This window comes from Lutispora sp. QWL-02 (genome assembly GCF_058315355.1).
This window is the reverse complement of the sequence record NZ_CM177762.1, coordinates 2,018,505-2,075,725: the sequence shown is the minus strand read 5'-3', so window position 1 is coordinate 2,075,725 and position 57,221 is coordinate 2,018,505. Positions and strand designations below refer to the sequence as shown.

Annotated in this window: 64 protein-coding genes and 3 pseudogenes (2 of these 67 cut by a window edge); all 67 read right to left on the bottom strand. The window is 43.8% G+C overall.

The window, feature by feature from the left end:
* Positions 1-984, bottom strand: the 5' portion of a protein-coding gene (locus AC4HCY_RS09610) for a type II/IV secretion system ATPase subunit (protein ID WP_491095930.1). 441 nt of this gene lie to the left of the window's left edge; 984 of the gene's 1,425 nt are visible here — the first part of the coding sequence; its start codon is at positions 982-984; its stop codon lies off the left edge, out of view.
* Positions 981-1,793, bottom strand: a complete 813-nt coding sequence (locus AC4HCY_RS09605) for an AAA family ATPase (protein ID WP_491095929.1) — start codon at positions 1,791-1,793, stop codon at positions 981-983. The genes AC4HCY_RS09610 and AC4HCY_RS09605 overlap by 4 nt, the downstream gene beginning before the upstream one ends.
* A 1-nt stretch (position 1,794) precedes the next feature.
* Positions 1,795-2,640 carry a Flp pilus assembly protein CpaB gene (cpaB, locus tag AC4HCY_RS09600; RefSeq protein WP_491095928.1) on the bottom strand — a complete coding sequence of 282 codons (846 nt, stop codon included), beginning with the start codon at positions 2,638-2,640 and terminating at the stop codon, positions 1,795-1,797.
* Between the two features lie 13 nt (positions 2,641-2,653).
* Positions 2,654-3,094 carry a prepilin peptidase gene (locus AC4HCY_RS09595; protein WP_491095927.1) on the bottom strand — a complete coding sequence of 147 codons (441 nt, stop codon included), beginning with the start codon at positions 3,092-3,094 and terminating at the stop codon, positions 2,654-2,656.
* Entirely contained in the window at positions 3,084-3,293 is a 210-nt protein-coding gene (locus AC4HCY_RS09590) for a DUF6133 family protein (RefSeq protein WP_491096103.1), read from the bottom strand. Before AC4HCY_RS09590 ends, AC4HCY_RS09595 begins: the two co-directional genes overlap by 11 nt.
* Before the next feature lie 119 nt (positions 3,294-3,412).
* Positions 3,413-3,820, bottom strand: coding sequence for a SpoVG family protein (locus tag AC4HCY_RS09585; protein ID WP_491095926.1), 408 nt, complete (start codon positions 3,818-3,820; stop codon positions 3,413-3,415).
* A 64-nt stretch (positions 3,821-3,884) separates the two neighbouring features.
* On the bottom strand, positions 3,885-4,445 hold the full coding sequence (locus AC4HCY_RS09580; RefSeq protein ID WP_491095925.1) for a YodL domain-containing protein: 561 nt from the start codon (positions 4,443-4,445) through the stop codon (positions 3,885-3,887).
* Positions 4,446-4,477: 32 nt separating this feature from the next.
* Positions 4,478-9,094, bottom strand: a complete 4,617-nt coding sequence (locus AC4HCY_RS09575) for an S-layer homology domain-containing protein (protein ID WP_491095924.1) — start codon at positions 9,092-9,094, stop codon at positions 4,478-4,480.
* Positions 9,095-9,182: 88 nt separating this feature from the next.
* Positions 9,183-9,761 (bottom strand): hypothetical protein, encoded by a 579-nt coding sequence (locus tag AC4HCY_RS09570; protein ID WP_491095923.1) that lies wholly within the window; start codon positions 9,759-9,761, stop codon positions 9,183-9,185.
* 1 nt (position 9,762) lies between these two features.
* Positions 9,763-10,050, bottom strand: a complete 288-nt coding sequence (locus AC4HCY_RS09565; RefSeq protein WP_491095922.1) for an AbrB family transcriptional regulator — start codon at positions 10,048-10,050, stop codon at positions 9,763-9,765.
* Positions 10,047-10,481, bottom strand: coding sequence for a hypothetical protein (locus AC4HCY_RS09560; RefSeq protein WP_491095921.1), 435 nt, complete (start codon positions 10,479-10,481; stop codon positions 10,047-10,049). The genes AC4HCY_RS09565 and AC4HCY_RS09560 overlap by 4 nt, the downstream gene beginning before the upstream one ends.
* A gap of 32 nt (positions 10,482-10,513) precedes the next feature.
* A complete protein-coding gene (locus AC4HCY_RS09555) occupies positions 10,514-11,446 on the bottom strand; it encodes a DNA adenine methylase (protein ID WP_491095920.1) in 933 nt (310 codons plus the stop codon).
* A 4-nt stretch (positions 11,447-11,450) separates the two neighbouring features.
* Entirely contained in the window at positions 11,451-11,654 is a 204-nt protein-coding gene (locus AC4HCY_RS09550; protein ID WP_491095919.1) for a hypothetical protein, read from the bottom strand.
* 169 nt (positions 11,655-11,823) lie between these two features.
* Positions 11,824-12,327: a hypothetical protein gene (locus tag AC4HCY_RS09545; RefSeq protein WP_491095918.1), complete on the bottom strand. Its 504-nt coding sequence runs from the start codon at positions 12,325-12,327 to the stop codon at positions 11,824-11,826.
* Between the two features lie 188 nt (positions 12,328-12,515).
* On the bottom strand, positions 12,516-13,016 hold the full coding sequence (locus AC4HCY_RS09540; protein WP_491095917.1) for a nucleotidyltransferase domain-containing protein: 501 nt from the start codon (positions 13,014-13,016) through the stop codon (positions 12,516-12,518).
* Between the two features lie 89 nt (positions 13,017-13,105).
* A complete protein-coding gene (locus AC4HCY_RS09535; protein WP_491095916.1) occupies positions 13,106-13,402 on the bottom strand; it encodes a hypothetical protein in 297 nt (98 codons plus the stop codon).
* A gap of 51 nt (positions 13,403-13,453) precedes the next feature.
* Positions 13,454-13,591 (bottom strand): annotated as a pseudogene (locus AC4HCY_RS09530) (type II toxin-antitoxin system RelE/ParE family toxin); the annotation flags it as partial.
* A pseudogene (locus tag AC4HCY_RS09525) lies at positions 13,589-13,977 on the bottom strand (GNAT family N-acetyltransferase); the annotation flags it as partial. The pseudogenes AC4HCY_RS09530 and AC4HCY_RS09525, both read right to left, overlap by 3 nt.
* 415 nt (positions 13,978-14,392) lie before the next feature.
* Positions 14,393-15,202 (bottom strand): ANT(9) family aminoglycoside nucleotidyltransferase Spw, encoded by an 810-nt coding sequence (locus tag AC4HCY_RS09520; protein ID WP_002294509.1) that lies wholly within the window; start codon positions 15,200-15,202, stop codon positions 14,393-14,395.
* A 131-nt stretch (positions 15,203-15,333) separates the two neighbouring features.
* Positions 15,334-15,861, bottom strand: a complete 528-nt coding sequence (locus tag AC4HCY_RS09515; protein ID WP_491095915.1) for a phosphoribosyltransferase family protein — start codon at positions 15,859-15,861, stop codon at positions 15,334-15,336.
* 43 nt (positions 15,862-15,904) lie between these two features.
* The gene (locus tag AC4HCY_RS09510) at positions 15,905-16,768 is read right to left on the bottom strand and encodes an aminoglycoside nucleotidyltransferase ANT(6)-Ia (RefSeq protein ID WP_002294505.1); all 864 of its coding nucleotides are present in this window, start codon (positions 16,766-16,768) and stop codon (positions 15,905-15,907) included.
* Positions 16,769-16,800: 32 nt separating this feature from the next.
* Positions 16,801-17,535 (bottom strand): class I SAM-dependent methyltransferase, encoded by a 735-nt coding sequence (locus AC4HCY_RS09505; RefSeq protein WP_000662263.1) that lies wholly within the window; start codon positions 17,533-17,535, stop codon positions 16,801-16,803.
* Entirely contained in the window at positions 17,516-18,385 is an 870-nt protein-coding gene (locus AC4HCY_RS09500) for a nucleotidyltransferase domain-containing protein (RefSeq protein ID WP_000228166.1), read from the bottom strand. Before AC4HCY_RS09500 ends, AC4HCY_RS09505 begins: the two co-directional genes overlap by 20 nt.
* Positions 18,386-18,487: 102 nt before the next feature.
* Positions 18,488-18,733 carry a single-stranded DNA-binding protein gene (locus tag AC4HCY_RS09495; protein ID WP_000567889.1) on the bottom strand — a complete coding sequence of 82 codons (246 nt, stop codon included), beginning with the start codon at positions 18,731-18,733 and terminating at the stop codon, positions 18,488-18,490.
* A gap of 143 nt (positions 18,734-18,876) precedes the next feature.
* Positions 18,877-20,448 carry a recombinase family protein gene (locus tag AC4HCY_RS09490; RefSeq protein ID WP_024400882.1) on the bottom strand — a complete coding sequence of 524 codons (1,572 nt, stop codon included), beginning with the start codon at positions 20,446-20,448 and terminating at the stop codon, positions 18,877-18,879.
* Positions 20,449-20,451: 3 nt separating this feature from the next.
* Positions 20,452-20,865 carry a recombinase family protein gene (locus tag AC4HCY_RS09485; protein WP_000510187.1) on the bottom strand — a complete coding sequence of 138 codons (414 nt, stop codon included), beginning with the start codon at positions 20,863-20,865 and terminating at the stop codon, positions 20,452-20,454.
* Complete coding sequence (locus AC4HCY_RS09480) at positions 20,866-22,431, bottom strand: recombinase family protein (protein ID WP_024400883.1); 1,566 nt, start codon at positions 22,429-22,431, stop codon at positions 20,866-20,868.
* Between the two features lie 52 nt (positions 22,432-22,483).
* On the bottom strand, positions 22,484-22,714 hold the full coding sequence (locus AC4HCY_RS09475; RefSeq protein WP_024400884.1) for an SHOCT domain-containing protein: 231 nt from the start codon (positions 22,712-22,714) through the stop codon (positions 22,484-22,486).
* 135 nt (positions 22,715-22,849) lie between these two features.
* The gene (locus tag AC4HCY_RS09470) at positions 22,850-23,551 is read right to left on the bottom strand and encodes an N-acetylmuramoyl-L-alanine amidase (RefSeq protein ID WP_033860797.1); all 702 of its coding nucleotides are present in this window, start codon (positions 23,549-23,551) and stop codon (positions 22,850-22,852) included.
* Positions 23,551-23,958, bottom strand: coding sequence for a phage holin family protein (locus tag AC4HCY_RS09465; protein ID WP_033860798.1), 408 nt, complete (start codon positions 23,956-23,958; stop codon positions 23,551-23,553). Before AC4HCY_RS09465 ends, AC4HCY_RS09470 begins: the two co-directional genes overlap by 1 nt.
* 78 nt (positions 23,959-24,036) lie before the next feature.
* A complete protein-coding gene (locus AC4HCY_RS09460; RefSeq protein ID WP_021401057.1) occupies positions 24,037-26,508 on the bottom strand; it encodes a glycosyl hydrolase family 18 protein in 2,472 nt (823 codons plus the stop codon).
* On the bottom strand, positions 26,505-27,086 hold the full coding sequence (locus AC4HCY_RS09455) for a hypothetical protein (protein WP_021400988.1): 582 nt from the start codon (positions 27,084-27,086) through the stop codon (positions 26,505-26,507). Before AC4HCY_RS09455 ends, AC4HCY_RS09460 begins: the two co-directional genes overlap by 4 nt.
* Before the next feature lie 9 nt (positions 27,087-27,095).
* The gene (locus tag AC4HCY_RS09450; RefSeq protein ID WP_024400885.1) at positions 27,096-27,290 is read right to left on the bottom strand and encodes a hypothetical protein; all 195 of its coding nucleotides are present in this window, start codon (positions 27,288-27,290) and stop codon (positions 27,096-27,098) included.
* A 15-nt stretch (positions 27,291-27,305) separates the two neighbouring features.
* Positions 27,306-29,828 carry a phage tail spike protein gene (locus tag AC4HCY_RS09445; RefSeq protein WP_491095914.1) on the bottom strand — a complete coding sequence of 841 codons (2,523 nt, stop codon included), beginning with the start codon at positions 29,826-29,828 and terminating at the stop codon, positions 27,306-27,308.
* A 4-nt stretch (positions 29,829-29,832) separates the two neighbouring features.
* Positions 29,833-30,606 carry a distal tail protein Dit gene (locus tag AC4HCY_RS09440; RefSeq protein ID WP_024400887.1) on the bottom strand — a complete coding sequence of 258 codons (774 nt, stop codon included), beginning with the start codon at positions 30,604-30,606 and terminating at the stop codon, positions 29,833-29,835.
* A gap of 13 nt (positions 30,607-30,619) precedes the next feature.
* Positions 30,620-33,178, bottom strand: coding sequence for a phage tail protein (locus tag AC4HCY_RS09435; RefSeq protein ID WP_491095913.1), 2,559 nt, complete (start codon positions 33,176-33,178; stop codon positions 30,620-30,622).
* Positions 33,179-33,204: 26 nt separating this feature from the next.
* A pseudogene (locus tag AC4HCY_RS09430) lies at positions 33,205-33,396 on the bottom strand (hypothetical protein); the annotation flags it as partial.
* A gap of 5 nt (positions 33,397-33,401) precedes the next feature.
* On the bottom strand, positions 33,402-33,776 hold the full coding sequence (locus tag AC4HCY_RS09425) for a hypothetical protein (protein WP_029749750.1): 375 nt from the start codon (positions 33,774-33,776) through the stop codon (positions 33,402-33,404).
* 11 nt (positions 33,777-33,787) lie between these two features.
* Positions 33,788-34,390 (bottom strand): major tail protein, encoded by a 603-nt coding sequence (locus tag AC4HCY_RS09420; RefSeq protein ID WP_024400889.1) that lies wholly within the window; start codon positions 34,388-34,390, stop codon positions 33,788-33,790.
* Positions 34,391-34,393: 3 nt separating this feature from the next.
* Positions 34,394-34,747, bottom strand: a complete 354-nt coding sequence (locus AC4HCY_RS09415) for a hypothetical protein (protein ID WP_024400890.1) — start codon at positions 34,745-34,747, stop codon at positions 34,394-34,396.
* The gene (locus tag AC4HCY_RS09410) at positions 34,744-35,175 is read right to left on the bottom strand and encodes an HK97-gp10 family putative phage morphogenesis protein (protein ID WP_024400891.1); all 432 of its coding nucleotides are present in this window, start codon (positions 35,173-35,175) and stop codon (positions 34,744-34,746) included. The genes AC4HCY_RS09415 and AC4HCY_RS09410 overlap by 4 nt, the downstream gene beginning before the upstream one ends.
* A complete protein-coding gene (locus tag AC4HCY_RS09405) occupies positions 35,168-35,503 on the bottom strand; it encodes a head-tail adaptor protein (protein ID WP_024400892.1) in 336 nt (111 codons plus the stop codon). The genes AC4HCY_RS09410 and AC4HCY_RS09405 overlap by 8 nt, the downstream gene beginning before the upstream one ends.
* Positions 35,504-35,506: 3 nt before the next feature.
* Positions 35,507-35,815, bottom strand: a complete 309-nt coding sequence (locus tag AC4HCY_RS09400; RefSeq protein ID WP_024400893.1) for a head-tail connector protein — start codon at positions 35,813-35,815, stop codon at positions 35,507-35,509.
* 17 nt (positions 35,816-35,832) lie between these two features.
* Positions 35,833-36,051 (bottom strand): Head fiber protein, encoded by a 219-nt coding sequence (locus tag AC4HCY_RS09395; RefSeq protein ID WP_024400894.1) that lies wholly within the window; start codon positions 36,049-36,051, stop codon positions 35,833-35,835.
* 15 nt (positions 36,052-36,066) lie between these two features.
* Entirely contained in the window at positions 36,067-37,266 is a 1,200-nt protein-coding gene (locus AC4HCY_RS09390; protein WP_024400895.1) for a phage major capsid protein, read from the bottom strand.
* A 12-nt stretch (positions 37,267-37,278) separates the two neighbouring features.
* On the bottom strand, positions 37,279-37,959 hold the full coding sequence (locus AC4HCY_RS09385; protein WP_024400896.1) for a head maturation protease, ClpP-related: 681 nt from the start codon (positions 37,957-37,959) through the stop codon (positions 37,279-37,281).
* Positions 37,956-39,212 carry a phage portal protein gene (locus AC4HCY_RS09380; protein WP_024400897.1) on the bottom strand — a complete coding sequence of 419 codons (1,257 nt, stop codon included), beginning with the start codon at positions 39,210-39,212 and terminating at the stop codon, positions 37,956-37,958. Before AC4HCY_RS09380 ends, AC4HCY_RS09385 begins: the two co-directional genes overlap by 4 nt.
* Before the next feature lie 72 nt (positions 39,213-39,284).
* The gene (locus AC4HCY_RS09375) at positions 39,285-39,614 is read right to left on the bottom strand and encodes a hypothetical protein (RefSeq protein ID WP_021401040.1); all 330 of its coding nucleotides are present in this window, start codon (positions 39,612-39,614) and stop codon (positions 39,285-39,287) included.
* A gap of 108 nt (positions 39,615-39,722) precedes the next feature.
* Entirely contained in the window at positions 39,723-41,360 is a 1,638-nt protein-coding gene (locus AC4HCY_RS09370) for a terminase large subunit (protein WP_050571177.1), read from the bottom strand.
* Positions 41,361-41,390: 30 nt separating this feature from the next.
* Positions 41,391-41,579, bottom strand: coding sequence for a DUF5049 domain-containing protein (locus AC4HCY_RS09365; protein WP_024400899.1), 189 nt, complete (start codon positions 41,577-41,579; stop codon positions 41,391-41,393).
* The gene (locus AC4HCY_RS09360; RefSeq protein ID WP_024400900.1) at positions 41,572-42,030 is read right to left on the bottom strand and encodes a gamma-glutamylcyclotransferase family protein; all 459 of its coding nucleotides are present in this window, start codon (positions 42,028-42,030) and stop codon (positions 41,572-41,574) included. The genes AC4HCY_RS09365 and AC4HCY_RS09360 overlap by 8 nt, the downstream gene beginning before the upstream one ends.
* A gap of 38 nt (positions 42,031-42,068) precedes the next feature.
* Positions 42,069-42,968: an amidoligase family protein gene (locus tag AC4HCY_RS09355; protein WP_024400901.1), complete on the bottom strand. Its 900-nt coding sequence runs from the start codon at positions 42,966-42,968 to the stop codon at positions 42,069-42,071.
* A gap of 135 nt (positions 42,969-43,103) precedes the next feature.
* Positions 43,104-43,331 carry a DUF4314 domain-containing protein gene (locus tag AC4HCY_RS09350; RefSeq protein WP_019155121.1) on the bottom strand — a complete coding sequence of 76 codons (228 nt, stop codon included), beginning with the start codon at positions 43,329-43,331 and terminating at the stop codon, positions 43,104-43,106.
* A complete protein-coding gene (locus AC4HCY_RS09345; RefSeq protein ID WP_024400902.1) occupies positions 43,331-44,119 on the bottom strand; it encodes a hypothetical protein in 789 nt (262 codons plus the stop codon). The genes AC4HCY_RS09350 and AC4HCY_RS09345 overlap by 1 nt, the downstream gene beginning before the upstream one ends.
* 101 nt (positions 44,120-44,220) lie before the next feature.
* Positions 44,221-45,462, bottom strand: a complete 1,242-nt coding sequence (locus tag AC4HCY_RS09340; RefSeq protein ID WP_024400903.1) for a site-specific DNA-methyltransferase — start codon at positions 45,460-45,462, stop codon at positions 44,221-44,223.
* Positions 45,437-46,618, bottom strand: coding sequence for a methionine adenosyltransferase (gene metK, locus AC4HCY_RS09335; protein ID WP_024400904.1), 1,182 nt, complete (start codon positions 46,616-46,618; stop codon positions 45,437-45,439). The genes AC4HCY_RS09340 and metK overlap by 26 nt, the downstream gene beginning before the upstream one ends.
* A 17-nt stretch (positions 46,619-46,635) precedes the next feature.
* Positions 46,636-47,187, bottom strand: coding sequence for a P27 family phage terminase small subunit (locus AC4HCY_RS09330; RefSeq protein WP_024400905.1), 552 nt, complete (start codon positions 47,185-47,187; stop codon positions 46,636-46,638).
* A 111-nt stretch (positions 47,188-47,298) separates the two neighbouring features.
* The gene (locus AC4HCY_RS09325; RefSeq protein ID WP_042679870.1) at positions 47,299-47,658 is read right to left on the bottom strand and encodes an HNH endonuclease; all 360 of its coding nucleotides are present in this window, start codon (positions 47,656-47,658) and stop codon (positions 47,299-47,301) included.
* Positions 47,659-47,778: 120 nt separating this feature from the next.
* Complete coding sequence (locus AC4HCY_RS09320) at positions 47,779-48,237, bottom strand: ArpU family phage packaging/lysis transcriptional regulator (protein ID WP_042679872.1); 459 nt, start codon at positions 48,235-48,237, stop codon at positions 47,779-47,781.
* Positions 48,238-48,241: 4 nt separating this feature from the next.
* Positions 48,242-49,591: a DEAD/DEAH box helicase gene (locus AC4HCY_RS09315; RefSeq protein ID WP_042679875.1), complete on the bottom strand. Its 1,350-nt coding sequence runs from the start codon at positions 49,589-49,591 to the stop codon at positions 48,242-48,244.
* Positions 49,572-49,853, bottom strand: coding sequence for a VRR-NUC domain-containing protein (locus AC4HCY_RS09310; protein ID WP_039652072.1), 282 nt, complete (start codon positions 49,851-49,853; stop codon positions 49,572-49,574). The genes AC4HCY_RS09315 and AC4HCY_RS09310 overlap by 20 nt, the downstream gene beginning before the upstream one ends.
* A 257-nt stretch (positions 49,854-50,110) precedes the next feature.
* Positions 50,111-52,456: a virulence-associated E family protein gene (locus AC4HCY_RS09305; RefSeq protein WP_491095912.1), complete on the bottom strand. Its 2,346-nt coding sequence runs from the start codon at positions 52,454-52,456 to the stop codon at positions 50,111-50,113.
* Positions 52,453-52,872: a DUF7768 domain-containing protein gene (locus tag AC4HCY_RS09300; protein WP_024400910.1), complete on the bottom strand. Its 420-nt coding sequence runs from the start codon at positions 52,870-52,872 to the stop codon at positions 52,453-52,455. The genes AC4HCY_RS09305 and AC4HCY_RS09300 overlap by 4 nt, the downstream gene beginning before the upstream one ends.
* 3 nt (positions 52,873-52,875) lie before the next feature.
* On the bottom strand, positions 52,876-53,667 hold the full coding sequence (locus AC4HCY_RS09295; protein WP_024400911.1) for a phage antirepressor: 792 nt from the start codon (positions 53,665-53,667) through the stop codon (positions 52,876-52,878).
* A gap of 86 nt (positions 53,668-53,753) precedes the next feature.
* The gene (locus tag AC4HCY_RS09290) at positions 53,754-55,688 is read right to left on the bottom strand and encodes a DNA polymerase (protein WP_024400912.1); all 1,935 of its coding nucleotides are present in this window, start codon (positions 55,686-55,688) and stop codon (positions 53,754-53,756) included.
* The gene (locus tag AC4HCY_RS09285) at positions 55,685-56,245 is read right to left on the bottom strand and encodes a DUF2815 family protein (protein ID WP_024400913.1); all 561 of its coding nucleotides are present in this window, start codon (positions 56,243-56,245) and stop codon (positions 55,685-55,687) included. Before AC4HCY_RS09285 ends, AC4HCY_RS09290 begins: the two co-directional genes overlap by 4 nt.
* Before the next feature lie 4 nt (positions 56,246-56,249).
* Positions 56,250-57,221, bottom strand: partial view of a DUF2800 domain-containing protein gene (locus AC4HCY_RS09280; protein ID WP_024400914.1) — the 3' portion only. The gene runs 156 nt beyond the window's last position; only the last 972 of its 1,128 coding nucleotides appear in the window; the start codon falls outside the window, past its right edge; the stop codon is at positions 56,250-56,252.

Here is a 57,221-nt window from a genome sequence, read left to right as displayed (position 1 = left end):
GCGCATCTCGCCCACGCAGATGATCTCAGGGTTAAAGCGGAGAGCCATGTCCAGCATGATGTCCTGATCTATGTTCTGCTTGTCGTTTTCACTCATGCGGGTCAGCGTATGAATGACGCTGTTGCACACTTTGCCATCCTTCTGGCGTACCAGTGCCAGCTCACGGGAGCCGTTTTCAATGGTAAATATTCTCTTGCTGTCCGGAATGGTGGTCAGAAGCCATCCTGCCAACGTGGTCTTGCCAGAGCTGGTGGCGCCTGCCACACAGACAGAAATGCCGTATCTGAGGCACTCCGACAGAAAGTCCAGCATCGATCCGGTAGCGGTACCGCCACGGATAAAGTCCTCTCTTTTCATGGATTGAGGATTCACGATACGGATGGAGGCCGCTACCCCCACGTCCTCGTCCACAAGCGGAGTTTTCAGTACGGCGATACGGATGTTTTTGGTGAGATGTCCCAAAATTGCGGGGCTGGCGTTGTCCAGCACCATGCCAGACACATGGAGCATACGGCGTACCACGTTGATGGCGTGTTCGGGGCTATCAAAGTGTTCGTCCAGCTTTTTGGTGCTTCCGTTGCTGTACTGCACCTCGATGTCGTTCCAGGCGTTGATGTCAATTTCCTCAATCCCAGCGCCGAAAATGTATTTTGTCAGGAACGAAAACTCAGCCATCTCGGTATACAGGGCGTCCACCAGCTGCTCCTGCGTCATGCCGCTAACTGCAATGCGGTAATCCTGAACATATTTGGTGATGTACCGCTTTATCTGCACCTTAAATTCCTCCGTACCGCCGTCAGTGATCAGCGCGGCGTATTTGCTGGAGATGTACTCCTGTACCTCATGTAACACAGAGTTGAAATCCCTGGCGGCTCCCTCGGATGAAAAAAACAGGCCTTGATTGCCTGTCATGGTGGCGCTGTGCGGCCTGTCGGTTGTCAGCGGAGGGATATTCATAGATTTTCTGCGATTCTTTCTACTCATACGCCGAACACCTCCTTTGCGAGCCGGGCGATTTCCTTACGGAAGCTGCGGCTGTCTTTGAGCGTCAGCTCTCCCAGCAGATTCCCTGCAAGAGCCAGATTTTCCAGCTCGTCCGAATGGGGAAGCTTGAAGGCGACATTGCCCAAGACCGATTCTATATGCTCTCCGGCCTGATTGGTCTTTATATTTGAAGCCACCTTATACTGCTTGTCGGCGTCCCATTTTTGATCTTTCAGGAGCGTGAGCTGGCTGGACAGGTAGCTGACGGATTTCAGGTCGCAGTTTATCAGCCGGAGAACAGAATCAGCCTCCAGCAGCGAAACCGCCGACAGGATATCGTGGGCGATGGCGCTGCCGCAGTCGATGATGATATACGGCGCAATGTCCCGCAGATGGTCGATCAGCTCTGCCGCAAGCTCCTGGGAATATGGCGGGTAGGTGAACACATTCTCACCCTTGAGCATGCCGATAATGGTTAGGTAGTCCAGCTTCTTATGGGTAACGCAGTTTTGCTTGATGAGCAGATCCGTCACATGAGTGGCGGCGAGGATACTGCCGAGGGAGCGCTCACATTCCAGATCGCCGGGCGGACATATACAGGGCAGCATGGGCGTGGTCATGTCGCACAGCACTAAGACCACATTCTTTTTTTGGTCCGCAAGATACTTTGCGAGGCGAACACTCACCGTGGTCTTACCGCTGCCGGGACTGCCCCAAACCGTCAGTACCTGCACGTCCTGAGCCGGTTCCTCCGGCACAGGCTCAGCCTGCTTGCGGGAGAAGATGCTCCCTTTCATGAAATTGAGCATCTTATTCACCTCCGGTTTCCTGTACGGGATTTTCAGGCATAGCCTGAGCTGGCGAAGAGGTAGGCGTTCCCTGAACGGGCGGTTGCCCGGTCTGTGAAGACGCCTGTGTCGCTGGCTTCGGGTACAGGGCATCAATCACCTTGTCCTGCAGTTCGATGAATTTAGCGGCGCTCTCCTTGGAGCCTCTGTAAACAAGGGACAGATGGAGCTTGCCGTCCGCTTCCAGCATCGCGAGGATTTTGGCCTGCTCCGGCGAGACCAGCAGAGTGACGGTGGCGGGGAGCTGCTTTTCGTCCCCATCCTCGCTCTGCTCGTCGGTGTCGGTGTCGTAGCCCGTGCTGGCCGTCACGCCAATGACCTCCACATACGTCAGCTCCGGAGGTATTACGGTCAAGCCCTGCTTTTTATAGTCGGGCGCGATGACCGACACAATATCGCCGGAAATCAGCTTGCCGGACAAGCCTCCGGCAAAGTTTTTGATGCTGACGGATATGGCCTGCTTGTCACCGTTCAGATTGTACAGGTAGGCGTTCTCCGACGCCGGAGTGTCCGACAGCTTAGCTGTGAGGATATAGTCGCCGGGGGATAAATCCGCCACGGCATGTTTGCCAAGTGCGCTGTCCTGCTGCTTGATCACGTCCTCCGGCAGATTGTAACCACCGACCTCCACGGTCTGGATCATATCTTTAGTGATAGCGTCGCCTGTTTTTATATCCTTCACCACACGAATGACAGTCGTTTTCTGCGATACGCTCTGATTGAACAGTGGCGTGAGAGCAAAACAGATGAGTAAAGAAAGCACAATGCAGATAACTCCCAGCACTGTGCGGTTTTTTAGAAAGCTCATAGGGTGTTCCTCCTTAAAATATGAAGTAGGCTGCGAGGCAGCCGAGGGAAAGAAAAGGCGCGAGAGGATATGCCTTTTGAGCAGTCCTCCCGCGCAGCTTTTGGATTATAGTGTTGCCTGCATGGAATACCAGCAGTGCAGTTAAGCCTATGACTGTAGCCGCCATGCTTTTGAAGCCAAGCACCAGCCCTGCCGCCGCCATGAGCTTGATATCTCCCCCGTCCAGACCGCCAAAAAACAGAGCGGTAATTAAAAAGAGCGCGGCGGCAAGAATGCCAGCCAGCTTCACCGGTTCAAAGGTGAGCAGACCGGTCAAGGCGATTCCAAGGCAGATGCTGTCGGGTATGATTTTCCTTCGGATATCGGAGACCGAGGCCGCCAGGAGCAGGGCAGCAAAAAAGCCGCCCTGCAGAAGCGGCGTCAGATGGGACAAAGCGTCCAGATTAGCCCCCATAGTTGAACATATCCTGGATACGCTGTTTGAGCGTCGGCAGGACAGTTTCGCCGAACAGGGCATAGAGACCGCCGAGTACGAGGGCGCCAATTACAACAGCCATCAGAATTTTGATGGCTGTGTCCACGAAACCTTCCCCGCGCTGGGAGCAGAGGATGGTACGAGACTTGATGAACATTTCCGTGGCTTTGAAGGTCATCCTAGTGACCATGTCGTTTACTTTGCAGATGAGTCTTTTTACGAGCTTTTTCATTGTGATTTACCTCCAAATTTTTTTAGTTTATGGTTGTTTGTGGTGCTGAAAAATAAAGGCGGGGCTTAAAGTCCCGCCATCTGTATGCCGGAGCCTTGTTCCTGCTGCTCAAAGGGGGGCGAATCCGCCGCCTTCTGCTGCTGGCTCTGCGTGAGAGCCTGCTTGTATGCGTCGATGACTGCGTTGTTCAGCTGTTCCCTGAATTCCTTGGTTACAGGAAAGCAGATGTCCTTATACTCGCCACTTCCCGCCTTATAGCTCGGCATGGCGACGAATAGTCCCTTGGTGCTGTCCATGACCTTCACATTCCGGATAGCGAAGCAGTCGTTGAGGTTGACGGACGCATAGGCGCGGACGCTGCCCTCCGGACGGATGGAGCCGATTTTGACGTCCACCTTCATGGGAATGGGCTGCTCGACGGCGGTCTGCGCAGCTTCCTGCGCATTGTTGGCCACTTTCTGTGCTTTAGGCATTTGTGCTTCCTCCTTTATAGATTTTGGGGATTAAAAAAACAGCCTTCCGGCTGCGGGTGATGGGTTACATGTTCATTGTCGGGCCCTGGTAGAGTTCCTGCTCCGGCGGTTGGAAGGATATCTCCTTAAAGCCGAAGCGGTCTACATAGTGAAAGCTGCTGCCGGAAGCGTCATATAGCTCGACAACGTCCGACATCGACAGGCTATGCCCCTCGTAGCCGGGCGGATGGGTAATGTTTAATTTGGCATACAGCGCCTCCAGATTGTTGGTGGCTACCTCGCCGTCGTAGACCATCCGGTAATTATTCGAGTCCGGCTCCCCGAAATGCTCCAGCAGCTCGTCGTATCCGATGAATTTCATCATGGGGTCGACATCGGGCTTAAGCTGCCAGACACGGCATTTCTTCAGGGGCTGTGCGTTTCCTTCCGGACAGAGTTTTCCCTCCGCCAGTCGTTCATAGGTGCCGGGCGTCCACTCAATATCAAATCCCCTGGTGTTTGAAAGATAGGACTTGAGTTCGTCGTTTTCAAACATGGGATCTACCATGGCCTTGTCCTTGTCGATATATCCGGCTGTGTTGCCGTAGTATAAAATACGGTTGTTTTTGATCTGAATACCGTTCATGAAAGCCTCCTTTCCCGGTTGAAATTGCCGTGTTACTCAAAATAGAAGGTGACGGAATAAGTGATGTTGCTCTTGTTGTACATGCAGTCGTGGTTGGTGTAGTAGTAGAACTCCAGTTGGCTGTAAATGCCGGGCGGCAGGCTGCGGCTAAAGGTGATGCCGTTGGTGGTCGTTCCGTAGTCCAGCTGATCCCACTGCCCGGTCAGCACGTTATATCCGCGCACACGCCCGAAGTCGTTGCCGCTGTGACCTGAAACGGGAGGCACTGTAAAGGTGTAGTTGGTGATGGTGGCGCCTGCGATACCCTGTTCCAGAATAACCGATTCAGGTCCGGTCAGCGTCATGCCGCCGCCTCTGTTGGGGTCGGCGATAAAGAACACGATTGCCGCCCAGGGCGATTCGGCTCCGGTGGAATCCACAGCCTTCACACGCACCACATTCTTGCCAAGCGGATAATCGCTGCTGGTCTGAGCCGGACGGCCTTCCCATACATAGGTGATAGCGTCGCCGTCAGCATCGGAGCTTGAGGCTGTTATGGTAATCGGTACGCCGGGAGCGATGCTGTTTCCGTCAGGATTACGGTTAATCACAGGAGTTGTGGGTGCGGAGTTTGTCACCGTGAAGGTGATAGCTGTCCAGTCGGAATACAGCCCCCATGCGTCCTTTGCTCTGACGTAGACGGTGTGAGTTCCAACGGGATAGTAGCTGTCCGCCGTGTTACCGGAGTATTCCAGCGTCACGGAGTCGCCGTCCGGGTCGGTGGCGTAGGCTGAAATGTTAACCTTCAGCTTGCCGTTCAGCGCTATTCTGGTGACAGAGGCACTGCCTGTCGGCTTGTTCGGCGCAGAATTGGTTATAGTAATACTCTGCGAATAGGTGAAGATTCTGCCCGTGCTGTCGATTGTGCTGGCGGTCAGGACATAGCTGCCGGGCGCGTTAATGGTAATGGTCCCGCCGTTGTTTGAGAGGATTCCGGAATAGGATGCCGGAGTACCATCCTTGGTCAGCGACCACGAGAGGTTTCTGCCCTCCAGCCCGGACGTTGTCGGCAGGGATACGTTTATATTGCCGCCGATGTGGACTGAGGACGGTACGGTGAACGGAAAGCTGGCTATTGGCTTCACAGTCGCCGTATTGGATGTGTAGGTGAATTTTCTGCCGTTTACATCCGTTACTTCGGCAATCAGCTTCACCGCGATAGTTTTGTCCGTGCTGATGGTAAGGCTTCCGCCGCCCTTTCCGACAGAGCCTGTGGCGTATTGGGTATAGGGCTTGGCCTGACCGCCATCCACAGAGATAAGCCAATTGATGCTCGTTCCGTTAAGCTCTGAGCCAGAGGCGGTGACAGCAATGGAATCGCCGCTGTAGCTGAGCGCCGTGAGTCCGAGGGTCATCTGCGGGATGGGATAAACCGTGAAGCTCTGGCTCCTGGTAAAGGCGCGGCCAGTTGCGTCCGTCAGAATGAGGGTCAACTCGTATTGCCCCTTTAACGGGAAGGTTATCGTACCGCCCTCTTTATCAAGCTCTCCGGTGGCATAGGTTGAATATGGTTTTGCGTCGCCGCCTTGACGAATCGTCCATGCTGCGGTGAGATTCTCCAAATCCGTGCCGCTGACGCTGATCGTTCCGGCTTCCCAAACGTACCATGGCTGTATGCTGCTGAGCGTAATTGACGGAATGGGATAGACGGTAAAGCTACGGCTTTTGGTGAAGGTACGACCGTTTACATCCGTCATCGTGAGAATCAATTCATACTGTCCTTTTGTTGGGAAGGTAATCGTGCCCCCAACCTGGGTCAGATCGCCGGAAGCGTAAGCATAATAGGGTTTCGTATCGCCAGCATTCTGCTTAACTGTCCAGCTTGCCGTTAGATTTCCCAATTCAGTTCCACTGACGCCAACTGTTCCAGCTTCCCCAGCATGCCAGGTCTGCGGGATACTTAGTGTCATTGACGGAATCGGATAGACGGTAAAGCGCTGGCTTCGGATGAAGGTGCGGCCGGTGGGGTCAGTCATCGTAAGGGTCAGCATATACTGTCCCTTTGCGCGGAATGTAATTGTGCCGCCTGCTTTTGTGAGCGCGCCGGATGCGTAATTTGAATACGGCTCAGCGCCGCCGTCATCCTTTATGACCGTCCAGTCTGCGGTGAGGTTCTCCAGATCCGTGCCGCTGACGCTGACTGTTCCGGCTTCCCCAGCGTACCAGACCTGCGGGGCGCTGAGTGAAATTGACGGGATCGGATAGACCGAGGTGGACGCACTGTAGGAGAACACTCTGCCCAGCGCGTCCGTCATGGAGGCAGTAAGGGCGTAATCCCCGACCTGTGTAAAGCGTATTTTGCCACCGTAGGCGTTCAGCGTTCCATCCAGAACATCGGAAAGCTCAACCGGCTCACCGTCCTTAGTAAGCGCCCACTCCACCGGCAGCACATTGTTGTTGCCGCGGGTTCTCAGGTCGATGGTACGGTCAGTGTGGGTCGATTCGGGAAGTTCAAAGGAAATGTTCAGTACAGGCAGGACTTCGATCCTACCGCCTTTCTCGAACAGGTACACCCGTCCGGTTTCATCGGTGATTCGGGCGATCAGTTCATAGGTCCCTGCGTGTTTGAAGCGGATGGAGCCTCCATTGTTATCCAGCGTCCCGCTGACATAAGTCCCAAAATCCTGGAATCCGAAGCCGTTCTCCAACAGCCATTCCACTTTCAGGCTGCCAAGCTCCGAGGTTTCCGGAACCACGTTGACGATGGTGTCGGTGTGGGCGGTTTCTGGCAAGGTATATGTGCTGCTGAGAACAGGGTAAACCTTGACCGGCGCAATGTAGCTGTAGTTTCTGCCTGCCGGATCGGTAAAAGAGGCTTTCAGAACATACTCGCCTTTATTTATGAAGCGAATGTAGCCGCCGTCGTTGGTCAACTCACCCTGTAGCGCGTCCGCAAGGTCAACAGCTTCTCCGTCCCTGGTCAGCGACCACTGAATCGTGGCATCGCCGAGGTTCTCAAAGCGAGTTTCCACATGGACTGTTTTGTCGGTATGTGTGATTTCCGGTACATAAAAGCCGATAGAGCCCACAGGATAGACTGTGACGGTATCGGTTGCCTCAACGGTTCTGCCGGTTTCATCCGTGAGCGTTCCGGTGAGCATATACACGCCCTTGTCCTTGAAGCGGATATTTCCGCCATCGTTGGTCAGTACGCAATCGACTGCATCGGCGAGGGTGACCGCCTCGCTGTTTTTGATGAGGCTCCAGTTGACTGTCAGTCCGTCCGCTTCCGTCAGCACAGTCGAGACGTCGAAGGCGGTATCCGTGTGAGAAGCTGACGGGAGATCGAAGGATATTTCGGCCACAGGGTAGACCTTAGTTGCCTCTGTGTGGGTGAAGACACGGCCGGCAGCATCCGCGATGTACGCTGTGAGTGTATATTCACCCTTGTTCCTGAACACGAAGGTGCCGCCTTCGTTTCCAAGCTCGCCACCCAGAATGTCAGCAAGCTGGGCGGCTTCTCCGTCTTTAGTCGCCGTCCAGACGATATCATGGCCGTAGAGCTTTTCCAGAGGGAAAGCAAGCGTGACCGATTTGTCCGTATGGGTGCTTTCCGGCAGGTCAAAGATCAGGTCGATAACCGGATACACCGTGACCTGCTTGGACAGCACGGTTTCTTTTCCTCTGGCGTTCTTGGCTATTGCGGTCAGCGTGTACTGTCCATCCTCCTTGAAATGGATGGTACCGCCCTCTAAGCCAAGACTGCCGTTGACGGCGTCCTCCAGCTCCACAGGCTGCAGTGAACCATCAACAGCAGTTTTGGTAATCGTCCAGGTATAGCTTTTCATGTACTTCCACACCGGCATCACCTGTATTTCGCTGTCTGTATGAGCAGTTTCGGGAAGCTCAAAGCGCACCTGCGCAGGCGGATAATATGAGCCGCCTCCAGAACCGCCGCCCGAATTACTCGGCGTGGGAGTTGGAGAGGGAATCGGAGTGGGCTTGTCCGTATCCGGATTTGTCGGGGTAGGCGTCGGCTGCTCGGTAACTCCAGGTGTCGGACTCGGCGTTGTTGTGTCCGGAGTCTGTGATGGAGCGGTTGGCGTCGGTTCTGTCGGATTCGGAGTGACCTTCTCGATCAGATCCTCGGCGTCGCCCTTGGTAACCGGATCATTAGGATGGATTTTATTATCCTCCGTATCTCCGATGATTCCATCCTCGCGGCCAATGATGACATATCCCTTGTCCTCATCCTTGATGTCTGCCTGGTCATCATAACCGCTGTGCCCCTGAGTGTTTTTTGCTTCCTCGTCCTTGCCCTCCGCTCTCACGAGCATCTTGACAATCTCTGCACGAGTGATGGGATCGTCCGGACGGAAGCCGTCAGAGTAATCGACAGGGTCGATGATACCGGTGTCGATCAACGCCTCGATGTATTTCTCCGACCAGTGACCGTCGATGTCGGAGAAGCTGGGCGGGTCTTTTTCCGCATTTGTGATATCCAACTGCATATCCTTCGCCATCATGGCTGCGTACTCGCCGCGTGTGATGATTTCGTCCTGACGGACGAAGTTTTCCGGATGCAGGCGGTACGCCGTATAGATTCCGCTACACACCAGGAAAAGGAGAACGATGGCAATTATGCCGATGAGTTTTCCTTTCTTTTTCATGGGTTTTCTCAATCCTTTCTTTTTGATTTTGACAATGAAAAAGCCGGAATCAGCAATCTGTGATTCCGGCCTCAAGTCCTTATTTGTTTCATAGCTTCAGCTCCATACCACTCTGCTCCTGCTGTTCCTTCTGCAAGGCTTCCGGCAATGGGTGGACAACCTTTCCGTCAAGCATTTCAAATACACAGAAGTCATCCCTGTCACAGATCATAACCCTGTGCTGGTAGTCCTTCTGCATTTCAATATAGTCCTGCACCTCCTTGATGCTGCACAGCCACACGCCGGAGGTATATCTGCCGTCCGGCAAAAAACAATAGCCACTGTACTGCGGCTCATGACTTTTCAGATCCAAGGCTCCAGCCGGACGGATTTGTGATAGCTGGAGACGGGCATGGTCGGTAAGGATTTCCGGCTTGGCGATACCGAGTATGTCACTCCGGTTCCACCGAACCTGCTCTCCGTCCGCAAGGGAAACGGCGAAGACTGACCTGCCGCTGGGATTTGGATTGCTGCCGAAGCCTCCAGTACAGAAGTACAGCTGATGCTTGGCGCTGTGGAATTCCTCCGAAAGCGTTGAGGGACTGAGGACAATGACCTTGCCGCCTATTGGCATACCGTATCCGGTTTGTATGCAGTCCTCCTGTGTAAATAATTCTTTCTCAGTCAACTCAGATCGGCTCCTTTCTTTTTTCGATGATATCCAACAGCCTTGCCGCTATGGATATAAGCGTATCCTCCGGCATATCACGGATGGCGGCACGGACGAACGCCTCTACTGCCTCCGGCGACTGGTCGCCGATTTCAATGAGGTCAACCTTTTTAGCGGTGACAACGCCCTTCTGGACACCAAGTCTCACAATGTCGCCATGCTCCATTTCAGCAGCGGTGCGGAGCGCCTTTGGAATCAGGACGCGACCTTTTTCGTCAAGGATTTTGTAAATGGGCTTTGCTCTCATACGAAGTAACCCTCCTTTCTCATAACCTCCCGAACCGTGTCGGGGCTGATGCCAGTATCATCAAAAAACTCACGGAGCTCCTCCGGAAGGTTGTCCAGAATATCCGACGCCTTTATGACAATAGCGCCGGGCACGCATGTAATTTCCAGAACGCTTTCTTCCGGAATCTCCGCAGCTTCCAGAAGCAAATCGGGAAGAGTCAGGGTAACTTCCACATCATCTCCCTCACAGTCACACGTCTGCTCAGCAGCTTCTGTGACGTGGTGAGTGACGACAAGCTGCGGACAGGAATTTTCAGCTTCCTCATGATTCACTGCAAGGGTGACACAGATCTCATCGCCGGGCTTGAGACCTGCGGCATCAAGCATTGCTGTCTGCAGGGTTATGCGGCCATGCTTGTCCACCACCGCAACCATTTTAAATAGTTTCATAAAGTTGAACCTCCTGATAAATTTGGTTAGTGTTATTCCATGCCGTATACCCCGGCGAGGTCAAAAAGCCCAAGCTGAGTCGGCATGTCCCTCAGCCTTTCGCCGGTGTCGTAGTTGGAGATCAGGACTTCAGCATATTCGCAGCCGTTGTCATATCGCTGGGCAAGGTTATTAATACGACTGACCGCTTCAATATTAAAGTCCTTGTACAGCTCACGGATGAATTCGCAGTCGTTGTAGCTGACTAGCCATTTGCCCTGGCAGGACGCCAAGGTATCCCGCAAGCGGTAGTGATCCTCTTTTCTGAATACAACCTCGTAGTGTCCCTCTGTCTGATAATATGGCGGGTCACAGTAGATGAAGGCATTTTCACGGTCGTACTGCTTGATCAAAGCTTCAAAGTCCTTGTTCTCAATGACCGTATCCTTAAGCCTTCGGCTACCCTGCCAGAGAAGGTGAAAGGTTTTCCTGATATCGAAGGGCTGGCAGCCATAGCTAGTGCAGCCGCTTCCATAGCTTAAGCGGATGAGACGGTAGAATGCAGCGGCGCGTTTGACTTCGTTCATCTGAGCGTTTTCGAGAAGGATCATTTTGATTTCATTAAACTGCGGCTCACTGAGAACCCTCTGTGCGATGTCCAGTTCCTCCCGCAGGTATTCGTTTGTGAATTCCTCCTTCTCCAGATATTTTTTTAAGACATTGAATTCATCACGCCCGTTCAGCGGAAAGAAATTCAGCTCCTTAAGCAGAGCAAAGGGACGGTCGCGGACGCAGCGGAACAGATTTGCAAGGTCGGAATTGAAATCGTTATAGACCTCCATGGCGGTATCCGGAGGCCGTCCGAACAGCACCCAGCCTCCGCCGCCGAATACCTCAACGTACCGTCCGAATTCCTTCGGCATTCGCTGATAAATCATATCCCGCAGAGCCTTTTTGCCGCCTACCCAACTGATAATGCTGTTCAATACATCACCTCCCTTTGCTCCGGCAGCTGAATTTATCAACGTCGGTTCTCATGCAGGAGCCGTCAGGACTCCAGCAGATAAAGCCGACGCCAGGATAAGGGCAGCCAACGCAGCGGGCGGTATCTTCAGGCAGAGTCAGTGAATACTTTGCAGGAGGACCAGTTTCTCCGGCACCTGCTTTTTCTTCTGGCGTTACATCATGCTTCATGGTTCAGCTCCTTTCTCGGAAAAACAAAAAAGGCGCTGCCTTTTTTGTAAAGATAGCGCCTTCTCGTTCTTATATTTACTTATATAGCTCACAGCATAAGCTGTGACAAAAAAGCACCCGTCAGCTTCAACAGAAACCGAGGAGCGCTATTTGTCCATTTACTTTTTCTTCATCCCATCACCGGACCGCCGTATCCAGCATCAGGCGAGCTGTTTTTCATCTCATGCTCCAGCTTCATGGAGTAATTTTCGCTGTCCCAAAAGCTGACATAGATTTCTCCATCCGGCGTTTTGATGGGACGCTGCTCGAATCCTTCCCCATAACCATCAGAGTTCTGACCACACACATAGTCCATAAGCGCAGCGGTTTCTTCTCCGGTGAGAGTCTCCTTCAGTCCTGCAGTCATGACTCCCCACAGCTCGCCATCAACAACCTCCACTATCGGGTAGAGACTATGCACCTTTTCTTTAAGAGCTTCGTCGTGAATGTACTCGGCAAGACCTCGGTCATTTTCAAAGTGCCGGTTCTCCTTTGCTATGGCAGCGAGGATTTGATCCTCATATGCCACCGCATCCCTGGACGAGATATCCTCCCGCTCATCCTCCGAGCAGTCATACTGAGGGTAGCTGAAAATCTTCAGAGGGAAAAAGATACGCATTGTTTCGTTTGCCATTTTGATTTCCTCCATTCGTTTTAGTATGAGTCCCTAAAAAAGGGCATAAAAAAAGCGGGGGTATCTTCGTTAGAAAATACTCCCGCAAATTTTCAGGAATCTATATATTTAATTAAATAAAAATAAATTGGAATTTAGCAGCTTTTAGTTATGTCATAATCTCAACAACCTGGAATTTGATAATTTTTCTACTCTTTGCAATGGGATAATTTTTCTATGATGTCCATATCATGTTTATCAACTTCACGCAGTTCATAACCAGTATGAAACAACTTTTGCCCCTTAGCTGATATGCATGGTACACTCCTCCCGTTAAAAACAGCACTTCCAAAAATGTCAGCTTCAAACTCATACCAGCCGCCTTCCAAATCGGCTTGTTTTGCTGTGCCATCATTATTAAGAACGAATGGATGGATATCTACATAACTTAACTGTGAATGATACAGTTCTACTCGAACAGGGCTCCAATCTACAACTACTTCATATCCATTTTCTTTCAAAACACGTAGTAGTTCATCTGTATATTGAGAATCGAAATCTATATCTATATCACGGTGTTCTCTTGTTTGTTTACCAGCCAGTACATCAACGCCCCAACCACCGTCCAACCAGTAACGGATTCTCGTATTATCTAATAAATCTAAGACTTTTAACAAATCGTCTTGTGTTGCTATCTCTTTCTTTTTCATGATTACCTCGCTCTTTCAAGTTTCAGTTTAGTGACTTTGCAATATATAAATAATCTTTGCTCAAAGGCTACTTGATAAATTCCTGTTTGTCAACCTAGATATGCGGAATCAAAATAAACATTAAATGGCAACCAACGATAGTAGACACCAATGTTTCGTGTTTCGCCACTTGGATTTTCTTTCTTATAATAATACGCAAAATAGCAGTCATGGGCTGGTGAATATTCTACATCTTTGAGCTTATAATCGTTGCCATCTTCTTGCTTTGATATATAACTTCCTGTAACGATTTTGACAACCTGTTTTGGCAGAAAGTCGGAAAACCACAATAAAACAAATGCAACGACAGTTATAATGATGATTCGTCTTTTTAAATTGGATTTCATACACTATCCCCTTTCAAATTTCTGTTTATCTACATGTTAGTATAAATAATTTTACTTCACCAGCCATCCATAAACCTGTCTGCAATCTACGATATAGTCAACATACACCGTCTGATCCTAGATCTGATACAGAATTAAATACCATTTCTCAACAAACATCTTATGATACTTGTTCAGCGGTATAAATTCAAATATCGGATGGTCATAGTTGTCAGTAAAAAGTTTATCATTCATGACTCTCTAAAACCGCACTTCTGATAAAAATCAAGAGCGGAAAGACTGTCACCAATTCCGACAAGCATAGCTTTACAATCAGTGTAATAGGAGAACAGAAATTCTATCAAGCTTTTCCCATAGCCTTTTCGCTGACAATCAGGCTTAACTGCAATATTTTTAAGCTCATAAATGCCGTCTGTCTCTTTAGTAACCACGCATTCAGCTTTTACCTCATTGTCATCCCAAATATACATTTCGCCACGTTCGAGGTATTTATCTATCATATTTTCCTGTTCATCTGCCAGGAACAGCAGGTCGATATATTCTTTTTTTGTTCCCGAAACTTTTATGATAGCCATAAACATATACCTCTAAATTCCTGTTTGTTTATATGTTCTATATTTAACATTTTATTGTCCAGCTATGGGAAATTCAAGCATGGACTCTGAAATACCGAATGTCATCTATGAAACGCCCCAAAAAACAGGGTCAAAAATCGCAGTTTTTCGCCTCAATTTTTGCCCGTTTTTTGCTCCAAAACCACTACATATAGTGGTTGGCCCGCCTTATTTGCCCTTCAAACCACAATACGTCATCATTATTACACACTCAACGTGGCTCGAGTTGATGGCATTGATGTCTTAAGCTGATTTTTAACCCTTTCGTTCGCGGGAACGTATCAACGGTATTTTGATTATTTTTTAAGAAACTGATATATGGGGGAACATATCGAAGCAATCAATAATGCACATTAACAACTAGTCTTTGTTATATTTAAACTATTCGAAAAGGTAATTGGATATTAAGGGAAGACTCTATAGACTTTTTCATATGATTAACGAGTTCAGCCACCTCAGATTCCATTCCTTCCCACTTGTCAACACACTCTCCTAAATAAGCCTCTCTCGCTTTGTTGAGTAAAGTAGCATGCTCATCGGGTAATTGAGGTATCGCCCATTCAGCTGCCAGATCTTTTGAGCGAATTTCACCAGTAGATGCTGTCAGCCACATTCTGGCTAAAGTTAAAATCACATTGCGTTCGTCACCGTTAATGCTAGCTATCAACCCGGGCAACGATTCTTTAATTGCTTTTCGAATATCTGTCATTGGCACAGGCTCAATTACTTCTGTTGCCTTTGGTCCCAAAAGGTTAATACTATTTTTTCTTAGTTGTGCTAAAAGTATTGCTAAATCCGGATCATAAGTCGACTCAGGAATTTCTCCCTTTTCAAACTGCTCTCTTAGCCACTCGCCATACATAAATTCATATTTGGGGGGGAAATGCCAAGGGACAATATCCTTTTGATTTATGACCGTAACTTCAAGAGGCCTCATATCTTTTATGTTTCCTATTTTCCCAGATATAAGCATTAACCTATTTGTAAGATTCCTTCGAGTTTTTTCAGATAAACTTTGATTTGTTATTACCAAAATATCTACATCGCTATTCATACGTAAACCACCCATTACTGCCGAACCATACAAATACACCCCAATTAACATATTATCAAGTAGTTCCGCTATAGTTTTTAATGCTTGAATTGCTTCTTTCGGAATTTTTTTGTTACTTAAATCTATACTCAACTTCGATCTCCTTTCGTCTGAAAACTGTTTTTTAACGCCTCTTAAAATTTATAAAAAAAGAGTAAACATCTTTCGTTGTATTGTAAATTAACGCCATCCAAAATTTTGATTCAAGATTTTCTTTCGGTTTATTATATGTTTGAGCCAATATAAGCTACAAAACTGCTGTCTATCCATTTTTGAGTAACCTCATTTATATCAATCTCAATAGTAGCCAACCCAATAATGCTGCAATCCAATTTCTCTAACAAAGCTATTAAAGCCTTCATTTGAGAACCTGTCTCTATCCAATCATCTACAATCAAAACTCTTTTGTTCCTCACAATAGAACTCTTAGATATTTCAAAGCTTTTATCTTGACCTGAATAGTCGGTAAAATGTGTCGAAATAATCTCTTCTTTTGCGTATGGCAGCTTATCACCTTTTCTTACTCCAATAAACCCCACTCCAAGTTCTTTGGCTATGGCAGTGCCTAGTATCCATCCAATTGCTTCTGGGGCAGCCACATAATCTACTTTATTTTGAAAATCCAATGATAGTACTTTTACAATTTTATCAAAAACGGTTTTATGTGTAAAAATAGTTAGTAAATCATATTTTCCAATTGAGTTACGAGGTAATATACCTCTAATTTCATTTATAACATCAGTACTTTCCATACATTTACACCCCTTGCTTATGGTTAATAATCTTTGCTAATCTTTAAAAATAGTCATTTTCAACATATTTTTTATACATGTCCTCGGTATATCTTGTTATGTTCTTACCATACTCTGGATAATCAAACCCCAGTAGTTCTGCTACCTCTTTGGACACTTCCCTGAACAATTGGTGGCATATAAATAATGACTTCCAAATATTTTCATAGGAATCCATGCGATATGTAGATAATAATCTATTCCATAGATCTTCATCAATGTATTTGTTAATATACTTATAATTTTTCCCAACACTTAATGAAAATTCTGTCTTTATCCCAACCTTCCACGACATCATCCTAAGTAGTTCAAACCGTAGAATCTGGTTCAGATGATCGATTGCAAACAGTATCTCTTTGCGGCACAATCCTTTAATAACATAAGGTGTTACATTCCAAAATTCATTGCAGCAATCATCATACTCCCTTGCGCTTGGCTTTCTTACATGATAATCTATATCAGTCGGAACTATGTCCCTTTTAATTCTACAATCTTTATCAATTAGAACCTTTATTAATTTATCGCCCTTTAGGTAATTATCTAACTCTTCCAAGGGCAATAAGGTAAGATCAATTTTATTGTAATCATCAAATAGCATAAGATAGGAAAATCCCTTTTCTTCAGGTGGGAATAATTCCATATCCTCCGGCTTTTGCATCATTATTATATTCCCAAATTGATTAAGCCAGTCATCATTAGATATAAACGGTTCTATATCACTTACAAAATATGTAATATCATAATCCTGAAATTCATCTTTAGGTATATTAATATTTGCGCGTGACCCCTCAAGGGTCACAATTCGAATACGTTCATCCTGTTCTGCTAAAGAAAGTACTAAATCCATCATTTCTTTTTCTGATCTCATTTACATACTCCTCGTTTATTTTTTCTATATTATTACATCTTCTTTTTTGCCGATACAATCAGCATCATTGGGCGTCGCATTTCATCCGCCATCCCCGGAATATCCATCATGTTCTCTGGCGGCTGTGGCTCCACAATCTGATTTATTATAAAACTATTTGAAAGCAGTGTATTTAGATATGTGGTCAGTGTTCTATGATATTTTGTAACCTTTTCTTCCAAAAACATAGCTGTCCGTTTGCCCTCATAATAATAATTGTCCACCGGGAAATGCAGTATTTCTCCTTTTTCGTTATAATACCAGTCTTGTGTTCCATGAGCAGTAAAAACAGGATGTTCAACTGTAAAAACTAAATTGCCACCAGCCTTCAGCATCCTATATATCTTTTTTATTAAATTCTCATAGTCTGCTACATAATGAAACGCAAGCGAACTTAGTATTACATCAAAGCTCTCCTCTGGGAAATCCACATCTTCTATGGCACAGCATTCATATTCAATCTGTGGAAAATGGGTTTTTCCTTTTGCTACTTCGAGCATTTTATGAGAAATATCAACACCTACTACAGAGGAAGCACCGTTTTCCATCGCATATATACAGTGCCATCCATAGCCGCATCCTAAATCAAGCACACGCTTACCCTTAAAATCAGGTAGCATCTTTTTCAAAGTCTCCCATTCTCCCGCACCAGCCAGTCCTTTCTGCGAGCGACTCATTTGACTGTATTTTTGAAAAAATATATTATCATCATATTTGTTTTCTTTCATCTGAACTCTCCTCGTTTAAAAAGTTATTTATCTCCGATACAATTTCATTCACTTCATTATAAAGCTTCTCGGTCATGTCGTAGCATTCAAAAAGTGAGATACCGAGTACTTCAAAAATATGATTTACCTTCTCGGTATATTTTTCAGGTTTATGTTCAAAAGTTTCAAGCAGTTTTATAGCTTTCTTTTCGTTGATACAATAAGCATTATTACATGCAAATAACACTTGATTTAAACATGAAACTATACGAAAAACATGACCCGCAATATAATATTTATCGTCTGTTCCCGAATTTGCTTTTACAAACATTAAAGAGAACCCTGCTTCAAACATAAAAAAGTTAACTAAACTTTTCTGCAAAGCATTGGGATAAGTTTCTGCCTGTTTTTTTAATTCGCATAAGCTTTCATTCTTAGCATATAGTATTTTGCTAATCGCTAATTCTCCTCGATACATTGCACTAATATAACCATGGGGATGCCCAGTCTGATAATTGGCAGTAACAATTCCGTGCTCTGTATCTTTCATTATTTGTTCCACACGTTTAATATCACGTAAAATTAAATCCACATGATACCCGTTTATGACTAACCATCCGCCGCCATTAATCCAATCACCCCATGCTCCGGGAGGTACAACAAGGTTATTTCTATGCTCATCATCCAGCTTTGTAGCGAATTGATTAATAGTATTTATGTCAAATGATTCTGAATTGTAATAGATGCCGATATCTATATCCGAATCCTCTGTATGGGTGCCCCTTGCACGTGAACCACCTAAAACAATACCTTCTATATAAGACAGAGAGGATAATTTCTCTGCTACTGATTTAATAATATTATCTACCATCAAGCATGCTCCTTTTATCGATTCACTGCTGTAAAAATTCCAAGCCAAATCTTTTGCTTCTACTCAACATATTTATAATTTTTTTAATTTCACAAAAGATAGTTAAAACTTATCAATTGTCTTTTTATACCTCTGCTGATTAGATGAAGTCTTTTCAATAGCCTTTAAATTACCATTCATTTTGCTAACATGGTTTAAAAATAACGTTCCAAGCAGAAGTCGATCCTTTCTGGGTATCCTATTCCACACATATCCCTTGAATAAATCTTTAACAAGAAAAACTTCGCCATCATTTAGATTTTCAGTTTCTCTAATAGCTTCTTCCAATAGCTCATTTACATCAATCATGTTGTCCACTCCTTATTAATAATAATATCAACAACATTGTTGATATTATTATACGTATATTCACAGTCAAAGTCAATCCGTAAATAAGAAAAGCCACCAATCAAGGAAGTAACACCTCTCAATTGGTCGCCATTTCTGATATCCTATATCTCAATATCTATTTCAACACCTGATTTAAATTCAACAGTGAGCTTATCATCAAATACCGTAACTTTTTCAATAAGCCGCCTTACTAATTGCTCATCATATTCCTCCAACTCGCAGGATTGTTCATTTAAGAAATCAGTCATTTCAGCGATTCGTTGCCTTTTTCCTTCACGCTCTGCATTCTCTGCAAGTGCATTTTGCTTCAATTCTCGAAGGCGGTAAATTTCATCAGCCACATCTTCATAGTCATTCTTGGACTTTGCTTGTATAAGAAGCTGTTGTTGTAATTCTTCCAATTTGCCATCAATATCATCGGTGGCATTATCATTTTCTTCATTAAATACAGTAGCTATGTTTTTCTGCAAGGTTGAGAGGAAGGGTTCTTTGTTAGCCAAAAGCTCGTTAATAGCCTTGACCACTGCTGTCTGCAATGTTTCCTCGTTTATGGTAGGAGCAGTGCATTCAGACCCTTTTTCCTCCAATCGGCTAACACATCTCCAAACAATAGACTTGTAGCCTCTGTTATTCCAATGTACCCGTCGGTAAATATCGCCGCAGTGTCCGCAGTAAACAATACTCGATAAAGCATACTTGCTGCTATAGACTCGCTTTTTACCGCCTTTGCGGCCACGAAGATTTGCTCTTCGAACCATCTCTTCTTGAACTTGCATAAAAAGCTCCCTTGGAATAATCGGCTCATGGCTGTTTTCTACATAATACTGGGGAACGATGCCGTTATTCTTGACCCGCTTTTTAGAAAGGAAATCAACCGTATATGTCTTTTGTAGAAGGGCATCACCGATGTACTTTTCATTCTGCAATATCTTTTTTAGTGTTTCTGGTCTCCATTTGGCTTTGCCTGCCGCTGTAAGAATACCGTCTGCTTCTAGTCCTCTTGATATTTGTAAAAGACTAGCTCCTTCAAGGTACTCTCTATAAATCCGTTTAACAACCTCTGCACCCTCGGGGTCGATGACTAGTTGCTTGTTTTCATCCTTGGTGTATCCAAGGAAACGCTTATGGTTGACCTGGACTTCACCTTGTTGATATCGATACTGAATGCCCAGCTTAACGTTCTGACTTAAGGATTGGCTTTCCTGTTGGGCAAGGGAAGCCATAATAGTCAGCATAATTTCACCCTTGGAATCCATGGTGTTGATATTTTCTTTTTCAAAGAATACAGCGATGTTTTTATCTTTTAACTGACGGATGTATTTAAGGCAGTCTAACGTGTTTCTGGCAAATCGGCTGATGGATTTTGTAATGATCATGTCTATTTTTCCTGCCATACATTCCTCAATCATGCGGTTGAACTCTTCACGCTTTTTGGTATTTGTACCTGTGATACCATCATCCGCAAAAATCCCTGCCAATTCCCATTCCTTGTTTTTCTTAATATAGTTTGTATAATGTTCAATCTGAATTTCATAACTTGAAGCCTGCTCCTCACTATCCGTTGAAACACGACAGTAAGCAGCCACTCGTATTTTGGGTTTGCTCTCACTAGTTTTATTATTTCCGACTCGTTTAATTGCCGGAATCACTGTGACATTTCTACTCACTGCCACTTGTTACACCTCACTTTCTATCAAACTGTAGGCATATTCCGCCTGCTTGTATGGGTCTTCATATTTTTGCACCAGAGGTTTTGCTTTGAACTTTACAGGGTAATCCGTTTTCGGTTCATCTTTAGGTTCCCTTATCCTCCCGAGCTTTTCTGCTCGTTTTCGTTTTTCTTCTCTGGCTTTTTCAAATGTCTCCTCATCAATAATGGGAGGGTAAAATTCATCGCCTAGGTAGTGCTTGTTCTGCAACATCTTACCTGCTGTGGCATGATAACAATCTATCCCAGCTTTTTTAGCAGCTTCCTTCAAAGAAAGGCCTGCCAAGTATCCGGAAAATAATTCTTTTACCTGCTCAGAAGTCTTTTCATCCACAACAGCTTTTCCATCTTCAATTCTATATCCATAGGGTGTGTGACCCATCTAATTCACCAACCTTTCCTTCAATGTGATTCCACATTTTAATTCAAAACCTACTTCCTCCCGTGAAAAGACAATAATCCTCTCTACGTAATCTTCAAACAACTCATCCTCATAAGCTGTGAGCATTTTGGACTTAGTGGCAAACTTAAGCAGACGGTCAACTTCATCTACTTTAGCAAAATTGCCATTGACGGAACGAGTAAGTTGATCCTTTTCGGCAAGAAGCCTTTCTCTTTCTGCCTCCAGTGCATTCTTTTCTTTATTAAACAGAGCAGGTTCCAGATACCCTTTGGCCATTAAACCTGTCAGTACTTGGCTCTGCTCCATGTTGTTTTCAATTTTAGTTTCCAACTCTTCAATTCTACGAAAACTCGCTGCATTGTTTTGGTTACGTAACCCATGAAAAAGTGGTCTTAATATAAACTTCTGACCGAATATGAGTTTATTCATCATCGTAACAAATGCAGTCTTTATATCTTCATCTCGAATGAACTGCATGGAACATTCCGTTATATTGCTGATATGCTTACTGCAGCACCAAGCAATGTATTTTCTTGTACCAGATGAATGAATCCGTCTTTTAAAGGTACTGCCACATTCCGAGCAGATAATTTTGCTAGAAAAGGAATATCGGTTTAGATATTTACTGTTGCGTTTTTCGATTCCTTTTTCCTTGGCTCTCTGATTGAGAATGGCATCTACAGCTTCAAAATCTTCAGGGCTGATAATTGCCTCATGGTGGTTTTCTACTAGATACATATTTTTTTCACCATAATTGGTGTGCCTGTTAAAATGGCTATCAGTATAAGTCTTTTGCAAAATAACATCGCCAGTATATTTTTCATTGGTCAGAATCCCTCTAATCGTAGTAGCTGTCCAACGACCACCTCTTTTTGAAGGGATACCCTTTTGATTAAGATCATTTGCAACTTTCTGTGTGCCTTTGCCCGATAATACCTCTGCAAAAATATACTTCACAATTTCAGCTTGCTTGGGGTTTATTATCATCTGACCGTCAATGTTTTGATACCCATATGGTGGGTAGGAAATTTTAAAGGTTCCGTTTTGGAATCGTCTTTGAATGGCCCACTTCGTATTTTCGGAAATGGAAATTGACTCACTTTCTGCAAGCCCACTTAAAATGGAGAGCATCAATTCGCTCTCCATTGAACTCGTATTGATGTTTTCCTTCTCAAAATAGATATGAACCCCAAGGTCGATCAGTTTTCGAACCATCTCCAAGCAATCTGTAGTATTTCTGGCAAATCGGCTAATTGACTTTGTAATAATTAAGTCAATTCTCCCAGTTTCACAGTCTGATAACATTCTAAGTAGGTCAGAGCGGTTTTCCTTTTTCGTGCCGCTGATACCCTCGTCATAATATAAGCCTGCGTATTCCCATTCTGGATTAGCCTTTATATAGCTCTCATAATGGGCCTTTTGTGCTTGCAAGCTGACAAGTTGTTCATCACTGCCTGTAGAAACTCGACAGTAGGCAACTACTCGTGTTTTTGGCTTAATAAAAGAGTTGGCCGTATTTCCTTCTATTTTCGTTATCTTTTTCATCCTCTCACCTCCTTCTTGGTAGGTCACATATTACCTCTGAAACCCTTATATATCAACGATTTGAGGGCATTATCTCCTTCAAAAATGGAGAGAAAGTTTGGCGATTTAGTGCGTCTATTTTGTTGAATTCCACTTCCGTTATTAAGCCTTTTTCGAGCATCTTTCTAAGCAATTTTTCTGCTCTATAATAATCAAATTCTCTTTGAAGCACCTCAGCACTTAAATATTTCTTTTTTGGATTTAATAGTAAATCTTGTTTATCTGTAATTTTAGTTATCTGCATATAGGCAACCTCCATTTCTACAGGGAAAACCCTGCACCTATATGCAAAAATCCTTGATGATTCGAACCCCTAAAAGGCAAAAAAAATGACCCAAAGAGCTGTTATACTCCTCGGGTCATAAAAATTAGCTGTTCGTTAATCGTACTTAATAAAGGCATCGGTAAAACCAGCTTTCTTAGCTTTGGCAAGTTGCGCTTCCGCATTGGCTTTTACAGAATAGGCACCGATTTGCACACGATAATATTTCTTTTTCTCCTGTTCTGCAGGCTTCTCTCCTTCACTTAATAGCTTTTTCACATCCGCTCTGAAGGTATCCATGCCTTTTCCATGCTTTGGAAACCAGTTTTTCGGATCGCCATGATTACTTGCTATGCCTTTTTGATATCCTTCACAGTGACCAATAACATCTTTTTCGGTCAAGTTATAGAGCTTGCAGAGATACACACACAGTTCTACCGCTTCCTTATAAACCGCATTAAAATACGCGGCATCGGTCAAACCGTCCTCGCAGATTTCAAAACCAATATGAGTATCGTTTGCCTTTCCACCTGCATGCCATCCACGATGGTTCCATGGCAGGGTTTGATAAGTGGCAATTGAACCATCCTTAAGCTTTCCAATGAATGCATGAACACATACTTGCCTCCCACCTGGTTTATCCTGATTCCAGTGATTGTTGTACTCGTTTACACCCAACAGGCCATCGTCCGGTCCAACGTATCTACGAAGATACGGATTATTTGCACCAGTGCTATGAACCATAATGCCCTTCGGTGTAATCTTTCTGCCTGCCTTATAACACGCATTTTCAGTTAGAATAAGTTTCCTCAGATTCATTACTCATTTCCTCCTTTGTTATGCAACTGTACAAGAATGTCTTTTAACTGTTCTGGTATTGGCAGTCCTAGTCGACCAGCATTTTCTAGCATAGATATTCCTTCATTGGAGCAATAGAAAAAGATAATGGCTGTCCGGAGCACGCTACCCTCTCCGATAAGGTTCGTATCAATCATATGTCCAATTCCGACCAAAACAAAAATAAGCACCTTCTTAAAGATGCCCCTAAATCCGATCTCACTAGATAGCTTCTTATCAACAATGGCACACATGACACCAGTGATATAATCAGCTACCATCAATGCCACTAATGCATATAAAAAACCATCAAAACCTCCTAAAAACCAGCCCAAGAATCCACCAAATGCTGTAAGTGCAGCTTGTACCCAATTCCATATTTCCTTCATGATTTTTACCTCCTTCATGATTGGTGAATATATAAAAAGAGTGCCTGCAATTTTTCGCAAACACTCCTGAATCGTTAATTATATTTGTTTAGGCAGTGCCTCCCAAAGTCTCATATCCTCCTGTCCTAAAGACCATATGGCAATTCCTCTAAGCTTCCATCGATACGCTGCCTCGTTTGCCCAATAAACAAGGCTGTCTACATCCTGATAATAAAGAATAGAAAAACCGTCAGCATCTCCAAGAAACAAACGTGAAATCCAGACATTGATGTCCTTGGACACGATTTTTACTGAATAATCATTTCCACAGACCAATGGCAAAAGGCCTGAATGGAAGAAATCATAATCCATAGAGATGTCCTGGTTTCGTGTAGAAGCTTCCTCCACATCATTGTTAACTGTGAAAACCTGAAACTCACTATCCCATGTTACACCGGTTCTTGCCAGCCGCCCATACTCAGTTGTGGTTCCATCCGGGAAGGTTACATCAAACCTTTCATAAGGTTCATAAGTCCAGGCATCTCCCAGTCTAAGTAATTCGCATAGAATACGTCCATCAGACCGAACCCCGGCATACCCTCCTGAAAAACCACTAAGCGTCGCTGTAAAGCGCAAAACATTGCTTGCTCCGGAATAAACCCTCACAGAGTTTCCTCGTATCCTCATTTCAATGGTGTACATTCTTGGATTTGAGCGAAGATCTGCTGATGCCGTTTTAACGATTTCAGTGGCATAACTGCCGATTAGAGAAGAACCATTATATAGTTCAATACGCTGTGTATTAAAGTTTAAACAGCAAAAGACATTACCACAAAAAATGCCTGCACGACCACTTCCCTCTGGAGTAAAAGCCAACCTTGCCCGCAAATGAACATCTGAAAACCCGCTATACTTCCACGCCAATTGGCCATACCCGTCAAGCTGCGAATAGGGACGATTGGCGAGATCATTTTGATTTTGCCATATCTGCCACTCGCCGCTTAGTGCTGTCCAGTAGCTGGAGGGAAGTGGATTGTCATCTCTGAAGTCTTCATACCAAATTAGTGCTGAATCAGGCTTTCTGCGTAGCACCTCAGTGGTCAATTTAAAACCTTTATCGGGTTCAGCCATTAAACCGTTCACATCTTTAAATTTGCGAGGAGATAGCATAAACTCTGCCTCTCCAGCAGAAAGTTCTTCAGAAAAACTCGAACATACTCGAAATCCATAGAACTGCACACCTGGTACTGAGGCACTAACGCTGACAGTATGGGTACCAGCTGAAAGAAATACACCAGAAACCAAAGAAAGCCAACAAGTTGTTCGCCAGTATGGCCACCACAGCCTATTCTCGCTAAATACCTTACTTGTCCCGTCAAGTGAAACATGAATACTATTCTTATCCCAGAAGGGAAATGAGATGCGAATGGCTACATCATAAATACCAGCAGATGCAATTTCAAATTCGTATTCGGCTTCACCTTCTTCACCAAGTGTTATCATTTGAGAAGAAACCGATACATTACCAGTATAGCTATCAGGAGTTCCGCCACTACGATCTACATATATCGTGCCAAATTCAGTTTTTTGCTGCTTGCTATAGGCAGTCAAATACCTGCGTCGGTTATAAGTTTCAACCAGTAAAGGATAGGTTCTTGAAACTGCATCCCAGCCTTCCATGTAGTCATACACATGTGGCAAGGCCCAAGGCACCTTATCATAATCATCCCAATACGCTATGATAGGAATCATGGGCTGTGGTGGTCCATCATCTGTAAAGTTATATCCCCCTGTCATCCAAAGCTGTGCGGCATAATATGTGTTTGAAATCCCACGATAAGTGATGCCCAGATTTTCTGGTGTATCGTGGATTCTCCAGTTCCAACCATATGCAGGCAGTCCTAAAAATATTTTTTCAGGAGTCATAACCCGGACTGCATAATCATAAATGCCTTCCAACCAATCCCTGGGAGATACCGGGCCCGGTGCAGAGCCTGCCCATGCCATGCCATAACTCATAATCGCTACTGTATCACAATAGGGATTCAAGTCTTCATAAACACACCAGTTTTCGCCACCAACCGATCCTTGTACTCCAGTCATGCCTGGTAGACAAATATTTACGAGTTTCGAAGAATCATAGGCTTTGACAGTGTTATATATGTCTCGAAATAGAGCATTAGCAGCATCCTTGTTTTCATAGCCACCTCCACGTTCCAAGTCTATATCCACTCCAGCACACCAAGGATACTTATTCATGATGCGAATAATCTCAGTAAGAAATTTATCCTTTGCACCATTGGTATTATTTCTAAGGGCTGTAAAAATAGAAGCCGTACCATGATTCATGATTGTAAGCAGCCATTTGATATGAGGCCAGCGGTTAATGTAAGTAAGCATACTGGATATGCTTGTTCCTGTTTCTGTTATGGTCCCGGTGATATCCACTTCAAAAGTGAAAATACCCACCGTATCAATTCGATCACCATAGTCTCGTAGTGCCTGATACATGCGGGCATTTCCCATGAAGCTCCAAACCATGCACCGCTTACCTTTTAGGTAATCAATCAAGGGCGCTCACTTCCTTCCTGCATTTCTTGAAATTCGAACAATAGCCGAGCTGATTTTCTGTCCTCTAGCTTCACCACATGTTTGCTATCACCCGATGCTGTATATTGAAAAAATCCTTCCTTATCAGTTGGGTTTCCATTCTTTAAACACTGTCTGGTTGATGCTAGTAGTGAAAAGGTATCGTCTGGGCTAGCAGCCTCTTTAAATTTTACCCTATGCGCCCCTGCCCCTTGAGACAATTGGATACTGCCTGCTTCCATATTCTGTATAGGATAGATATGACAGTCAAGACCAGCGGAAGTTGAACCCAGATTGAAGAGGATAACCGTCTCTCCGCTACGAACCACTCCGTTATAAAAACGAGCAGGAACAATAACACCGCCCTCTCGGTATTTTTGAAGCATCGTTTCTGTATTAATTGTATAACCAGTTAGACGATCACCTTCCTGAGCCTGAATATCAGTGAAATAAACAGTACCTGTGCAATCTTCAAGAAGTAGTTTCACTGTTACGCTTACTACTCGTTTATCCTCTTTACAATGAATCGTCTCAGCAAACCTGGTAAATGTAACTGACATCTGCACCACCTACCCATCCAACGTCCACTTAATTTCTGACACATGACCAATCCAGCCCGTAGCAATGGAGCCACCTTGCAAAAGCATATCTGTAAAGAACACCTCACCAGAACAATCAGTAATGAAAAGACGGATGGTAAGCGACTTTATCTTTCCAATACCTCTCGGTGTAATAGCATGTGCTGTCTGTGAAAAATAAGCCATAGCACTGCCTCCTTCCTAAAAGAGATCAATAAACCTGGTTTCTGTCGACCCATCCTCATATTCAATGACAACTTCAATCCCAACTTGCCCGTTTGGCCCTTTCTGAAGATTTTCCGATGCAATCTGCGCTGAGAAAGTGTAACTCTTCCTACTGGCAGGATAAACGGTCTGGGATAGACTTTTCGTCATCCCTAAAACGCCCTCAGCTTTAAAAGAAGCTGTTCCTGATACACCATTATTAGGGTCAACTGTAAAACCTGAATTTAACCAATAGGTTAGACCATCATCAGCTCGTGAATTTCGTAGATGATTAAAAGGCACCAAGTCTTTTAATTCCTGACGGTCAAGAACATCAGTGGAAGATAAAATATCGGCTGCTTTATCCCATCCAGCAGAGGAATCTCCTAGTTCTCTTAAAGTTGTTGATAGCTCCAGTACTGTTTTCCACGGCTCTTGTAGATTGTATTGTCTGCGAACCACACGAGTTTTGACAGATAAATTCAAATCTTTATCATCTACGGTTACTATATCACCAAGCTTCCATGCTTCATGCTCATAGCCTGTCAACACCGATAAATCCATAGCTGAAAGAACATACGAGACTCGTGGCTTTGCATACTGAGCCAGGCGCATATTGGCAAACTCAAGCAACTGATAGGGATTACTAAACGAGGAAGCATCCAGCGTTCCTACTCTAACTTCTGATGAATAGCTATAATCCTCGACATACTCCTTATTACCATTGATGGAGGCAAACGTCATGCCATCTTTACCATAAGCATAAAGCCTGGTAATTAGACTTCTTGTATCCACCACGCGCTGTATGCTTTTCATGTTTTTTCTATAGCAAAATAAGGCCCCACTATCCGTACCGCTAAATGTCAAAAGGTGTACCAGCCGATTGGCACTATCGAAAATCAAGTCACCGCCATGAATATTCTGTATGGCTCGAAGGATAGATAAAGCATTCTTCTCTGTTGATTGCCATGATCGTTTTGTACTGACAGTGACATTTCCTAATGACCAGCCAGTACCAAGTAAGGCATAGCGCATTGGAACTTCCGGTGTCTCTGCGACAAACTCCATGGGCTCTTTCTCAGCGCTAAAGGAAAGATCATAAAAGGCAGCTTCCGCATACACCTGAGTTACAACTCTACCATCTGAACTTTTCTCATCTGTTATGGTTCGAATACGATAAACATCATTGACAATCTGTACCTGCTTTTCATTGTCTAAAGCCTCTCGCTTGGAATCATGAAATGGCAGTTTAAACTCCAAAATATCGGCGCCATTCACCTCACTTGTCACTATGATATCAAAGGCATTCTCTAGCACTGCTTCCCAAGCACCGTTAGTATCCAACACAACTGGTCTGGCAAATCCAAGTCTCTCATAAGGTGGTTTTGGTATATCATGAAGCTGTATTTCGAGAAGCTTAGGAGTTTTGCTAGTATCTTGAGTGGATAGTGTAATTCGATAACGGATATATTCTCTGTTAGGCGACTGCAGTTCCCCGCTTGCTCCAACGGCCTGCCATTCAGTCCAGCTAGACAGATCGTCTGATGTAGAAGTTTCCACTAGGCTTATGGCTGTTATACCTGCGGTGTATTCACTTGTAACTGATACCCTGCCCGTTCCTGCAAGACTACAGGCAGCTGCTATCGTAAAAAGCTGACCACTTTGTGCATAGACTCCGCTTGTTGCTTTCAACATGACAGAGCCAGGGTCCGCAAGGGCATCTACATCAGCAGCACTGTCACCACCGTTTGCCAAAATTGAAGATTTGAAATAGGAAATAAGATCCTCCATGGTAAGTAAAGAATCTTTTTCATAAAACCAGTCATCAAATCCTCCAGCGTAATAATAGGTATTTGCATGCATCCCCATCACAATATCCGCAATACAAGATTGATTTAATTCTCCAGTGAATGTTCGAACTGGAGATTGCCAAACAGCGCCATCACTTCGGTCACAAAGTAAGTTCTGCACCCTTTTGTTGTTTACCTCGATAATAGAAGCGATAAAGTACCACCCGTTATTCTTTAGGGTAATAGTAGGCGTTTCGGTCTGATCATATATCAAGGAGCCTGAGGCATTATACAGCATTAATCGCAACCTTCCCTGAAATAAAGAAACATAAAAAATTGGCTGACCAGGTCCTTGTCTAGTATTAAAAATCGGGATATACGTCTGCCCTACAGAATAAGTAGTTGGATTTATCCATCCGCCAACAACAATCTTTTCACCTAAATCACTAAAAAAGCTACCGTCATTGGTAGTCACTAAATGAGTCTTTTCACTTGTTGGATTAATGATATTCTGCCTGAAAAATCTTCCTAATCTACCGGATAACAAGTTGGCGGATGTACCTGACCATCCGGATACAAAGAAGTTTCTGTTATGGCCGGAATCATCTGTAAGCATGTTGTTGCTATCTGGTGAAGCTTCATTAAATCGCCATAGAGCAACTGTCTTCTCGCTTACAGGAAACTCACCCGTAAAATCTGTCTGTGATGTTAAGATTGATTTAATTGCCACCAGATCACCTCCATCTGCTTTTGGCCAGAATCTTCAGCTCCGAAAATGTTGCTCCCACCGCTGATACTGTTATTTCATTTTCACCTTTGTGAAGTATAGGGAAGTTTAGCTCATCCAGGACTGGAAGCCCATTTCGAAGTGTATTTCCGTTGGCATCGGTTATTTTTGCTGTCACTAATCCGCTATCAATTACAAGCGCTTCATCTGCCGTCAAAGCTCCAACCACTCGAAGCTCCTCTCCATTCGTGGTAATGGAAATATATGTGGATGTAGATCCACTTATTGTGCCCTTAAGTTGATATATCGGTTCTGAATCTGCATTCCCGGTTATTCTTTGGATCTCATGAGTTCCAACACTTGAAATCGTGAATTGTTCATCTGTCAACGCATAGGCGTGAGGATCAGGACAGATAAACTTCAACTCAAAGGCACCTGCAGTTCTAAGTAATCTCTCGCAGTCCACTTGTTCAGTGAGGCGAGCATAAAAGTATCGATTCGGAATATCCTCTAATACAAGCTGTTTAAGACCGTTCATAGGGTTGAGCCACTCTGCAAGATCATCTAACACGCCTACTAAATCCTCAAAGCTCTTTTGAGGATATATGCTGCAGCTAATCGTAATGATCCGCTCTGAGATATCACAACCAAAATCAGCAACCCCTGCCTTTCCCGGAACAACCTCATACGTGTTTCTTAAAGCGGGCGATGCTTGCCAACTTGTGAGCCTTGCTTTTATTTTCATATTCTTTGAGTTAATACCGTTATAAATAAAGCCCATACATCGCCCTCCTTTACGCAGTTATAAATCTTCCCTGAGCTCGAGATCCTGTCTGCATCAAATTGTATAACTCCTGTGAAATCTTTCTAATATCGTCTTCACTTCGAACAATCATCTGTTGTATCGTAATTAATGACCCTCCAAATGTTCCATATCCGCTACTAATACCGGCTCCATTCATATTCAGATTAGGGTTAATGTCAAAATCAGTAGGGATAGCGTTTTTCATATCCTGGCTAACACTATTCATGGCTTTTTCAAAACCGACACCAATACCCTCTCCCATGTTTTCGCCAATTCCAGCAAACAATGTAGATGGCGATCGAATTCCAAAGAAATTTTTTATTTTATCTACAACACCACCAAAAAAGCCTGAGATTTTATCCCAAAGCCAGGCTCCGGCATCTGAAATACCCTGCCACAAACCTTTGATTAAATTGGTCCCAACCTGGGCAATTTGCCAAATAGATCCTGTAAAACCTTTAACCAGTGCTGTAATAATTTGTGGCACTGCTTTAACAACCTCTACTATAATTGCTGGAAGGTTCTTAATCAGCGAAACCAACAGCATGATTCCTGCTTGAATGATCTGTGGTATGCTGCCAATAATAGCATTCACAAGGGAGGATACAATCTTTGGTATAGCAGTAATAACTGTTGTAATAATTAGTGGTAGATTTTGAATCAGTGCCACTAGCAGTTGAACCCCAGCATCAATGAGCAGTGGGATTGAGCCCAAAATCGCTGTGATTAACCCGTCAACAATCTGAGGAATTGCTTCTACAATGGCGGTAATGATTTCTGGCAAAGCACCAATTAAAGATGTCAGAAGTTGAATACCAGCCTCGATTATTTGAGGTATTGCGCCTATAACAAAATCTACTATGCCAGTAATAATGGCTGGCAAAGCCGCGATCAGCACTGGAAGGGCATCTAAAATACCTTGAGTTAATCCAAGTACAAGTTGCAGAGCTGCTTCTAAAACCATAGGAAGGTTATCCAAAAGCCCCTGTACGATTTGTACCACCGCTGAAACTGCAGCAGGAATTAACTGTGGCAGAGCTTCTGCAATTCCACTTATTATGGTTCCAATCATTTGAATACCTGCTGTAATTAGCGCTGGAAGTGTTTCAATGATTCCATTGACTAATGTCATCAGTAGCATGACTGCAGCTTCTGTTATTTGCGGTAATGCAGTGGTAAGCCCTTGAACCAGAGAAATAATAATCTGCGAAGCAATATCTACTACAATTGGCAACTGCTCAGATATAAACTGAACTGCTTCCTCTAAGATTCCTCCAAAAGCATCAATTAAGCCTTGAACACCGTCTTTTTCAAATGCTCCAGACAATTCATCGACCCAACCATTAACCATGGGAAGAACGGTACCGGAAAGCATAGTTGTTAAGCCTTCAGCAAGTTGGCCCTTCAATGAAGCAACACCATCTTCGAGAGTTGCCATCTGCCCAGAAAAGGTTTTTGACTGAGCTTCCATTGACCCATAGAAACGCCCACCTTCCGATGTAGCTGAGGCAAACGCTTCTGCGACCATATCTGCAGATATTGCCCCTTTGGACATTTCATCCTTAAGTTCACCAATGGATTTTCCTGTCTTACGCGAGATTTCCTCTAGTGGGTTAAATCCTGCATTAATCATTTGCATCAAGTCCTGTCCGGTTAACTTACCAGTAGAGGACATTTGTGCAAATGCCAGTGTCAGGCTTTTGAACTTCTCGGCATCTCCCTGAGATATATCACCCAGCTGCTTCATGCGTTTTTGAGCTTCTTCTGCAGACATACCAAAGCTCATAAGGGTTTGAGCTGATTGGGCAAGATCCTGCATTCCAAATGGTGTAGCTGCTGCTTCTTTTTTCAGATCATTAACCAGCTTTTGAGCTTTAGCCTCATCTCCAAGCATGGTGGTAAAGGAAGCTGTGTAGTTTTCCATTTGAGCGTTGTATTCAACGCCATCTTTCATAGCGCCTATAAAGGCTTTTCCAATTCCCGCAATGGCTGAGCCTAAAGCTTTTACCCCACCAATTATGGCTTCTGATAACAAATTTGCTTTAAGTACATCTCCAAAAACAGAGGTTTTCTTGCTAGCATCATCCATTTCATCGCCAACATCATCAACATTATCTGCAAGTTCATTGGCTGCATCAGCGGCATCTTCCATGTTATCAGCACTGTCATCTGTGGCGTCAGCATGGTCACGTAGCGCTTTATGGTTATTTTCAAGTTCCCGCTCCATGCCATTAAGTTCAGCCAAAGCTTTATTTAGTTGAATCTGCCAGTTTTGAGTTCTACGATCGTTTTCTCCAAAAGAAGTAGAGGCGTTATCTAGGGCAGCTCGTAGTGTCTCTATTTTTTCTTTTTGTGCATCAATGGATTTTTCTAATACTTCATTTCGCGCAGTTAAGGCTTGGATGGATTTATCGTTTTTATCAAACTGGGAGCTGACTAGAGCCATCTCACTACCTAATACTTTAAATGCTTGGTTAATGTCACGAAGTGCATTTTTGAATTCCTTTTCGCCTTCCACTCCGATTTTTAAACCAAAATTATCTGCCAAGATTATCGCCTCCTTTCTTTGAAAGATCAAATACCATAAGGAATAATGTCATCGATGTAAATCTTCCGTTTTGGTTTGGACATTCCAAGAAACTGCTTATGGCACTCCCATAAATCCATAAGCAAGCCAATAGGTGTAAGCCATGTTTCCTCTTCGGTACGATTTAAATGAACAGTCCCGTAATATAAAAGCCGGGTAAAGAGTTCATTCTCGTTTACCCGGTTTAAACGTTTTTTGAGTCATCTTCAGATTCTACATTTCTCTTGGTTCCCTTAAACATTGCTTCTGTCAAAGCGTTCTTATAAGTAGCTAGTTCCAAAGGAGAGGTGAGAAGTTCAACTTCTTCTTGAGTAAGCAGCGGCTTTTTGTTATCTGGATTTCGAAGGTTGTGAATGAGTAGGCTCTGATTGGCCATTAAAGTTATCAGCCAGACTATTTCATCCAGTGCCATTTCGAAGTTCTCAGACTTCAGTAATTTCTCACCCAAATTTTCAAGACCGCCATATCTCCCAGCAATTTCTTTTGTGGCTTTAGTGGTAAGGATAAGCTCATACTCCTGCCCGCCAATATTGATCTTTGCACTTCTTTCGTTATCCATTCCAATCCCCCTTATTCTCCACTTCCGCCAGAAGCAGCAAATGTAGGCTCATACACTTCGCTATACCAACCATTAATAATTGCCTGGGTTACGCCCTCATCACCCTCGTTTACTTCTGCTTTCCATGGATGCTTACCCTGACCATCCAGCTTATTTCTACGAAGTACTGTTCCTTCAATGGTCGGAGTTGAGAAAGTAATACTATCACCTTTGGTCGCCAAGTTTGTTGCAGGAATTCCAAACTTCACACGATACAGCCAAAAGTATCGGTATTTACCGTTTGCCTTTTGTGCTCTAAAGCCAATTGCAACAGGAGCCCCTCCATCCTCACTGGTTGAAATGAGTACATGGTTGTCATCAATGGTAGCTCCTGTTAAATCTCCTGCAGCTGTTACCCCTATATCATCAATACCGAGAGTAAGGGTACCACTTTTAAATTCTTTGACAATTTCAGCGGCACCATCATCGGCATAAAGAGTGGCCTCAGCAAGCTCAACGGAAAGTTCTGCACTGATTGCTTTTGCTAGCGGCATCGGTGTATCATAGGTTTCATCACCGTTGTCATCTTCGGTGATTTTTGCATAATAAAGTCTATCCAGACCGATTGTAGCCATGTTTTATTCCTCCTTTTCCAATTGAAATTCATATGGTTTAGCCACATCTATGGCATAATGGTGATAATCGGTATCATCCTCATGTCCGATGTATCGACGATCCGTTATCGTAAAATCCGCACCTAGAAGAGTGCGGACAATGGCATTTTTTATAGCTGTATAACTGCCTTTCACAAATAAGGAAAGTCTGGCTTCCTGTACTTCATATCCCGGTGTGTTATCCGCATGAACCTCAAACAAATCAATAAGAGGTGTAATCACAAGATAAGTATCAGGAGGAACACCAGAAAATCTTCCTGTTTCTACTGGGATACCGCACAAATCTGCTATGAGATTAAGCTCATTTAATATACTCATAAGTTTTCGACCTCCTGCTCAAACCTCTTCTTCATAGCGTCAATACATGCTTTTCTTGAAGCCCTTCTTGCAGGCTTTAAAAATGGTTTTGGTGGCTGACCCGATTTTCCATATTCGATGATATTGGCAATCTTAGCGTTACTTTCGCCGCTTCTTCGTGGCTCCTTAAAACCTATCTTCACGTTGAAATTGCCATTCCAGTCCACTTTAGCGGGAGAAAGACCCAACGAACTAATCAGTTCTCCTGTAGACCGACTTTTTTCTTTTGTTCCACTACCAACTATAGCTTGCAAATTAGATCTAACCTTTTCCAAAACGATTTCCCCGCCTGACTCAAGTACCTTTGGGATGATTTCATCCGTCTTATCGCCAAGCTTTGAAAGCTTTAAAAGAAAATCCTCAGGCATTTTTACTTGTAACTTAGCCACTTGACCCCACCACCTTTTTTGCCAAGGCTTCAATATACATGCCTCGACCTTTTACATCTTCAACATTTGTAATCTCATAGCGGCCATCATTACACACAATCACCATATTGGTAGATACCTCAACATCAGGTATCTTACGAAAACAAAACAGAGCAGTTGCTTCAGAAAATGCCGCTCGGTTAGCCCACTTTTCATTTCCATGACGATCTTCCTTATAAGCACGAACGGAAGCGAGGATGGTGTCCTTAGATTTACCAAAGCCTTCACTGTCTTTCGTTCTTTCAACAAAAATGAGATCGATAAAGGTATTCATTTTTCCAAAACTCATACTCTACACCTTCCAATCCCGGTCAAGCCTGAGCAGTAAATTTACAGTGTTCCAAACCTGCTGGCCTGCCTGCACGTTATCAGCAAAAAAGCCGCCAGTGCTACCATCCCTACTTTCATAGAAGTGAGATGACAACATAATGACGGCCTGCTCGGTAGTTGGCGGCATTGTGTTCTCATTATAATGACCTTCCGGTACATGCTGATAACTCTCGGCATATGCGATAGCGGTGGTGATGTACATCTGAAGAAGTTCATCATCGCGATCGTGCTCAAGAATTAGATTTGCTTTAACTTTTTCTAAAAGTGTCATCACCATCACTATCCTTTCTAAGGTGTATCTCCATTCATGATTCCTGCAGTTTTCAGCTTACTGAGCAAGGCATTAAAGTCCGTCACTAGAGCTTCTACAGTATCCGCAGTGCTTGCCGGTTGATTTTCAAGAACAGGGAGCCCAGTTACTTTGGCTCCCTCTTCAATGACAAGTTCTCCACCAATAACGGTTTTTTCTCCACCTTGTTCGGTGTAGTTCTTTGCGTTATAGCTCATAATTTGCACCTCCCATTAAGCTTTCTGCTGAAGAACTTTGATGGCTTCAGGTAAAATGAGCTTTCCATCTACACGCTGGCTCGCAAGGAAACCAACCTGCCCAGTAGTTGCAAAAAGCTCGTTTAAACGTTTGAAAGAACGCCCCTGTCTGTCAGCAATCCAATAGTATCCGAAATCACCGAAGGCAATCGTCTTTGCTCCGGCTTCAATAATAGGAGCATAAGCAGAAGTGTAAACCGGACGATTCAGCAACGTATCTGGAGTACCTGCTGTTAAAGAAGGCTGCCACAGATATTGACCTTGACCGTCTTTCAGTTTACGGATTGCTTTTACTGTTGCATCATTCATCAGGAATACTGCGTTCTTTCTGTAAGGAGCCTTTAGGGAATAAACAAGATCGATAATCTCATCTGCCGTAATGGCAGTTGCAGACCCGGCTGTCACTCCAAGCTGTGCACCACCAGTAGCGTTGAAAATTCCTGTAGGTTTCCCATCTGCATCTCCAACTAAAAAAGCTTCTTCTTCCTTAGCACCGATTCTACGGGCAAATTCAGTGGAGATATAATTCTCCAGATCAAATACACTGTCATTGAGAAGTTCATCAGAAACTTTAATCATTGTACCCAGCTTATAGGCACCGATAGATGTCTGGCCAAATACAGAATCGCTCTCATCAAACTCCTCACCTTCATCAAGCCAAGCCGCTGTACCCTTAGTCACAACAACAGGGATTTTGCGGTCACCGCTTGAAGTCTGAATAATTTTTGCCAGTTTACGGAATACATTCTCTTCCTCAAGGGTTTGAACTAAAGTACGCTCAAATTCATCAGGAACAAGATATCCTCCCTCTGAATCAGTGCCTACAGACAAAGCATTTAGCACATCATGACGAGGAGTTTTGCTACGCATTACGTTCCAGAATGCCTTTCTGTACTCATCACTGGCTCTTCCGGTCTTTGTATCCATCCCCGGAATAGCTGGTTTTTCGGTAAGAGGTGTGTTTACAGGCTTATTAAGCTCTGCTTCAAGAGCTTCTTGGCGCTCCAGTCTTGCAATTTCCTTACCCAGATTAATAATGTCTGCTTCCATTTTGTCGTAGGTTGCGGCATCCTCTGCGGACACAAGTCCATCACTACCACGCTTTGAATCAAGAAATGCCTTTGCTGCTTCCCATGCTTTTGCGCGCTTTTCACGCAGTTCAAGAATTTTACTCATTTTCATTTCCTCCTAATATTTCAATAAATTAAGCCGCTCATAAAGCGACTCGGCTGACTGTTTTACAACTGGTTTTTGAAGCTTATTCATTAGTGAATTAGTCACTGCTCTTCTGCTGAAGACAAAGCTATCTTGTAGTGCACTCTCTCCTGGTTTGAACATAATGTCATCTGCAAAGCCAAGCTCGACTGCCTTATTGGCATTTAGCCAAGTTTCAGCATCCATCAGTTGAGATAACCTTGTTCTAGACAAATCGGTTTTAAGTTCATAAGCGTTGATGATACTTTCCTTAACTTCATCCAGCATCTGCATTGCCTTTTGCATCTCCTCGCTATCGCCAATGGCTATGGTGAAAGGATTATGGATCATCATCAGTGATGTTGGAGACATTAAAACTTCCGTACCTGCCATGGCAATGACTGAGGCGGCTGATGCTGCAATGCCATCAATCTTTATGGTGACATTGCCTTTATAATCCATCAGCATGTTGTAAATCTGTGATGCCGCGATACAATCACCACCAGGTGAATTAATCCAAACTACTATGTCACCCTCGCCACTCATTAGCTCTGCTTTAAAAGCAGCAGGGGTAATATCATCATCAAACCAACTCTCCTCAGCAATTGCACCGTTTAGATAGAGGGTCCGTGTCTGTATATCTTCATCACGCACCCAATTCCAAAATTTCTTCATTCATTTTTTCCCTCCAATCCTTCTCTATTTGCGAATATGCCCGCATCCGCAAGCTTGGTCATATTGCCATTGATCAGATATAAGTCCCCGCCAAGCTCAGGTGGGATTCGGTCAAGGTTTTCTAGCTCTCGGATATCATTGGCACTCATCCAACCATTTTGTCTCGCGGTTGCATAACCGTTCATCCGAGAGACATAATCACCTCGAAGCAGTCCATCCACATTAAACTTGGCAAAATAGAGCTTCTTTTCATCTGGTCTTAAAAGTGCTCGGCTGATGGCCTGTTCCCAACGTATCACCCAAGGGTCCAAAGTGTATTTCACAAACTCCAGTGACTGTTGCTCAATATTAGAAAAGCTCGATTTTTCCAAGTCCCCAACCATATGTGGAGGTACGCGGAAAATCCGAGCGATTTCATTAATCTGAAACTTTCTTGTCTCTAAAAACTGAGCTTGTTCTGGTGAGATACCAATAGGCTGATACTTCATCCCTTCCTCAAGCACTGCCACACGATGGGAGTTGCTGCTTCCTTGATAGGCCGCATTCCAGCTATCTCGCACTTTTTGTGGGTCTTTAATCGTTCCAGGATGCTCAAGTACACCTCCCGGAGCTGCTCCATTTGCAAAAAACTTAGCTCCATATTCCTCACAGGCTATGGCCATACCAATGGCATTCTTGGCCATTGCAATCGGAGAATACCCTACTAGTCCATCAAATCCTAAGCCAGGAATATGAAGCACATCGCTTGGCCTTAGTGTGACCGTCATTCCATTCATCGTAGGTGCTTCATCGGAATATCTGGTATAGGTATAATAAAGAGCACCACTGGAATCGCGGTCCACCGACATTCGATTTGGCATTAACGGATACAGTGCTATGACTTCACCTTTTCCATTTCGAATAATCTGTGCATAGGCATTGCCCCATAATAAAAGATGAGTCATCAACGTCTCCCGAAAAACGAAGGAACTCATCTCTGGGTTAGGTTCATCATGTAATACAAAATACAGCGGATGAGAAAGAGCCTTTTCCTTACCGCCGCTTGCATTGTATTTATATAGGTGGAGGGGTAACCCTGCCACAGCCTCTGCAAGTATTCTTACGCATGAATAGACCGCTGTCATTTGCATTGCTGTATGTTCGTTTACAGGCTTACCGCTGGTTGTTCCACCAAAAAAGAAGCTATAATTGCTTCCTGTGGTTCGATCCTTCGGTTTATCACGCGCCTTAAATAGCTTTGAAAAGAGGCCCATATACATCACTCTCCTTAAAATTGGGCATGAAAAAAGCACCTCGCGTTTGAGATGCCTTTCCTAAAATCATTATTATAACTTTAGATATTCTTCTGCATCTGATCCATTGTTTCCGAGATGCTTAACACCTTTAATGGTTCCATTTGCAACATTGTCATATAACCATCTTCCAAGTAGTGTTGGAGGAGTATCTATTAAATCTCTTAGAAAGAACTTCTGTCCAGAAGGTAAAGAATCTATTTTCTTTACCATTCTTTTATAAAGATCTGCGTAAGTACTTTTTCCCCGCAATGCTCTAACTTTACATAACTCAGCGATATTGGGATAACCTTCAGATGCTGCCTCAGCAATTAATTGTTCTTTTTCAGTATCACTTATCGTAAATTGTACCCTGTAACTCATTTTCAACCTCCTTTTACGGACTTGTGTTCAGACTTCTGTTCATAAATCTATAATATCGGAGATTGTTTTGTTTTACAAGTAAAAACGTTATAATAATAAATTTGCAGATTAAAGAATCAATAAACCTCTTCCATCATAAACAGAGTTACCTGTTCCACCTTTGCGGATCGCTCGGTCAAGAGCCATAATGGTAGCGACAGCTCCATCTATTCTCTCAGTTGACTTTTCTTTATCTGGTTTAATATTACCGGCAGGATCTGTTCGGATAAAGATGTTATCCATCATCCATCGGAGCACCGGATGACCACCATGCGCCAGTTTCTCTTCCAAGGTAAGCTTCATAAGCTCCTTCGTTGGCGGACTCATATCTTTAAAACCTTGACCGAAAGGAACTACTGTAAACCCAAGGTTCTCTAAGTTTTGTGTCATCTGCACAGCTCCCCACCGGTCAAAGGCAATTTCTCGAATGTTGTACTTTAAGCCCAGCTCTTCGATAAAGTTTTCGATGTATCCATAATGCACCACGTTTCCTTCAGTGGTGTGTAAGAACCCCTGCTTCTCCCAAACATCATAAGGAACATGATCACGCTTTACCCTTTGGTCCAGATTATCTTCCGGTATCCAGAAGTAGGGAAGAACGATGTATTTATCTCCTTCATACTCAGGCGGGAAGATAAGTACGAACGCTGTAATATCTGTAGTAGATGATAAGTCCAAACCACCGAAGCATTCTCTTCCTACAAGGTTTTCTGGATTTACAGCAAATGAACATTTATCCCACTTCTCCATAGGCATCCAGCGCACTGACTGTTTTACCCATTGATTCAAACGAAGCTGCCTGAATAGGTTCTCTTCGGCTGGGTTTTGCTTTGCGCTTTCACAAGCAATCTGTATCTTTTCAATGTCCACTGTAATACCCAGAGAGGGGTTGGCTTTCGCCCATACCTTTGGATCTGTCCAGTCATCATCTTCGTCAGCACCGTAAATGACAGGATAGAATGTAGGGTCAACCTTTCGCCCTTCCAGGATATCTTTGGCCTTTTGATGCACCTCGTAGCAAATGGAATGGGTATCATTCCCAGCAGTTGTGATTAAGAAATACAGTGGTTGTTTTCTGGCATCACCGGAACCATGAGTCATGACATCGAATAGTTGGCGGTTAGGCTGAGCATGAAGTTCATCGAAAACTACGCCATGAACATTTAGGCCATGCTTAGTATAAGCTTCTGCAGACAAAACCTGATAAAAGCTACCAAGGGGTTTATAAACAAGTCGTTTTTGCGATAGTACCGGTTTAATCCTCGCTTTCAGAGCTGGACATTGTTCTACCATATCCACTGCTACATCAAAAACAATGGAAGCTTGCTGTCTGTCAGATGCACATCCGTATACTTCACCGCCATGCTCAAAATCACCACAGGTAAGCAGTAACGCAACCGCTGCTGCAAGCTCAGATTTCCCTTGCTTTTTAGCGATTTCAATATATGCCGTATTAAATTGACGGTAACCATTAGGCTTTATAATCCCAAACACATCGCGGATAATCTGTTCCTGCCAGTCTATCAGTTCAAATGGCTGCCCATACCATTCTCCCTTGGTATGCTTTAAGCAATTAATAAAAGACACCGCAATGTCTGCAGCGTCCTTATCATATACCGAACCATCCGCCTTAAAGATGGTCGGCTTATATTTTTTTAGTTTACGTATGGCCGCCACCTCCTTATGGGTACGAAAAAAGGAACCCATTAAGAGTCCCTTAATTTTCTATAAAGTTGATTAGGTTATCTTTTTGTCTTTCCCTGTCAGAATAAAATGCCTATATGCCTCTTTATTCCTTTTTAGGTATTCTACTAGCTCAATATAGCCTTCTCTTAAAGCAATGCTAGTCACAATTGGGATATCAAACATATTTGATTCACCTAAATCTCGAATGGAAAGGATTTGTTGCTTAATTATCTCATTCATTGGCTACCTCCTCCGATTCTACTGAATCGGTTGTCGCTTTGCGCAGGATTTCCACATCGAAGCCCGCACTCTTATAGCCTTCTAAAATTGTACTGTAATAATAACAACTCGGCTGTCCAAGCGGTCTACCATCATTCATGATGTAGACCATCGCCTTGACGGTTTTGCTTCCCAACTTCACTTTTATTGTTTCCTTTCGATAAAGGAACGGCCATCCCTCGTAACGGTCAAGTGCCGCTTCATCGATCGGTGTAATCTCCCACACTAAAACTGGTACGTTGCCACCCTCAAAAGGCTCGATTGTCGCCACAGCGCCCGCGTGTACCCCTCTAAATAATAGACGGTGGTCATTGATTTGGCTTGCTCCTACCACCTTCGCTGTGGGGCATCTGTTGGCCATTTGTTTTAGGTTAAGGTTGGAGCCATAGGCAAGATATAATTTATTCTTCATTGTAATCCTCCTTCTTAGCTTTGTGGGTTAGGGGCAGCTCAGGCCGCCCGAAACCGCCATGCAGCTGAACCCGAAAGTGCTGCTGTCAAATGCTCTCTGCAGTTTGCAAATTCATCTCCAATGAAACCAATCCGGTTTAGGTAGGTTCTCATGGCAAATTTCTCGTTTTCCACCTGCGGTTTCTTTGCTGATGCACACTTTTGCGTTAAGGCTTGGTGGTTGATGGCAAGTGCTAGAACAATGTAGCTTCTTATCTTTCCTGCATGAAGTTCGCTATTAAATCCTCTAAGTTCAACTGTATGGTTTCCGGTAAAAAAGCTGTGAAGGTTGAGGAAATGGTAGCGGCTGTTGTGGTAATGAGTGCTTCTACTCTCGCTGTAACCTTCGTACCAAATGTCCTCAATTTGTCTCATCGTTTTAGGCTTTTTATGGTTCATCTTCTCAACCAAAATGCTGTCCATCTTTTTGCAGTAATTCATTCTCTGCGGTGCAATCTGAAGTGCTTTATAAAATAAGTCATTTTTGCTTGCAATGATATTTACAAAGTTTCGAATGCTTCGTGGGGTATGTTCAGCACCGTCTAGATGAATGTGAATTCCGCATGATGTATTTGTAAAGGCTCCAGCTTTGCGAAGCTTTCTTACTAGCTCCTGCAAAATTTCAATGTCCACCCGGTAGGTTAGGATTGGGCTAACCAGCTCAACGCTATAATCTCTACCTGCAGCTACTTTTCTTCTACCTTCTTTTCTTTGGCAATTGATGCTCCCATCGTACAAAAACTTCCACACTCGACCATCTGGAGTTTTTACCTTCTTGGTGTCGTAGTATGTCCCGCCTTCACTGTAAATGCCTTGCAAAAACTCTGCAGCGACTCTAGCCGCCCTTTCCCTTGTAATCCCGGTAAATTCAATCTCAATCCCGAATTTTGCACTTAACATCGTGTCTCGCTCCTTTTAAAGTGTGTTTGTCCTTTCGGCATGTACATATATCACTCTAAAAGGCTTATATAGCAAGACAATTCTGCAATATAAATCTACATATTTACTGCCATATTGGGCTTAAAATGTGTTTGTTTACTCTTCAATTTTCTTGCATAAATCCTCTCCAAAGACCACTCCAAGGGAGCTGCCTGAATCCCAACTGACGTGGATGGTTCCCATATCATCAACACTAGTAACCGTACCTTTATCTCCAGGCTGAAGCTTGGTATAAGGGTCATTCATCTTAAGTAGCATTACACGAGTTCCTGGAGTGTAATAACTTCTAAGTTGCTTTAGCATTTCTGGGTGAATGATATTCATTATTCACTCACCTCCTCATGCTTGGCACTTACGCTTTTGAAGGCAGAGCTACCCGACAGTTTGGAGAGGAGAATTTTTCGTTCTGTTTTGTATTCTGGCCCGATAAAGCCAAGTCTTAGAAGGAAACAACGGAAAGCGTACTTTTCATTCTCCACTGATTTCTCGGTCGAGTTGACGCGGGTCTGCTTCTTTGCCATTTCACAAAGTGCTGTTACAAAGTGGGTATAAGCCTTAACCTCCTCTGCGGAGCACTCACTCTGGAACCAAGGGAAGGTTATAAATTCCTCATTTATGATAATGGGAATAGAGTCAGTATCAAGTGCTTTCTTTATAAGGGTTTCTTTGCTTTCTACCAATCCTTTTAGGTTACCAAGTGCAGTTTCGCTAAAACCCTCCCTCGGCATTTGAATAATCAAACTAATAGCTTCTTCGGTTTCATTTGATTCGTTGTATACGGGAGGTTCTTCGTAATCACTATTTGGATTTACCCTACCCTCAAGAGCCGCTTCATTGGGAACTTGAATATTTTCAAGAACAGGCTCTGCTTCTGGAAGTGGTGTGTCATATTCTGCTGTAACCGCCTTAAAGTCATGAAGGCCTAATAGATCATTAACCAGTTCATAATTATCTGGTCCTCTGACTACCCCGTTTTTGTCAATGTTGTAGTCTGCCACTTCATATGCAAATGTAGGTGCTCCAAGATATCTTGCAGGAGCATTCAGTTTTTGGCTGATTGCGTTGACTAGCTCTTTTCTTTTTGCTCCTGTGACATTATAGTTTATCTGCATTTTTTATACCGCCTTTCTATTTTCGGTACATACATATATCACTCTAAAGGCTGTTAATATCAAGTCATTTAGAGCATCTTTCTGTAGAAAATACTGTTCCATTAATCGGCGGTAGCAACGTCTGGCAGGTCACAATATCTTATTTTCGAACCATCTCTTAAAAGAAACACACCGTCTGAGTTTCCAACTTGCTCAATATACCTTTTCACAATAACATCACAGTACTTTTCATCCAGTTCAATGGTGTAACAGATTCTATCTGTCTGCTCACAGGCAATCAGTGTGCTTCCTGAACCACCAAAAGGATCAAGCACGATACAATTAGAAAGGCTTGAATTCAAAATAGGGTAGGCCACAAGTGCAACTGGCTTCATCGTAGGATGATCACTGTTTTTCTTCGGTTTCTCAAATTCCCAGATGGTGGTCTGCTTTCTATCGGAATACCAGTTATGCTTGCCTTTCTTTTTCCACCCAAAGAGAATAGGTTCATGCTGCCATTGATAAGGGGAGCGACCGAGAACAAGGGACTGCTTTTTCCAAATACAAGTACCAGAAAGATAAAATCCTGCATCGGAGAATGCTCTTCTAAAATTGAGTCCTTCGGTATCCGCATGGAATACATAAATAGAAGCGTCCTTTGCCATCGCTACTTCGGTGTTCTGAAATGCTGCAAGCAGGAAATCGTAGAACGCTTCGTTAGCCATATTGTCATTTTTGATTTTTCCAGCAGTGCCTTCATAGTTAACATTATATGGAGGGTCCGTAACTACCAAATTAGCAGTTTTCCCATCCATCAAGACATCAAAGGTGTCTTTCTTTGTACTGTCTCCGCAGACTAATCGATGCTGTCCAAGTAGCCAAATATCCCCTAAATGCGAAACAGCGGGCTTTTTCAGCTCGCTGTCTACATCGAAATCATCTTCTTTTATATTATCCTTAAGGGAATCCTTGAAAAGATCGTCCAACTCTCCTGGGTCAAAACCTGTCAAAGACACATCAAAGTCTGAAGCATTTAAGTCCGTGATGAGAATTGCTAATTTGTCTTTATCCCAATCACCACTTATTTTATTTAGTGCAATGTTCAGCGCCTTCTCCTTTTGCTCATCCATTTCAACAACTACGCATTCTATCTCCTCCATGCCCATACTCAGCAGGATTTTCAAACGCTGATGACCTCCGATGACTCTGCCTGTGGTCTTATTCCATATTACGGGTTCTACATATCCAAACTCCTCAAGGGAACGTTTAAGTTTCTCATATTCCGGATCACCCGGTTTTAAATCCTTCCTTGGGTTATATTCAGCGGGGATGAGTTGTTTAGTTTTTATCTTCTCTATCAACATACTTTTCCACCGCCTTTCTAAATTCACTGTACTTATTTACATCCTCCCACGGGAATAGACAACTATTAAAGTGACCATAAACAGCTGTATCAGAGTAAATCACATTCCTTAGACGCAACTTCTCTATGATTGCCGCAGGTCTTAAATTGAAAATCTCCTGTGCAGCAAGAGTTAATATTTCGTCAGAAACAATACCTGTGCCAAGAGTATTTACAGAAAAGGCTACAGGATTTGCCTTACCAATGGCATAGGATATACTAACTTCACATCTCTTTGCATAACCACACCAGACGATATGCTTTGCAATGTACCGAGCCATATAGGCACCGCTTCGGTCAACTTTGGTGGGGTCTTTACCACTAAGTGCGCCACCTCCATGGGATGCAAGTCCTCCATAGGTATCAACCATAATTTTTCTACCAGTTAAGCCTGTATCGGCAGCGGGACCACCTTCGACAAATCTACCAGAGGGGTTAATGAGAATTTCTGTTTCATCATCAAATGGGAAGTCCTCAAAGCACTGCCATAGGACATTGTTAAGGATATCTGTCTTTAGTTCTTCCTGTGTTTTATTCTTATCATGCTGTACCGATATCACAATAGTCTTTATTCGCACTGGAGTGTCCCCTTCATATTCCACCGTCACCTGCGCTTTACCATCTGGGTGGATACCTTTTATCAGTTTCCCTTTTCGGCAATCATCCAGTCTCTTTACAATCCTGTGAGATAGTACAAGGGGTAGGGGAAGCATTTCTCCTGTTTCCTTTGTAGCATAGCCGTACACAGTTCCTTGGTCTCCAGCACCTATCGAACCATACTGTTCATTTATTCCATTTCTTACTTCCAGTGCAGTATCCACGCCAGTTGCAATATCTACACTTTGTTTGTGTACAAATACATAAATCAAGAATTTAAGAGGGTTGTATCCAATCTCTTTAAGGACATTCCTAACAATGTATCGGATGTCTATTTTCTCGCTGCAGGAGATTTCGCCCGCCACGATAATTTTCCCTTTGGTTGCCATTACCTCACAAGCAACACGTGATGCTTTATCTTTACGTAAACATGCTTCTAAAATGCTATCTGCTATGATGTCGCATAGTTTATCAGGATGTCCAGCACATACACTTTCAGCTGTTAAATATCTTTTACTCATTACATATCTCCTCATCTTTATTTTCCTCTGCGGGCAGATAGCAGTCGCTCCATCACATCGTCCTGTGGGTTTAAACCAGAATACTCTGTAGCACAATTCTCTTTAACGATTTGATAAATCTCCATCCACAATCTGTTTGTCTGACTCATAAAGTTCTGACTCATAGCTACATAAGGACTTTGAATAGCATTGCCGGTAGTTGGATGCTTGGCAAGAAAGCCAAACTCAGTTACCGCCTCCTCACACTGTATCCATCTGGCCGCACTCATGGCATATCGTTCTAGAAGCTGTGGGAGCACCAAATGGGCACAGCCTCGCTCCTCAAGCCATTTCCAAGTAATTTCATAAATCTCGCTGGCTACTAGGGTTTTCCCGTCCTTTTGCACCGCTGAGAGCATGGCCCTTGGCTTTGGCATTTCCTGCCCCTTTAAATCAGCGGTATTTTGGAAGTCAATGATTTCTAGCTTTCTCTTACCTGGATTTCCCTGTGCAATTTTATCAGCAAGTGGTTTCTTTTTTTGACCAGAACCTATACGGGCACCGCCACGATTTGTTCCATCTTTGGCCATTCACTCACCTCTTTTCGTTGATGGGTCTATTACCCTGTTTGAAACCGCGAATTTTCACGCGTTACCCCACGCCCGTTGTCCACTTAAAAGGCTGTAGAGATTCGACTCCCCCTACCGGGATGGCCAACGGTCTCCATCTCTTGCTGTGATGGCAGAGTGACAAGGAGTACAAAGAGCCATCAAGTTACTTTCATCGTGTGTTCCCCCTCGCGACAAAGGAAGGATGTGATGCACTTCAGCAGCCGGTGTCAGCTTTCCCTGCCTTTTGCACTCTTCACACAGAGGATGGGCTGTGATGTAACCGTCACGTATTCTTTTCCACGCACGACCATAACGCTTCCTCGTCTCTGGATCGCGCTGATATTTTTCATATCGTGAAGCTTCCTTTTTGGCATGCTCCGGACAAAAGCGTTCATCTGTCAGCTCAGGACAACCAGGAGAAGAGCATGGTCGTTTAGGTTTCCTTGGCATTTCGCACCTCCATTTGGGTATAGAAAAAGCCCCCGCGGTTTTTCCACGAAGGCTCTCTACAGTTTTTCACAATACCATTGTATAACCGATTTCTAATAAAATCGTCCACGATATTACTCATTACTTTCCATAGAGCAGTAGCGCTAGATGCTGAAGCGCCCGATTCTTCTTGTTGTATGCAGAGGAACGTTCAATGTTAAAGCGGTCACAAATGTTATACACTGCATCTATCTGCTTTTGTTCATCATCCAAATAGAACTCCTTTAACACATACTGTTCATCCTCCGTTAAGGCATCCCACGCCGGTTGAAACCAGTCCATGTATTCCAGTGCTTGACGATAGCGTTCTTTCAATACATCAATTTCATTGATGCAGGCAATGAGCCTTTTCTCTCCTGCTTTTGGATCATGGGTCGATGGCATGCCATTTAGAACTGGAGAAGCAGTGGAACTCATTTCTTCGTTGAGAGTAGCAATGTCCTCATCAGTATGTTCTATGATGTACTTCATGCTGCTGTAATCTTTTAAGGCATTAATTGCCGCTGCTCTTTTATCTAAATACTGCCAGACAATGTTCATCGTATCAGACCTCCTTTAGTGTTGCTTTTACCGCATCTATCAGTGCGGATTGGGTATTGTCTTTATCTTTTAAAGCTTTCATTACACGCTCATCAATGGTGCCTTTGGCAATCAGGTGATGGATCACTACCGTTTCATTTTGTCCTTGACGCCAAAGACGGGCATTGGTTTGCTGGTAAAGCTCCAAGCTCCAAGTCAGGCCAAACCATACAAGAGTTGAACCTCCAGCTTGCAAGTTCAGTCCATGGCCTGCTGATGCTGGATGGATGACTGCAATGGGGATTTCTCCATCATTCCACCTTTTAATAGAATCGCTAGTGGATAATACCTCAACTTCAAAGCGCTTTTGTATTCGAGATAAATCATGCTTAAACCAATAAGCAATTAGAACTGGTTTGCCATTAGCGGCTTCGATTAAGTCTTCCAGTGCATCCAGCTTACGGTCATGTATATGAATAACTACACCTTGATCATCATAGACTGCTCCGTTTGCCATCTGCAGGAGCTTTCCTGAAAGAGCTGCTGCATTAGCAGCAGTAATATCCTCACCTTTCACCGTTGTAATTAAATCCCGCTTCATAGTGTCGATAGTTTTCATTTCTTTTTCAGAAAGCTTCACTGGCACTTCGTTTATAACCAACTCCGGCAACTTCAGGTAGTCTGTCCCTTTCATGCTAATAGTGATGTCAGATATGAGCCTATAAATAGCTTCTTCTGCTCCCGGTTTTGGTTTGTAGGAGAAGATCACTTGCTGATTGCGTTTATCTGGTACGAAAAAGTCCTCTCGATATCTGCCAATAAACCTGCCCAATCGCTGTCCCATATCCAGCAGGCGATACTCAGCCCATAAATCCATCAGTCCATTGGATGATGGCGTTCCGGTAAGCCCTACGATCCTTTTAATCTTTGGCCTGACTTTAAGTAGGCTTTTAAACCGTTTCGCTTGATGGGATTTGAAGGATGACAGCTCATCGATTACTACCATGTCAAAATCAAAGGGTATGGCACTTCTAGAAATTAGCCATTCGACATTTTCTCGATTGATGATGTATACCTGAGCTCTTTTCATAAGGGCTGTTTTCCTCTGTACCTCAGAGCCAACTGCTACGGTGTATTTAAGACCTTTTAGGTGATCCCACTTTTCAAGCTCTGCAGGCCATGTATCTCTGGCTACTCGAAGAGGTGCAATGACCAGAACCTTACGAACAAGAAAACTATCCAGTGTTAAATCAAAGATGGCAGTTAAGGTAATGACACTCTTACCTAATCCCATATCTAAAAGCACTGCTGCTATGGGATGGGTGAGGATATACTCAGTGGCATAAACCTGATATTCATGAGGCTTGTATTTCATGAAGTATCCCTCCAATCTGTTCTATGTGATCCAGGCAGAATACCAAAAATCCAAGTGATTCTAACTGTCTTTTTCGCTTTTCCTGTAGAGGCCTTAAGGTTTTACCTGGAGCTTTTACCTCCACAAAAGCTATTTTTTTATCCGGCAAAAGAATCAATCTGTCTGGCATTCCATCAAAACCTGGTGATGCAATCTTCAGTGCAATGCCGCCTATATCTTTTACTGCTTTTACCAGTTGTTGTTCAATCCATTTTTCTCTCATATAGCCTCCATGTTCCCTAAATCCAAAAAGTCTCTATACGCGCGTATATACGCGTCTGCAGGTAATTTCTTCTTTTTGTCTTTAGGATTATTTTTAATAATTATTTTTGGAACAATGGAACATAAGTTATAAAGTAGCCAACTTTACAAGGGGCTGCCGCCTGTTCCGATGAGGTGTACCAAAAGACCGTTTTTGTTTCACCGGAACAGGTGAAATCTGTTCCCGAGAAAAAATTGTTCCATGTGTTCCAAACTAAATTATGTTTTGGGAACATAAACCCATTGTGGTCCATAAAGCGGGATACGTTCTTTTTTCACGAGTCCAGTCCAGCCTCCGATACTTGCCATAATTGCAGATATCTCATTGCCATCCATTCTTCGGAGATTGGCTCGATCTTTGCCAAAGCACTCACACCAGATTTCCATATTAGAAACCGATTTTCGTTTCCAAACACCAACCCTTTGGCTTTCACCAAACTCAGTCCCGTTGATATAGGCTCGACGTTCATATAGATCCATGGTGTCCCAATCCTCAGGTAAAAGCATATCAAGGTACTCTCTAACCAAACCTTCTCGCTCATCGGACTCCATAGCTTCTCGCTGTTCTTCTTTTGCAAGCTTTTCAAGGCTAGCATCAAGGTACAATTTCTCTCCAGCCTTTACATAGGTAAGAGCCTCAGCCCATATCTGCAGAATTTCATCCTGCTTTAGCTGCCAAGATTTTTTTGTGCCATTTCCCGGAGTCTTTACTGGCCAGAAGCGACGGTTTCCTGTGGTGTCCCGCAAATAGCCTTTCTCAGCATTGGTGGTTCCGAAAAAGATACATTGTCTTAAGTGCGGAGTAGCTCTCCTGCCAAAGCTGGCACGATAAATGTCATTTTGGCGAGACAAGAAACTTCGAAGTGTTTCGACTTCAGCTTTTTTAAGTCCGGCTAGTTCTCCAATTTCTAAAATCCAGTAACCTTGAAGTTTTTCTGCGGCGGTCTTATCCTTGGTATCCGATAAGTTCAAGCTATCTGAAAACCAGTCTCCACCCAACTTGGCTATGAGAGTGCTTTTTCCAACTCCCTGCGGGCCATTAAGAACCAACATGGAATCGAATTTGATACCAGGAGTTAGCACACGAGAGATAGCTGCACATAAAGTTTTTCTTGTTACAGCCCGAACATAAGAGTTATCTGATGCACCTAGATAATCGATGAGCAGGGTATCTACTCGCGGTACCTTATCCCATTCAGGGAGTGCATCAATAAACTCACGAATAGGATGATAAGATCGGTCGTCAGCTACCTTTGCTACCGCCACATCATAGTTTCTTGCAGAAAAGGTTCCGTAATGGGTGTCGATGTAACTAATCAACTGAGCATCGTCTGCATCTCTCCAGAACTTTGATGGATGCGGCCAAGGAACATCACCTTTTATTTCGAGACTATCTGATAGCTGATTAAACACAATGCTTTTCAGGTTTGGATCATTTTCGAGTATTAAAATCAAGTTTCTAAGGGTATTTTTAACTGATCCTGTCTTGTCAAGCTCCAGCTGCTTTTCCCAATCTTCATCAACAAACTCTTTTTCTGCCTGAGCCTTTCTTTCTTCAGCAAACTGCTCTTTTACCCGTTCATCTTCCAAAGCCAGATCTGTCATGGCTTTAAACGAAGGCAGTTTACTTGGCGCTGTATTTTCTGCAGCCTTTTCATCTAAGTCGCGAAACTTATGCACTCGTACCAAATCAAAAGCGTTTAGCAGCATTCCGCAAGCCGGATCGGTGGCATGATGGCTATAAGCAAATTTACCGTCGTAGATTACCAAGCCCGCTGAAGAATCTGCTGGAATATAATCAAACCTGCCATTCATAGCACTTGGCTCATATACATCCGCCAAAAATGTATTGATAGCTTCTTCAATGGTATAAGCTCTACAAAATGCCCCGACAACACCCTCTTTACTTAAAGGATCTGCTTGCTTTGTGATTTTCCTTTGTACAACCTCTGATTGTCTTGTGGATACAGGCCACATGGATGTATCCCGCCAATCTGCATATTTGGAAAGATAAACATCAGGATCTAAAAGCTCTCCATCCTTTTCTTTAAAGACAAATTCTCCATCAGACGGTGTAGATGGCCAATACATTAATCTTGAAGGTTCATAAGTGGTATCATCGAATAAATTAATCCCAATCTCCTTTGCAACCATCCGGCCAAGGGCTGGGTATTCATCTTCTGTCACTTCTCTTCTTAGTGGTATGATTAGTCTCAGTCTTGGAGCTTCCGGTGTATGTTTATGTGTGGAATAGATACAGCATTGAAAATCATGAAGTGATTCAATCTGCTCCCAAATCCCTGGTTTGGCATAATCCATATCCAATGTAAGAAGGGAGCGGGAGAGGACATAACCATTTCTGCGCTTTCCTTCACGGAGAGCTCCTCCCACAAACCCACCCACATCTTTTATTGAGTCCTGCTGAGCGCGACTCATTTTGCGAAATTCAGACACTGTTTCTGTTGTTCGTATGGTAGACCCCACTCGGGCGATGAAGTCTTCCCATGTGATGTCTTTGTTCTTCCACTTTTTATCCATCCGGCTGTTACCAACCGCTATCTTCATATCTTCTGCACCTCCTCGCAGTTTTCGGTAAAATACCGAATAGGAATACGATGCTTCGATGCTTTATCTATTTCTGCTTGCATTCCTTTTGAAATGTAGCGACCAAATACCCACAACTCCTCGCACTTTCTAAGCCAAACCATTCCAAAGAATAGTCCTAGTTTTCTTTGTTCAGGATCGCTATCATCTAGCACTTGCGGGTATAGCAGGTGAGGAGCAAAAGGAATAGTTCCTTGCTCCACTGCAAACTTCAGGTATTCTCTAGCTTTATTCAGATTTTTTTCTATGTCTCCAGCAAAAGGAGAACAAATAAAAACGCAAGGTTTATAGCTTTTTGCCTTTTCTTCACGTATAATATTTTCCATGGCTTCTGCTGCAGTTGGATCTGGATAGCCTTCGGCGTTATATCTATCCATAAGCTACATCTCCTCGAATTCGGACTCTTGTTCAATCAATGGTAAAATGCCATGATCCTTAAGAAGCTCATAAATGAACAAGCGTCCTTTCTGAGTCCAGTAAGTATGAACCTTTGAATGCATCGTCCCATCATTTCCAGGGTACGTATGGGTTTTGGTTGTCGTATATCCATGTTGGGCATACTTTTGATATAGAAGCCAGATTTTCCCTTGACGGAACTGAACGCCAAGATCATGTAAATATTCATTGAACCAACGACCAGACTTTCCATAATCCTTGGCGATGGTTGTGATAGACACCGCATCCTTGCAGTTAAGTACCACATCGTAATAACTGGCTTTGGGTTTCATTTCTGCAATCTGCTGTTCTTGAATGCTAATGGTAGTTGTTAGCTCGGCATTTTTGGCTCTTTCGGCTTTAAGCTCCTGCAGTGCTTGAATCAAAAAGTCCGGATTAGCAAGCAACTCATCTGTAGCATAAAGTCCATGCCTTCTGATGGAAGGAAGAACTTCATGAGTTACCCAGCGCTTGAACTTTTTAGCTTCTGGCTTTCGAGAAACCAATATCACGCTATAAAGGCCACTTTCATTGATAATAGATACTTCCTGTTTTCCTCCAGGGGTGTCGATAATATCGACTCCCTTTTCATCACTGTCCAATCGAGATGTAACATCACGACTGTTTCCAATTTCTAGCACAGAACAGACATCCTTAAGTACCCACCAAGGATTACCATCCTTTAAAATTGTTCTGACATTGTTGCCCTCGTAGTTGAAAATCGTTAATTTGTTCATATCGAACCTCCAGCATATAGTTGTAGAGCGATAAAACATGCCCTCAGCTATAAGCAAAAAAAGAGGAGGCTTCGAACCCCCTCAAATTAATCTTTTTTATAAAAATCACATTCAAATCCATCAGCACGAAGTAGAAGCCCATGCGCCCAAGGCGGTACCTGACCCATAAGAACACAGACGTCTTGTACGCATATTTCTAAAGGAACCTCTAAAACTGCCTCATCATGGACATGCATGACAATATTTAGTCCTGCTTCATCCAGATTTCGCATGGAATGGCAAAGAAGATCTCTTGAAATGGCCTGCACGATGTTCTCAACAAACTTCGGACCATAGCTTTCAATACGCTCCCACTTCTTTGTGGCACCAACGCCTTCATACGTCACTGCTTCACTGCCGAATCTGTTAATCCCCATCCTTGGTTTGACATAGGTAAGCTGTCTCCCGGATGGCAGCCATATCAACAGCATTCCACTACGATATTCAAATCGGATACGCTGAGTTTCTGTTCCGCATCTTTCTTTTACAGCTTTTTTAACTGCTCTATCGACATCCCACCAAAGCCTAACAATGTTTGGATTCGCATTTCGCCATGCATAGACCAAAGGTTTTAATTCTTCTTCGGTAAGACCCATATCAAGTGCTCCCATTGCTTTTAACGCACCAACTGATCCACCATACCCCAAGGCCAACTCCGCAATTTTTCCTTTTTGTCTGAGTGGACTACCTTTTGTGACTTCTTCCAAGGGGACCCTAAACATCTGGGAAGCGGATGCTTCGTAAATCTTGCCATGGGTAGCGAATACCTCATTTCTCCATGTCTCGCCTGCGAGCCAGGCAATCACTCTAGCTTCAATTGCACTAAAATCAGCAACAATAAACTTATATCCTTTCTTTGGAACAAAGGCGGTACGGATTAACTCGGACAAAACCCCTGGAACAGAATCGTACAATAATTCCAAGGCCTCAAAATGACCACCTCTAACTAACCTTCTCGCCTGCTCCAGATCCGGCAAATGGTTCTGCGGAAGATTTTGAACTTGTATAAGCCTCCCTGCAAATCTGCCGGTTCGATTGGCACCATAAAACTGCAATAGACCACGTGCTCTTCCATCAGCACATACTGCATTTTCCATAGCGGTGTATTTCTTTACACTGGACTTTGCTAGTAGTCGCCTCAGTTCCAGCACTTCACTCAGGTGATCTGGAGCTTCCTTTAATAGTGCCTTAACTGACGCCTTATCAAGACTATCCGTTTCCAGACCACTTTCCGATAGCCAGGTTTTCATCTGGGTCACTGAGTTTGGATTTTCAAGTTTAGTAAGCTCTTTTAGTCGGCTTGTGAACTCTTCTCGGGTTTGTTCATCACACTGGATAGCCTGCCTTACCAAGTCTAAATCCAATTGAATACCTCGATCATTAATCTGCTGGTCTAGAATATAGTTCTGCCACTCCTCTTCTGGCATAGGGAACTTCTGAAGCTTTGCCTGTATGGAAAGTTCAGCTTCAACATCTCGAAGGTTATATGCTTTGAAACTCTCCCACTTTTCTAAAGCATGCTCCGGTAGATTGCGAGTTCGGCCTCCATTAGACTGAGTCGCTTTGCATGGAACAGAGAAATATCGGATGAGCTCCTTACCCTCAGTCAGCTTTTTCTTATCTGCTCCTGTTACGATTGCTGCCCCTTCCAGAGATAGAGGAAGTCCTAGGTAGGCAGACCATACCATCGTACAACGCCATGTAGCAGGCTCAAGCCAGACACCAAAATGACGAGACAAGCAGATTCGTTCAAATTGAGCATTAAATGCCCACTTTATAACCTTACTATCTAAAATTGCATTCTGTATTTCTTGTGGGATGGCCTCACCACACGCCAAGTCAACTACCTGTACAGGACCAGCATCCACACTGTAGCCAAAAAGTAGGATTTCAAAATCCGGTGCTTCAGCGTAACGATAGACCCCGCTTTTGGCGAGGTCTACGCTACTATATGTTTCTATATCTATGCTGAGGGTTCTCATGATAAAAAGTCGTCATCCACGTCAGTGGCAAAGTCATCAGCTGCATTGGTTCTACCGCCTAAAGGCTCACCATCGCGGATTTTTTGAATGTTTCCAAGGCCACACGCTATACCCTTATTTCCATTGGAGTTAAAGGCATAGAAGTTGATACTCACTCTTGCATAGACACCGGAGTACACTTCTGAACGATCAAGGATTGGATTGACGTTTCTGTCTACAATTTGTGGAGCAGTATTGCTGTTGGCATTGATAAAATAGCTGTTGGCATAAGCCTCATCATCCGGACGATCAATGTCGCCATCACGCAGAGGGAGCTTGAGAACTGCTTTATTGGGAATCTTGCCACCAAATTTACCTTTGCCTTCCTCAATAGCAGCATTAACCGCTTCGTTGATAGCACTTAAGGTTTTAGTATCGCTCTTAGGGATAATCAGGCTCACACTGTATTTTTCAGCACCGCCATTGATGGATTTAGGTTCCCAGACATTGGCATAAGAGAGTCGTACCACTCCTGTGATTACTTTCGTTGGGTTCATTCTTTTTGCTATTTTTGACATAGTTTTATACCTCCATAAAATCATTTTTTGCTGATGATGTGTTCATTTCAGGACGCTTGTCTGAAACTGGTACTAGCGTTGGTTTACCTGGTGGCTTTATAACTAGTCCTCCAAGGACTTCATTAAATTTTGTCTTGCCCATCAATTTTTCCATTTCAGTAATGGTGATGAGACTTTGCTTGTATATGTCACGATAACCTGCATTCTTTGCTGCTTCTGCGACCGCTTCTTCATCTTTGTATTTACGGTTGGAACGGCCTTCGACTACTTTAAAGCCGGGCCACTTCTTTCCATGATTAACTGCTGCATCTGTCGCATAGGCTATAATCTCATTTGCCCAGCTGGTGAGATCACCGATAGAAGATAGAATCCCGGCAATTTCTTCATCTGATAAAAGTGGCGGTAGCGCAAACTCAAATGTAGCCAGTTTCATTTTTGCTTCTGCTCTTGCTCTACATTTCACTGCTGCTCGACAAAATTGACACCATTCTCCAGGGCAGTAGTTTCCGTCACCAGCGAAGGCCAGTTCAGCTTTAGGCTTCAAAACTTCTTCAGCCCACTGATACAAGCTTTCTTTTGAGACTGTGGACGTGCTGACATTTTCACGACGGGGCTGATAGATTGTCATTGAAACCATCTCGATGTCATAAATACCATCAAAGAGATCCAGTGCACCAAGGGCATATAGTTTCATTTGAGGATTGTCCTCTGCGCTGACTAAGACACCCTGACCATACTTAAAATCAATAATGTGAAGAGTTCCGTCAGCGATAATTACACAATCCCCGGTCCCAAAGCCATCAGGCACATACTTTGAAAAATCAAGCCGCTGTTCTATCAAGATCAAGGGATCACTACAGGCCTGCTTGGCTTGCTCAATTACTTCAAGTACATACTCCACGTAATCATCGGTGTAATTGTCCATCTCATCTGAGTCATATGGAGAAACCGGCTTTTTTGATCTCATCTTAAGCGC

Bases quoted from the DNA above. Each gene is read 5' to 3' on its own strand.
- AC4HCY_RS09550 (WP_491095919.1), bottom strand. From the start codon at position 11,654: ATGAAGCATGATGTAACGCCAGAAGAAAAAGCAGGTGCCGGAGAAACT.
- AC4HCY_RS09390 (WP_024400895.1), bottom strand. From the start codon at position 37,266: ATGAGTAAAATTCTTGAACTGCGTGAAAAGCGCGCAAAAGCATGGGAA.
- AC4HCY_RS09415 (WP_024400890.1), bottom strand. From the start codon at position 34,747: ATGAGTATATTAAATGAGCTTAATCTCATAGCAGATTTGTGCGGTATC.
- AC4HCY_RS09420 (WP_024400889.1), bottom strand. From the start codon at position 34,390: ATGGCTACAATCGGTCTGGATAGACTTTATTATGCAAAAATCACCGAA.
- AC4HCY_RS09560 (WP_491095921.1), bottom strand. From the start codon at position 10,481: ATGAAACTATTTAAAATGGTTGCGGTGGTGGACAAGCATGGCCGCATA.
- AC4HCY_RS09505 (WP_000662263.1), bottom strand. From the start codon at position 17,535: ATGAAAGAAAACAAATATGATGATAATATATTTTTTCAAAAATACAGT.
- AC4HCY_RS09360 (WP_024400900.1), bottom strand. From the start codon at position 42,030: ATGAAGAATAAATTATATCTTGCCTATGGCTCCAACCTTAACCTAAAA.
- AC4HCY_RS09315 (WP_042679875.1), bottom strand. From the start codon at position 49,591: ATGAAATACAAGCCTCATGAATATCAGGTTTATGCCACTGAGTATATC.
- AC4HCY_RS09500 (WP_000228166.1), bottom strand. From the start codon at position 18,385: ATGGTAGATAATATTATTAAATCAGTAGCAGAGAAATTATCCTCTCTG.
- AC4HCY_RS09535 (WP_491095916.1), bottom strand. From the start codon at position 13,402: ATGAAATCCAATTTAAAAAGACGAATCATCATTATAACTGTCGTTGCA.
- cpaB (WP_491095928.1), bottom strand. From the start codon at position 2,640: ATGAGCTTTCTAAAAAACCGCACAGTGCTGGGAGTTATCTGCATTGTG.
- AC4HCY_RS09515 (WP_491095915.1), bottom strand. From the start codon at position 15,861: ATGGAAAGTACTGATGTTATAAATGAAATTAGAGGTATATTACCTCGT.
- AC4HCY_RS09300 (WP_024400910.1), bottom strand. From the start codon at position 52,872: ATGGATAGATATAACGCCGAAGGCTATCCAGATCCAACTGCAGCAGAA.
- AC4HCY_RS09350 (WP_019155121.1), bottom strand. From the start codon at position 43,331: ATGAATATCATTCACCCAGAAATGCTAAAGCAACTTAGAAGTTATTAC.
- AC4HCY_RS09585 (WP_491095926.1), bottom strand. From the start codon at position 3,820: ATGCCTAAAGCACAGAAAGTGGCCAACAATGCGCAGGAAGCTGCGCAG.
- AC4HCY_RS09485 (WP_000510187.1), bottom strand. From the start codon at position 20,865: ATGGGTCACACACCCTATGGATATAGAATTGAAGATGGAAAAGCTGTT.
- AC4HCY_RS09440 (WP_024400887.1), bottom strand. From the start codon at position 30,606: ATGGGCTTTATTTATAACGGTATTAACTCAAAGAATATGAAAATAAAA.
- AC4HCY_RS09405 (WP_024400892.1), bottom strand. From the start codon at position 35,503: ATGAGTTTTGGAAAAATGAATACCTTTATCGATCTCATTTTTGTTGAA.
- AC4HCY_RS09380 (WP_024400897.1), bottom strand. From the start codon at position 39,212: ATGGGCCTCTTTTCAAAGCTATTTAAGGCGCGTGATAAACCGAAGGAT.
- AC4HCY_RS09545 (WP_491095918.1), bottom strand. From the start codon at position 12,327: ATGGCAAACGAAACAATGCGTATCTTTTTCCCTCTGAAGATTTTCAGC.
- AC4HCY_RS09375 (WP_021401040.1), bottom strand. From the start codon at position 39,614: ATGAGTTACAGGGTACAATTTACGATAAGTGATACTGAAAAAGAACAA.
- AC4HCY_RS09330 (WP_024400905.1), bottom strand. From the start codon at position 47,187: ATGGCCAAAGATGGAACAAATCGTGGCGGTGCCCGTATAGGTTCTGGT.
- AC4HCY_RS09540 (WP_491095917.1), bottom strand. From the start codon at position 13,016: ATGAAAAAGAAAGAGATAGCAACACAAGACGATTTGTTAAAAGTCTTA.
- AC4HCY_RS09355 (WP_024400901.1), bottom strand. From the start codon at position 42,968: ATGTTAAGTGCAAAATTCGGGATTGAGATTGAATTTACCGGGATTACA.
- AC4HCY_RS09425 (WP_029749750.1), bottom strand. From the start codon at position 33,776: ATGGATAACGAAAGAAGTGCAAAGATCAATATTGGCGGGCAGGAGTAT.
- AC4HCY_RS09605 (WP_491095929.1), bottom strand. From the start codon at position 1,793: ATGCTCAATTTCATGAAAGGGAGCATCTTCTCCCGCAAGCAGGCTGAG.
- AC4HCY_RS09455 (WP_021400988.1), bottom strand. From the start codon at position 27,086: ATGTCAGTTACATTTACCAGGTTTGCTGAGACGATTCATTGTAAAGAG.
- AC4HCY_RS09295 (WP_024400911.1), bottom strand. From the start codon at position 53,667: ATGAACAAATTAACGATTTTCAACTACGAGGGCAACAATGTCAGAACA.
- AC4HCY_RS09340 (WP_024400903.1), bottom strand. From the start codon at position 45,462: ATGTTGATAGAGAAGATAAAAACTAAACAACTCATCCCCGCTGAATAT.
- AC4HCY_RS09310 (WP_039652072.1), bottom strand. From the start codon at position 49,853: ATGAGAGAAAAATGGATTGAACAACAACTGGTAAAAGCAGTAAAAGAT.
- AC4HCY_RS09475 (WP_024400884.1), bottom strand. From the start codon at position 22,714: ATGCAGATAACTAAAATTACAGATAAACAAGATTTACTATTAAATCCA.
- AC4HCY_RS09510 (WP_002294505.1), bottom strand. From the start codon at position 16,768: ATGAGATCAGAAAAAGAAATGATGGATTTAGTACTTTCTTTAGCAGAA.
- AC4HCY_RS09595 (WP_491095927.1), bottom strand. From the start codon at position 3,094: ATGGGGGCTAATCTGGACGCTTTGTCCCATCTGACGCCGCTTCTGCAG.
- AC4HCY_RS09305 (WP_491095912.1), bottom strand. From the start codon at position 52,456: ATGAAGATAGCGGTTGGTAACAGCCGGATGGATAAAAAGTGGAAGAAC.
- AC4HCY_RS09385 (WP_024400896.1), bottom strand. From the start codon at position 37,959: ATGAAGAAATTTTGGAATTGGGTGCGTGATGAAGATATACAGACACGG.
- AC4HCY_RS09495 (WP_000567889.1), bottom strand. From the start codon at position 18,733: ATGATTGATGTAAATGAGCTATTGGAAGAAGCTATTAGAGAAACTGAA.
- AC4HCY_RS09590 (WP_491096103.1), bottom strand. From the start codon at position 3,293: ATGACCTTCAAAGCCACGGAAATGTTCATCAAGTCTCGTACCATCCTC.
- AC4HCY_RS09400 (WP_024400893.1), bottom strand. From the start codon at position 35,815: ATGACACTTTTAGAAAAAGTTAAAGCAAATCTAATTCTTGAGCACGAT.
- AC4HCY_RS09285 (WP_024400913.1), bottom strand. From the start codon at position 56,245: ATGTCAAAAATAGCAAAAAGAATGAACCCAACGAAAGTAATCACAGGA.
- AC4HCY_RS09465 (WP_033860798.1), bottom strand. From the start codon at position 23,958: ATGAAGGAAATATGGAATTGGGTACAAGCTGCACTTACAGCATTTGGT.
- AC4HCY_RS09290 (WP_024400912.1), bottom strand. From the start codon at position 55,688: ATGAGAACCCTCAGCATAGATATAGAAACATATAGTAGCGTAGACCTC.
- AC4HCY_RS09365 (WP_024400899.1), bottom strand. From the start codon at position 41,579: ATGAATGAGATAATTAAGCAACAAATCCTTTCCATTCGAGATTTAGGT.
- metK (WP_024400904.1), bottom strand. From the start codon at position 46,618: ATGAGTAAAAGATATTTAACAGCTGAAAGTGTATGTGCTGGACATCCT.
- AC4HCY_RS09395 (WP_024400894.1), bottom strand. From the start codon at position 36,051: ATGAGCTATAACGCAAAGAACTACACCGAACAAGGTGGAGAAAAAACC.
- AC4HCY_RS09325 (WP_042679870.1), bottom strand. From the start codon at position 47,658: ATGCCAAGGAAACCTAAACGACCATGCTCTTCTCCTGGTTGTCCTGAG.
- AC4HCY_RS09470 (WP_033860797.1), bottom strand. From the start codon at position 23,551: ATGAATCTGAGGAAACTTATTCTAACTGAAAATGCGTGTTATAAGGCA.
- AC4HCY_RS09575 (WP_491095924.1), bottom strand. From the start codon at position 9,094: ATGAAAAAGAAAGGAAAACTCATCGGCATAATTGCCATCGTTCTCCTT.
- AC4HCY_RS09450 (WP_024400885.1), bottom strand. From the start codon at position 27,290: ATGGCTTATTTTTCACAGACAGCACATGCTATTACACCGAGAGGTATT.
- AC4HCY_RS09345 (WP_024400902.1), bottom strand. From the start codon at position 44,119: ATGCAGATAAACTATAATGTCACAGGAGCAAAAAGAAAAGAGCTAGTC.
- AC4HCY_RS09580 (WP_491095925.1), bottom strand. From the start codon at position 4,445: ATGAACGGTATTCAGATCAAAAACAACCGTATTTTATACTACGGCAAC.
- AC4HCY_RS09370 (WP_050571177.1), bottom strand. From the start codon at position 41,360: ATGGGTTCCTTTTTTCGTACCCATAAGGAGGTGGCGGCCATACGTAAA.
- AC4HCY_RS09320 (WP_042679872.1), bottom strand. From the start codon at position 48,237: ATGAACATTGTCTGGCAGTATTTAGATAAAAGAGCAGCGGCAATTAAT.
- AC4HCY_RS09565 (WP_491095922.1), bottom strand. From the start codon at position 10,050: ATGAGAGCAAAGCCCATTTACAAAATCCTTGACGAAAAAGGTCGCGTC.
- AC4HCY_RS09480 (WP_024400883.1), bottom strand. From the start codon at position 22,431: ATGAAAAAGATAACGAAAATAGAAGGAAATACGGCCAACTCTTTTATT.